46 protein-coding genes, 1 other RNA gene, 2 pseudogenes and 1 riboswitch (2 of these 50 only partly in view) are annotated in these 57,671 nt (G+C 66.8%); of the genes and pseudogenes, 35 read left to right on the forward strand and 14 right to left on the reverse strand.

Going from position 1 to position 57,671, the window contains the following annotated elements; all coding sequences use genetic code 11:
- Both ACCQ12_RS04030 and ACCQ12_RS04035 read left to right on the forward strand, forming a co-directional pair.
- A protein-coding gene (locus ACCQ12_RS04030) for a DUF4118 domain-containing protein (RefSeq protein WP_166750291.1) crosses the window boundary here: on the forward strand, positions 1–1,290 show its end. The gene continues 1,371 nt to the left of window position 1, outside the view; 1,290 of the gene's 2,661 nt are visible here — the last part of the coding sequence; the start codon falls outside the window, past its left edge; its stop codon occupies positions 1,288–1,290.
- Positions 1,280–1,996, forward strand: coding sequence for a response regulator (locus ACCQ12_RS04035; protein WP_179453703.1), 717 nt, complete (start codon positions 1,280–1,282; stop codon positions 1,994–1,996). Before ACCQ12_RS04030 ends, ACCQ12_RS04035 begins: the two co-directional genes overlap by 11 nt.
- Positions 1,997–2,199: 203 nt before the next feature.
- Here the strand turns inward: ACCQ12_RS04035 and ACCQ12_RS04040 are convergent, their stop codons facing one another.
- The 4 genes from ACCQ12_RS04040 to ACCQ12_RS04055 are packed head-to-tail and all read right to left on the reverse strand — an operon-like array spanning position 2,200 to position 6,269.
- The gene (locus ACCQ12_RS04040) at positions 2,200–3,588 is read right to left on the reverse strand and encodes an FAD-binding oxidoreductase (RefSeq protein WP_372383007.1); all 1,389 of its coding nucleotides are present in this window, start codon (positions 3,586–3,588) and stop codon (positions 2,200–2,202) included.
- Positions 3,585–4,124 (reverse strand): metal-dependent hydrolase, encoded by a 540-nt coding sequence (locus tag ACCQ12_RS04045; protein ID WP_372383008.1) that lies wholly within the window; start codon positions 4,122–4,124, stop codon positions 3,585–3,587. The genes ACCQ12_RS04040 and ACCQ12_RS04045 overlap by 4 nt, the downstream gene beginning before the upstream one ends.
- Positions 4,125–4,165: 41 nt before the next feature.
- A complete protein-coding gene (locus ACCQ12_RS04050; RefSeq protein ID WP_372383009.1) occupies positions 4,166–4,534 on the reverse strand; it encodes a YraN family protein in 369 nt (122 codons plus the stop codon).
- Positions 4,535–4,538: 4 nt separating this feature from the next.
- Positions 4,539–6,269 carry a penicillin-binding protein activator gene (locus tag ACCQ12_RS04055; RefSeq protein ID WP_372383010.1) on the reverse strand — a complete coding sequence of 577 codons (1,731 nt, stop codon included), beginning with the start codon at positions 6,267–6,269 and terminating at the stop codon, positions 4,539–4,541.
- 82 nt (positions 6,270–6,351) lie between these two features.
- On the opposite strand from ACCQ12_RS04055, the gene rsmI reads away from it, so the two are divergent.
- Positions 6,352–7,173, forward strand: a complete 822-nt coding sequence (rsmI, locus tag ACCQ12_RS04060; RefSeq protein ID WP_047697623.1) for a 16S rRNA (cytidine(1402)-2'-O)-methyltransferase — start codon at positions 6,352–6,354, stop codon at positions 7,171–7,173.
- Positions 7,174–7,319: 146 nt separating this feature from the next.
- An RNA gene (gene rnpB, locus ACCQ12_RS04065) (RNase P RNA component class A) lies at positions 7,320–7,746 on the forward strand.
- An 859-nt stretch (positions 7,747–8,605) separates the two neighbouring features.
- On the opposite strand, the gene ACCQ12_RS04070 is transcribed toward rnpB, so the two are convergent.
- The 3 genes from ACCQ12_RS04070 to ACCQ12_RS04080 are packed head-to-tail and all read right to left on the reverse strand — an operon-like array spanning position 8,606 to position 9,988.
- The gene (locus ACCQ12_RS04070; RefSeq protein WP_372383011.1) at positions 8,606–8,923 is read right to left on the reverse strand and encodes a CcdB family protein; all 318 of its coding nucleotides are present in this window, start codon (positions 8,921–8,923) and stop codon (positions 8,606–8,608) included.
- Complete coding sequence (locus ACCQ12_RS04075; protein ID WP_047697619.1) at positions 8,920–9,171, reverse strand: type II toxin-antitoxin system CcdA family antitoxin; 252 nt, start codon at positions 9,169–9,171, stop codon at positions 8,920–8,922. The genes ACCQ12_RS04070 and ACCQ12_RS04075 overlap by 4 nt, the downstream gene beginning before the upstream one ends.
- A gap of 49 nt (positions 9,172–9,220) precedes the next feature.
- Positions 9,221–9,988: an NRDE family protein gene (locus tag ACCQ12_RS04080; protein ID WP_372383012.1), complete on the reverse strand. Its 768-nt coding sequence runs from the start codon at positions 9,986–9,988 to the stop codon at positions 9,221–9,223.
- A 323-nt stretch (positions 9,989–10,311) separates the two neighbouring features.
- Between ACCQ12_RS04080 and mraZ the strand changes: the two genes are divergently transcribed.
- From mraZ to lpxC, 15 genes are all read left to right on the forward strand, one after another.
- Positions 10,312–10,758: a division/cell wall cluster transcriptional repressor MraZ gene (gene mraZ / locus ACCQ12_RS04085; RefSeq protein ID WP_003485296.1), complete on the forward strand. Its 447-nt coding sequence runs from the start codon at positions 10,312–10,314 to the stop codon at positions 10,756–10,758.
- Between the two features lie 14 nt (positions 10,759–10,772).
- Positions 10,773–11,870 (forward strand): 16S rRNA (cytosine(1402)-N(4))-methyltransferase RsmH, encoded by a 1,098-nt coding sequence (gene rsmH / locus ACCQ12_RS04090; protein ID WP_372383550.1) that lies wholly within the window; start codon positions 10,773–10,775, stop codon positions 11,868–11,870.
- The gene (ftsL, locus tag ACCQ12_RS04095) at positions 11,867–12,130 is read left to right on the forward strand and encodes a cell division protein FtsL (RefSeq protein ID WP_005991913.1); all 264 of its coding nucleotides are present in this window, start codon (positions 11,867–11,869) and stop codon (positions 12,128–12,130) included. The genes rsmH and ftsL overlap by 4 nt, the downstream gene beginning before the upstream one ends.
- A gap of 55 nt (positions 12,131–12,185) precedes the next feature.
- A complete protein-coding gene (locus ACCQ12_RS04100) occupies positions 12,186–14,057 on the forward strand; it encodes a peptidoglycan D,D-transpeptidase FtsI family protein (protein ID WP_047697612.1) in 1,872 nt (623 codons plus the stop codon).
- 8 nt (positions 14,058–14,065) lie between these two features.
- Positions 14,066–15,541 carry a UDP-N-acetylmuramoyl-L-alanyl-D-glutamate--2,6-diaminopimelate ligase gene (locus tag ACCQ12_RS04105; RefSeq protein ID WP_372383551.1) on the forward strand — a complete coding sequence of 492 codons (1,476 nt, stop codon included), beginning with the start codon at positions 14,066–14,068 and terminating at the stop codon, positions 15,539–15,541.
- On the forward strand, positions 15,538–17,094 hold the full coding sequence (locus ACCQ12_RS04110) for a UDP-N-acetylmuramoyl-tripeptide--D-alanyl-D-alanine ligase (protein WP_372383013.1): 1,557 nt from the start codon (positions 15,538–15,540) through the stop codon (positions 17,092–17,094). Before ACCQ12_RS04105 ends, ACCQ12_RS04110 begins: the two co-directional genes overlap by 4 nt.
- On the forward strand, positions 17,084–18,169 hold the full coding sequence (mraY, locus tag ACCQ12_RS04115; RefSeq protein ID WP_372383014.1) for a phospho-N-acetylmuramoyl-pentapeptide-transferase: 1,086 nt from the start codon (positions 17,084–17,086) through the stop codon (positions 18,167–18,169). Before ACCQ12_RS04110 ends, mraY begins: the two co-directional genes overlap by 11 nt.
- Positions 18,169–19,548: a putative lipid II flippase FtsW gene (gene ftsW, locus ACCQ12_RS04120; protein ID WP_228334889.1), complete on the forward strand. Its 1,380-nt coding sequence runs from the start codon at positions 18,169–18,171 to the stop codon at positions 19,546–19,548. The genes mraY and ftsW overlap by 1 nt, the downstream gene beginning before the upstream one ends.
- Positions 19,545–20,816, forward strand: coding sequence for an undecaprenyldiphospho-muramoylpentapeptide beta-N-acetylglucosaminyltransferase (murG, locus tag ACCQ12_RS04125; RefSeq protein ID WP_372383015.1), 1,272 nt, complete (start codon positions 19,545–19,547; stop codon positions 20,814–20,816). Before ftsW ends, murG begins: the two co-directional genes overlap by 4 nt.
- On the forward strand, positions 20,813–22,246 hold the full coding sequence (gene murC / locus ACCQ12_RS04130) for a UDP-N-acetylmuramate--L-alanine ligase (protein WP_372383016.1): 1,434 nt from the start codon (positions 20,813–20,815) through the stop codon (positions 22,244–22,246). Before murG ends, murC begins: the two co-directional genes overlap by 4 nt.
- 158 nt (positions 22,247–22,404) lie before the next feature.
- Entirely contained in the window at positions 22,405–23,301 is an 897-nt protein-coding gene (locus ACCQ12_RS04135) for a D-alanine--D-alanine ligase (protein WP_372383552.1), read from the forward strand.
- 124 nt (positions 23,302–23,425) lie between these two features.
- Positions 23,426–24,262: a cell division protein FtsQ/DivIB gene (locus ACCQ12_RS04140; RefSeq protein ID WP_184439481.1), complete on the forward strand. Its 837-nt coding sequence runs from the start codon at positions 23,426–23,428 to the stop codon at positions 24,260–24,262.
- Positions 24,259–25,494 (forward strand): cell division protein FtsA, encoded by a 1,236-nt coding sequence (ftsA, locus tag ACCQ12_RS04145; protein WP_003485272.1) that lies wholly within the window; start codon positions 24,259–24,261, stop codon positions 25,492–25,494. Before ACCQ12_RS04140 ends, ftsA begins: the two co-directional genes overlap by 4 nt.
- 221 nt (positions 25,495–25,715) lie before the next feature.
- Positions 25,716–26,951 carry a cell division protein FtsZ gene (gene ftsZ, locus ACCQ12_RS04150; protein ID WP_179453718.1) on the forward strand — a complete coding sequence of 412 codons (1,236 nt, stop codon included), beginning with the start codon at positions 25,716–25,718 and terminating at the stop codon, positions 26,949–26,951.
- Positions 26,952–27,182: 231 nt separating this feature from the next.
- The gene (lpxC, locus tag ACCQ12_RS04155) at positions 27,183–28,094 is read left to right on the forward strand and encodes a UDP-3-O-acyl-N-acetylglucosamine deacetylase (protein WP_047697596.1); all 912 of its coding nucleotides are present in this window, start codon (positions 27,183–27,185) and stop codon (positions 28,092–28,094) included.
- Positions 28,095–28,414: 320 nt separating this feature from the next.
- Here lpxC and ACCQ12_RS04160 read toward each other — a convergent pair whose 3' ends face one another.
- Positions 28,415–28,861: a DciA family protein gene (locus ACCQ12_RS04160; RefSeq protein WP_372383017.1), complete on the reverse strand. Its 447-nt coding sequence runs from the start codon at positions 28,859–28,861 to the stop codon at positions 28,415–28,417.
- Here ACCQ12_RS04160 and ACCQ12_RS04165 point away from each other — a divergent pair, their 5' ends adjacent.
- From ACCQ12_RS04165 to ACCQ12_RS04185, 5 genes and pseudogenes are all read left to right on the forward strand, one after another.
- A complete protein-coding gene (locus ACCQ12_RS04165) occupies positions 28,862–29,806 on the forward strand; it encodes a M23 family metallopeptidase (RefSeq protein WP_372383018.1) in 945 nt (314 codons plus the stop codon).
- A gap of 166 nt (positions 29,807–29,972) precedes the next feature.
- Entirely contained in the window at positions 29,973–32,711 is a 2,739-nt protein-coding gene (gene secA, locus ACCQ12_RS04170; protein WP_039404154.1) for a preprotein translocase subunit SecA, read from the forward strand.
- 470 nt (positions 32,712–33,181) lie between these two features.
- Positions 33,182–33,548: pseudogene (locus tag ACCQ12_RS04175) on the forward strand (VOC family protein).
- A 131-nt stretch (positions 33,549–33,679) separates the two neighbouring features.
- Positions 33,680–34,627: a Nudix family hydrolase gene (locus ACCQ12_RS04180; protein ID WP_372383019.1), complete on the forward strand. Its 948-nt coding sequence runs from the start codon at positions 33,680–33,682 to the stop codon at positions 34,625–34,627.
- Between the two features lie 47 nt (positions 34,628–34,674).
- Positions 34,675–34,908: pseudogene (locus tag ACCQ12_RS04185) on the forward strand (AAA family ATPase); the annotation flags it as partial.
- Positions 34,909–35,025: 117 nt separating this feature from the next.
- On the opposite strand, the gene ACCQ12_RS04190 reads toward ACCQ12_RS04185, so the two are convergent.
- Both ACCQ12_RS04190 and metF read right to left on the reverse strand, forming a co-directional pair.
- Complete coding sequence (locus ACCQ12_RS04190; protein WP_166743915.1) at positions 35,026–35,655, reverse strand: hypothetical protein; 630 nt, start codon at positions 35,653–35,655, stop codon at positions 35,026–35,028.
- A 180-nt stretch (positions 35,656–35,835) separates the two neighbouring features.
- The gene (gene metF / locus ACCQ12_RS04195) at positions 35,836–36,663 is read right to left on the reverse strand and encodes a methylenetetrahydrofolate reductase [NAD(P)H] (RefSeq protein ID WP_166750273.1); all 828 of its coding nucleotides are present in this window, start codon (positions 36,661–36,663) and stop codon (positions 35,836–35,838) included.
- A 216-nt stretch (positions 36,664–36,879) separates the two neighbouring features.
- Here metF and ACCQ12_RS04200 point away from each other — a divergent pair, with 216 nt between their 5' ends.
- Both ACCQ12_RS04200 and ACCQ12_RS04205 read left to right on the forward strand, forming a co-directional pair.
- Positions 36,880–37,116: a hypothetical protein gene (locus ACCQ12_RS04200; RefSeq protein ID WP_372383020.1), complete on the forward strand. Its 237-nt coding sequence runs from the start codon at positions 36,880–36,882 to the stop codon at positions 37,114–37,116.
- 113 nt (positions 37,117–37,229) lie between these two features.
- Entirely contained in the window at positions 37,230–38,207 is a 978-nt protein-coding gene (locus tag ACCQ12_RS04205; protein ID WP_372383021.1) for an NAD(P)H-quinone oxidoreductase, read from the forward strand.
- A gap of 79 nt (positions 38,208–38,286) precedes the next feature.
- Here ACCQ12_RS04205 and ACCQ12_RS04210 read toward each other — a convergent pair whose 3' ends face one another.
- Positions 38,287–38,685: a VOC family protein gene (locus ACCQ12_RS04210; protein ID WP_039404181.1), complete on the reverse strand. Its 399-nt coding sequence runs from the start codon at positions 38,683–38,685 to the stop codon at positions 38,287–38,289.
- Between the two features lie 329 nt (positions 38,686–39,014).
- Here ACCQ12_RS04210 and ACCQ12_RS04215 point away from each other — a divergent pair, with 329 nt between their 5' ends.
- Positions 39,015–39,950, forward strand: coding sequence for a Gfo/Idh/MocA family protein (locus ACCQ12_RS04215; RefSeq protein ID WP_372383022.1), 936 nt, complete (start codon positions 39,015–39,017; stop codon positions 39,948–39,950).
- A gap of 111 nt (positions 39,951–40,061) precedes the next feature.
- On the opposite strand, the gene ACCQ12_RS04220 is transcribed toward ACCQ12_RS04215, so the two are convergent.
- Together ACCQ12_RS04220 and ACCQ12_RS04225 are read right to left on the reverse strand one after the other, a co-directional pair.
- Positions 40,062–41,720 (reverse strand): histidine phosphatase family protein, encoded by a 1,659-nt coding sequence (locus ACCQ12_RS04220; RefSeq protein ID WP_372383023.1) that lies wholly within the window; start codon positions 41,718–41,720, stop codon positions 40,062–40,064.
- Between the two features lie 420 nt (positions 41,721–42,140).
- Positions 42,141–43,511 (reverse strand): alpha-amylase family protein, encoded by a 1,371-nt coding sequence (locus tag ACCQ12_RS04225; RefSeq protein ID WP_372383553.1) that lies wholly within the window; start codon positions 43,509–43,511, stop codon positions 42,141–42,143.
- Between the two features lie 736 nt (positions 43,512–44,247).
- Here ACCQ12_RS04225 and ACCQ12_RS04230 point away from each other — a divergent pair.
- Positions 44,248–44,793, forward strand: coding sequence for a DUF2058 domain-containing protein (locus tag ACCQ12_RS04230; RefSeq protein WP_179453733.1), 546 nt, complete (start codon positions 44,248–44,250; stop codon positions 44,791–44,793).
- A 169-nt stretch (positions 44,794–44,962) separates the two neighbouring features.
- Positions 44,963–45,520, forward strand: coding sequence for a DUF3228 family protein (locus ACCQ12_RS04235; protein ID WP_179453735.1), 558 nt, complete (start codon positions 44,963–44,965; stop codon positions 45,518–45,520).
- 392 nt (positions 45,521–45,912) lie between these two features.
- Here the strand turns inward: ACCQ12_RS04235 and ahcY are convergent, their stop codons facing one another.
- Positions 45,913–47,355, reverse strand: a complete 1,443-nt coding sequence (gene ahcY / locus ACCQ12_RS04240; protein WP_039564728.1) for an adenosylhomocysteinase — start codon at positions 47,353–47,355, stop codon at positions 45,913–45,915.
- Positions 47,356–47,386: 31 nt separating this feature from the next.
- Positions 47,387–47,501: riboswitch (S-adenosyl-L-homocysteine riboswitch) on the reverse strand.
- A 137-nt stretch (positions 47,502–47,638) separates the two neighbouring features.
- Here ahcY and ACCQ12_RS04245 point away from each other — a divergent pair.
- The 6 genes from ACCQ12_RS04245 to ACCQ12_RS04270 all read left to right on the forward strand — a co-directional run.
- Positions 47,639–50,173, forward strand: coding sequence for a S9 family peptidase (locus ACCQ12_RS04245; RefSeq protein WP_372383024.1), 2,535 nt, complete (start codon positions 47,639–47,641; stop codon positions 50,171–50,173).
- Between the two features lie 369 nt (positions 50,174–50,542).
- A complete protein-coding gene (gene ppc / locus ACCQ12_RS04250; protein WP_372383025.1) occupies positions 50,543–53,257 on the forward strand; it encodes a phosphoenolpyruvate carboxylase in 2,715 nt (904 codons plus the stop codon).
- Positions 53,258–53,519: 262 nt separating this feature from the next.
- The gene (locus ACCQ12_RS04255; protein ID WP_355607502.1) at positions 53,520–54,092 is read left to right on the forward strand and encodes a TetR/AcrR family transcriptional regulator; all 573 of its coding nucleotides are present in this window, start codon (positions 53,520–53,522) and stop codon (positions 54,090–54,092) included.
- Positions 54,089–55,126 (forward strand): Lnb N-terminal periplasmic domain-containing protein, encoded by a 1,038-nt coding sequence (locus ACCQ12_RS04260; RefSeq protein WP_372383026.1) that lies wholly within the window; start codon positions 54,089–54,091, stop codon positions 55,124–55,126. The genes ACCQ12_RS04255 and ACCQ12_RS04260 overlap by 4 nt, the downstream gene beginning before the upstream one ends.
- Positions 55,123–57,138 (forward strand): esterase/lipase family protein, encoded by a 2,016-nt coding sequence (locus ACCQ12_RS04265; RefSeq protein WP_372383027.1) that lies wholly within the window; start codon positions 55,123–55,125, stop codon positions 57,136–57,138. Before ACCQ12_RS04260 ends, ACCQ12_RS04265 begins: the two co-directional genes overlap by 4 nt.
- Before the next feature lie 488 nt (positions 57,139–57,626).
- A protein-coding gene (locus ACCQ12_RS04270; RefSeq protein ID WP_372383028.1) for an OmpA family protein crosses the window boundary here: on the forward strand, positions 57,627–57,671 show its 5' portion. It continues 1,158 nt past the right edge of the window; 45 of the gene's 1,203 nt are visible here — the first part of the coding sequence; the start codon lies at positions 57,627–57,629; the stop codon falls past the right edge of the window.

The following is a 57,671-nucleotide window of genomic DNA, read 5'->3' on the forward strand; positions in this document are numbered from 1 at the left end:
ATCGAGCCGCGCTTCACCCTGCACATCAGCGCGCGCCAGGGCGTGGTGACGGTGTGTTTGTTCCTGATTGCCGCGCTGGTCGCCGGCCGGCTGGCCTCGCGCCTGCGCAGCCAGGTGCTGGCCTTGCGCGCGGCCAATGCGCACGCCAACGCGCTGCAAGCGCTGGGCCGCCAGCTCAGCACCGCCGCCGATCTGGGCCAGGTGCTCGAAGCCGGCCGTCGCGCCCTGGCCACCGCGCTGGATGCCGAGGTCTGGCTGCGCCTGGAGCAGCGCGAAAGCGAGGTGCCCACCAGCTTCGGTGCGCTCGATCGCAGCGCGGCAGACTGGACCCAACGCCATGGCCAACCGGCTGGCCGTTTCACCGACACCCTGGCCGGCGCGCAGTGGTGGTGCCTGCCGGTGCGCCACGAGCGGGGCACCCTGGGCGTGGCCGCGCTGCGCTTTCGGCAGGCCGTACAGCGGCCCGGCCTGGAGCAACGCCGCCTGGCCGAAGCGATGGTGGAAGACATCGGGCAGGCCGCGCTGCGCACGCGCCTGGTGGCCGATCTGGAAGGCGCGCGCGTCAGCGGCGAAACCGAGCGGCTGCGCTCGGCCTTGCTGTCGTCGGTCTCGCACGATCTGCGCTCGCCGCTGGCCTCGATGATCGGCTCGGCCAGCAGCCTGGCCAGCTACGGCGATGCGATGGACGCGCAGGATCGCCACGCGCTGCTCGACACCATCCAGCTCGAAGGCGAGCGGCTGGATCGCTATATCCAGAACCTGCTCGACATGACCAAGCTCGGCCACACCGGGCTCACCTTGAATCGCGACTGGATCGGCGTGGACGAGTTGATCGGCTCGGCCACCCGCCGCCTGCAGCGCTACCAGCCGGAAGTGCGCCTGCAACTGGATCTGGCGGCCGAGCTGCCGGCCATCTGGGTACACCCGGCGCTGGTCGAACAGGCCATCTTCAACGTGCTGGAGAATGCGGCGAAATTTTCGCCGCCCGGCGTGCCGGTCACCGTGCATGCACAGCTGCGTGCCGGCGCTCTTCAGATCGATATCGGCGACCAGGGCCCGGGCATTCCCGAGGACGAACGCGCGCGCATCTTCGACATGTTCTACAGCGTGGAGCGCGGCGACCGCGGGCGCAACGGCACCGGGCTGGGCCTTGCCATCTGCCAGGGCATGATCGGCGCGCATGGCGGCAGCGTGCAGGCATTGGCCGGCGCACATGGTCACGGCACCACGATCCGCATTACGCTGCCGTTGCTCGTCCCTGCCGCGCCACCTCGCCCCGATGCCGACTGACACTACTGCCATCCCGCCCGCCCGCGTGCTGATCGTCGACGACGAGCCGCAGATCCGTCGCTTTCTGGACATCAGCCTGCGTGCGCAGGGCTACCGCGTGCTGCAGGCCGGCACCGCCGAAGAAGGCCTGGCCACGCTGGCCGGGCAGGGCGCCGAACTGGTGGTGCTGGACATCGGTCTGCCCGACCGCGATGGGCACGAGGTGCTGCGCGAAATCCGCCAGTGGTCAAGCGTGCCGGTGATCATGCTCACCGTGCGCGCCGGCGAAACCGAAAAGGTCGCCGCCCTCGACGCCGGCGCCAACGATTACGTGACCAAACCGTTCGGCGTGCAGGAACTGATGGCACGCATCCGCGCCTTGCTGCGCCAGGCCGGCGCCGGCAGCACGGTGGAAGAAAGCGTGTTCGACGATGGCCGCCTGCATATCCATCTGGGCCTGCGCGAAGTCACGCTGGCAGGCGAGCCCGTGCCGCTGAGTCGCAAGGAATACGCCTTGCTCGCATTGCTGCTCAAGCACGCAGGCCGCGTGGTTACCCAGCCGCAACTGCTACGCGAAGTGTGGGGTCCCACACACGAAGAAGACACCCACTACCTGCGCATCCTGGTCGGCAAACTGCGCCAGAAACTGCACGACGATGCCGCCGATCCGCACTACATCGTCACCGAACCCGGCGTGGGGCTACGCTTTATCGGTGTGACGCGCTGAGGCAGGTGTACTGCCATCCCTGCCGCGCCAAGTTGCTGCAAGCAGCAAGGTGGCGTCTTTCCCGGTGCTGTCACTGCGAGTGAGCCGATGCGAGCGGCGCAGTGTGGTGCGTCGATAGCGGCACCAACACGGACGCCGTGTGCATCGCGAGCGCATAGCTCCGCGCTTGCCGGTACGCGCTGCAGTGTCGCAGGCGCGCAACCTCATTCCAGCGGCGGCAGCACCTTGCCCGGATTCAGGATCCCATCCGGATCCAGCGCGGCCTTGATCGCGCGCATCGCCGCCAGTGTGGGTGCGCTGAACGCCTGCGTCATGAAATCGCGCTTGGCCACGCCGATGCCGTGTTCGCCGGAGAGCGTGCCTTCCAGCGACAGCACCAATGCGAACAGCCGCGGCAATGCCGCGTGCGCGCGTGCGTCTTCGCTGGCATCGGCCGGGTCGTACATGATGTTGACGTGCAGGTTGCCGTTGCCTGCGTGGCCGAAGGCGACGATGGGCAGCGCGAATTCCGCAGCAAGCGCTTCCACGCCGGCCACCAGCGCGGGAATGCGCGACACCGGCACCACAACGTCTTCATTGATCTTGCCGGGCTTGATCGTGCGTAGTGCGGGCGACAGCGCGCGGCGCGCAGCCCACAATTTGTCGCGCGCGCTGCCGTCGGCGGCGATGTCCAGACTCAGCACGCCCTCGCCATTGGCGGCGTCATGCAGTGCCTGCAATGCGTAAGGCAGGGTGTCGTAATCGCCGTCGGCTTCGATCAGCAACATGGCGCCGGCGTCGGGCACATCGCTGCCATTGCGGCGTAGCAGTGCAATGGCACTGGCATCCATGAATTCCAGCATGGTCGGCGTGGTCGGCTGCGCCATGATGCGCGACACCGCGGCCGCAGCGCTGGACGCATCGCGGTACAGCGCGCGCAAGCCGGCTTGTGCGATGGCGCGTGGCGTCAGTTTCAAGGTCGCTTCGACGATGATCGCCAGGGTGCCTTCACTGCCTACCAATAGATGGGTGAGGTCGTAGCCGGTGGAATTCTTGGTGTATGCGCCGCCGCAGCGGATCACCTCGCCGGTGCCGGTCACCGCCACCAGGCCAAGCACGTTGTCGCGGGTGGCGCCGTACTTCACCGCGCGCGGGCCGCCGGCGTTGGTGGATAGATTGCCGCCGACGCTACAGATCTCCGCACTGGAGGGGTCCGGCGGCCAGAACAGGCCGTGCGGCTGCAACGCCTGTTGCAGGTCGCCATTGAGCACGCCGGGCTGCACCACGGCGCAGCGGTCTTCCGGGCGCAACGCAACGATGCGATTCATGCGCGCCATCGACACCACCACGCCGCCGGAAAACGGCACCGCCGCGCCGGTGGTGCCGGTGCCGGCGCCGCGCGCCACGATCGGCACGCTGTGCGCGCGGCAGGCCTGCACAATCGCCACCACATCTGCAGTATCGCGCGGCAAGGCGACGGCGGCGGGCAATGCCCAGCGGCGCGAATCGTCTTCGCCATAGCGGCGGCGCGCATCGTCGCCTGTCAACCAGCCCTCGGCACCGAGGCGCGCGGCCAGCAGATCGGCCAGTGCAGCGGGAAGTACGTCGGTCATCGCATCTGATCCTTTGGTGGCGTGCGCTGGATGCATCTCCAGCCCAGCACGGCGACGGTGAGCGGCAGCCAGACCCAGCGCAGCTCGGAGCGCAGCGTGTCCGGGCCGCGCGCGTTGAAGAAGCCGCTGGCGAACGGCGACACGCGAATGGGCCGCCACGGTGCGAACCAGCGTGTCTGGTCCCACGGCCAGCCCAGTGCCACGCCCAGGCCGCCGGAGGTCAGCGCATCCAGCAACGGGTGCGATGCGGCGCAGACGAACAAAAACACAGCCGCCTGCACGGCATCGGCACGCAGCAGGCGATGCGCCGCGCCCCCGAGCAACGCCATCACTGCGGCGAACAACAGCGAGTGGCTGGCACCGCGATGGCCGAACGCGTCGGCATACGGGATGTGCAACGCAAACGCCGCCACGTCGGTGTCGGGCAGCATCGCCGCCAGCACACCGGCAGCCAGCAGGCGTGGCGAGACGCGGCCGCGTTCACTGGCGCACCAGAGCGCCAGCGGCACCGCAGCGTGGGTCATGATGGTCGGCATCGAACGTCGGTAATGGCGTGGGTAGCGAGCGTCGGGCGTGGTCAGCAATCGTCGGCGCGGAACGCGTCGCGGATCCAGTGCAACACCGGCGGTTCGCCCCTGGCGTCGACCACATCGAAGCGGCACGGCAGCGCCGCCAGCGCGGGGTGATGGACAAGAAACAATTGCGCGGCCAGTACCAGCTTGCGGCGCTTGCGCACATCCACCGAAGCCGCGCCGCCGCCGAAGCGGTCGTCGCGCCGGTAACGCACTTCCACAAACACCAGCGATTGCCCGTCGCGCATCACCAGATCCAGTTCGCCGCCGCGGTAGTTGGCATTACTCACCACCAGCCGCAGACCGGCCTGCTCCAGCATGACGCGTGCAGCCGCTTCCACTGCCGCACCGCGCCGCTGACGCGCAGCCGGCATGGCCTCAGCGGCCGTCGGCGATCGGCGTCGGGCGGCCACCGTTGAAGGTGGACCAGGCCGGCGTGCGCAACACATTGCCGAAGCCATCCAGATGCAGGGTGCCGGTGGCGCCGCGCAGGCCGCCGTCGGTGCCGGTGGCGAGTTTCTCCAGATACGCGCTGATCTTCCAGGCGTCGTAGCCGAACGCGAACAGGCGGGCGGCCGGGCCGCGTGCGCTGGGCAGGGTGCTGGCCACCTGGCTGGCTGCCGGAAGACCGGAGACACCGAGCGCAGTCCAGGTTTCGCTCGGGTAGACGATGCCGTCCAGTGCCAGGTCGTCTTCGACCTTGCCGGTACCGGCCACCAGCTGCGAGGTGCCCACGCGCGACTTGCCGGCAAACCCGCTCAGCGCCAGCTGTGGGGCCAGCGCACGCGCGGTGTTGCCGCGTACCGCCAGGAACACCGCATCGGCGGTGCCGTAGTTACGCAATTGCGCGCCGATGTCGCCCGGCGCATCGGCCACGCTGATGCTGCCGGCCACCGTGCCGCCGCGTTCGCTGAAACGGTCGCGGAAGGCCTTGATGGTGCGCTTGCCGTTGTCGTCGCTGGTGCCGACGATCAGCACGTTGCGGCGCTCGCGCGAGAGCAGGTATTCGGCGGCCATGATGCCGTCGTCTTCCGGCGCCAGCGAGAAGCCGGCACTGCCGGTGGGCGGCGCCTTGTTGTCGGTGGGGCGGTTGAGCGCCAGCACCGGCACGGCGAGCTGGCCGCGTGCGAACAGGGCGCTCACTTCATCGCGGCCCAAGGGGCCGACCACGTAATCGACACCGGCGCTCACCGCTTTGTCGTAGGCGGCATTGGCACCGGCCGCAGTGCCGGCGGTGTCGAAGAATTGCACTTCCGGGCGGCGGCGGGTCTCGGCGTAATAGCCAGCCAGCAGGCCGTCGCGCACCGGGGCTGAAGCGGTGGCCAGGCTGCCGGTAAGCGGTAACAGCACACCCAGCTTGACCGGTGGGCGGTAGCCATCGCGCTCGGCGGGCGGGCGCTTGCTGGTGTCGAAGCCCCACTGCGCATCGCGCTCGAACGCGCGCGGCAGCCCCAGCCCGCGGCTGATCAACGCGCGGCCGGCAAAGTTGTACAGCGGGTCGCCGGCCGGCAGCGCGGCGGTGCGGCCCTTGAGGGTGGCATCGTCCAGTGCGGCCAGCAGGCGCACGATGGCGCGCTGGTTGTCGCTGCGCGCGGTGCCGGTCAGGCTGGCATCGGCGCGCGCGCGGTCGGCGGCGGCGCCGAACAGGTCGCCGGTGGCTTCCAGTGCGGCGGCGTGGGCCACCAGCCAGCGCGTCTGCAGCGGCTGCGGCAATCCGTGCGGGCTGTCGCCCAACGCCTCCAACGCCTGCGCGCCCTGCTTGTCGAGCACCGCCAGCTCGCCGGTGAGCAGCCCGAAGCGGGCACGCTCTTCGCCGCTGAGATGGCGCGCGTTGACCTGCGCCAGCAGCGTGCGGGCACGCGCATCGTCGCCGGCGTCGTGCCAGCCGAACGCGGCGGCAGCCAGCAGCCGGCTGCGCTGCGCGCCACTGGCACCGGCGGCTTCGGCTTCCAGCTGCTGCGCCGCATCGCGCGGCTTGCCCTGGTCCAGCAGCGCCAGCGCCGCGCTCTGCGTGGGCGAGGCGGTCTGGGTCACGCTGCTGGTGGCGCAGCCGGCGGCCAGCATCACCAGCAGCGACAGGGCGGAGATCCTTGCAACACGCTTGTTCATTTCAGATCCATTGGACAGGGGCCGCCTGGGCGGCCCGTTGAAAACCGCTACGATTCTACCCTTTGCCCCCGGAAGACCGCTGATGACGTCCCCTGGAACCCTGCACGTGGTCGCCACGCCGATCGGCAACCTGGCCGACCTGTCGCCGCGCGCGCAGGAGGTGCTGCGTGGCGTGGCCGCGATCTGCGCCGAAGACACCCGCCACACCCGGCAATTGCTCAGCCATTTCGGTATCGACCGCCCGCTGCTGGCCCTGCACGACCACAACGAAGAAGCGATGTCCGAGCGCATCGTGGCGCGCCTGGGCGAGGGCGAATCGCTGGCCATCGTCAGCGACGCCGGCACCCCGCTGGTCAGCGACCCGGGTTTCAAGCTGGTGCGCGCCGCCCGTGCTGCCGGCATCAAGGTCAGCCCGGTGCCGGGCGCCTGCGCGGCGATCGCCGCGCTGAGCGTGGCCGGCCTGCCCAGCGACCGCTTCGGCTTCGAAGGCTTCCTGCCGGCCAAGAGCGCCGCGCGCCGCGAACGCCTGGCGCGGCTGGCCGGCGAGACCCGCACCCTGGTGTTCTACGAGTCGTCCCACCGCATCGTCGAGTCGCTGGCCGACCTGCGCCTTGCCTTCGGCGATGACCGACCGGCCGTGATCGCCCGCGAGCTGACCAAGCTGTTCGAAACCGTGCTCGACGGCAGCCTGGCCGAGCTGCAGGCCCGGGTCGAAGCCGACGACAACCAGCGCAAAGGCGAGTTCGTGGTGATGGTGCAAGGCGCCGCCGACGCCGCCGACGGCCAGCTCGCCGAAGGCCGCCGCGTCTACGCCAAGCTCGCCGAACACCTGCCGCCGTCCACTGCGGCCAAGCTCGCCGCCGAGCTGACCGGCGCGCCGCGCAAGGCGTTGTATGGCGGCTGATGCGGTCCTCGCAGGAGCATGCCTGGAAGCGACGGTGGTTGGTCGGTACCGCCTCTCGCGCCCGGGTGCGCTCCTACAAAGCAATGGTCAGCTTGAAATCGCCGTGCCGTTTCGCATGGCGGCGATAGCGTAGAATGCGCCCCGGCGGAGTCGGCCAGACAGTCGCGTCACTCGCAAGAGTGCCGAGGAAAGTCCGGGCTCCATAGGGCAAGGTGCCAGGTAACGCCTGGGCGGCGCAAGCCGACGGAAAGTGCAACAGAAAGATACCGCCTACGTCCCTCGTCACCCCTCTGCCGCCACTGAAGCATGTCGGCGATGCGCAGCATCGCCAATTGCGTTCGGAGGCTGCAGAGGGGTGGCGAGGGGCCGGTAAGGGTGAAATGGTGCGGTAAGAGCGCACCGCGAGTCCGGTAACGGACCGGCACGGCAAACCCCACCTGGAGCAAGACCAAATAGGGATCCATTGGCGTGGCCCGCGCTGGATCCGGGTAGGTTGCTTGAGCGCTGCGGTGACGTAGCGCCTAGACGAATGACTGTCCACGACAGAACCCGGCTTATCGGCCGGCTCCGCCGCCTTGCTTTGGGCATCGCCCAAAGCTAAGGTGCCCACGTTTCGTACCGCCTACGGCGGTACAAAACGCGGGTCCCGCTCCGGGCATGCCACATCCCCCGCGGCTGTCGCCGCGCCCCCTTGACTCAAGGGGGCTTGCAGATAGGTGGTTGGCCGGGGCACTGCGCACCAAGTGATCAACTCCCTTCCACCGCTTGCAGCGGTAGGTGCTTGGCTCCCTTCCACCGCTTGCGGGGGAAGGTGCCCGAAGGGCGGATGGGGGCCAGCATGCCGTGCCGCCTGCAGCGGTATACAACGCAGGTCCCGCTCCGGGCATGCCACATGCCCCGCGGCTGTCGCCGCACTCCCTTGACTCAGGGGGCTTGCAGATAAGTGGTTGGCCGCGGTGCCTGCACGTAACCTGGATCGACTCCCTTCCACCGCATGCAGCGATAGATGCTCGGCTCCCTTCCACCGCTTGCGGGGGAAGGTGCCCGAAGGGCGGATGGGGGCAGCATTTCGTGCCGCCTGTAGCGGTACACAACGCAGGTCCCGCTCCGGGCATGCCACATCCCCCGCGGCTGTCGCCGCGCTCCCTTGACTCAAGGGGGCTTGCAGATAAGTGGTTGGCCAGGGTGCCTGCACGTGACCTGGATCAACTCCCTTTCACCGCATGCAGCGATAGGTGCTCGGCTCCCTTCCACCGCTTGCGGGGGAAGGTGCCCGAAGGGCGGATGGGGGCGAGCTTTTCGCTCTGGCGTCATGGCGGCAAATCGGGCGTCAAGCGCTGAGATGCTGGATCAGTGGATGCTTCTGCGTGCGCAACCTGCCGCGATCTGCGTCATGGGCGTCTCGCTCACGCTGCAGTTGCCAGCGTGCTACCTAACCGAACGAGCGGGTGAACAGCTCGTCCAGGGCGTCGACGATGCGTTGCCCTTCGTCCCTCAACGAACCCGCCGGGTGGGTGAGTACCGAGAGCGGTACCGAGGTCATTTCCAGTGGTTGCAGCACGACGCGCTGGCCGGCGACGACGAATTCGGGGGTGAAGCGGGAGGGGGTCGGGGAGTGCGCGGAGGCGATGACCAACGGTACGACGACGCGGCGGGGGGAGGCATCGAAGATTTTCGATTGGACGGCCACAACATAAGGAATGTTCTTGTTGCGTCCGACGTTGGCGTAGATATCGAACTGGTCGGTCACAGGGTGGAGAACTCGTCGGCGAAGGCGCCGTGCGCGTCGGTGAAGGCCTTCCATTCGCTTGCGGCGCGTTGCAACTCCATCGCCCGGGCGCTGTGGCTGTCGCGCTCCTTCGTCACGTACTCGGCCAGCAGTTCCTCCACCTTTGCCGACAGGTTGCCGGTCATGGCGCGGGCCTGGGCGGCCAGGTCGGCATTGATGGTCAGGTTGAGGGGTTTTTTGGGTGCGGAGCTATCGTAATAACGGCTCATGACGGGCCTCCTGCGGTCATGCGCACGCTATGCGCATGATTCTGGGCTGTCAATGCGTGCCAGCGATGTCCAGCCGTGTTTCGCCTTGGAAGATGCCGTTCGGGCCGAAGCGGCGTTCGTGGATGAAGCCGCGGCCTTGGTGGTCCACGGCAACGATCGTACTGGCGCGGGTGCCGTAGCTGGCGCCACTGATAAACGCCGCCGAGAGCAGGCGCTCGGTGGCCAGGTCCACGCCGGTGTGGGGAAGGGCGTGGTCGGGCGCAGTGTCCGGGTTGCCCAGGGCCGTCCACAGCGGCTGCAGATCGCCGCTGGCGTCCTCGCACCAGGCGCGCAGGGCATCGGTCAGGGCATTGGTCTTGGGCCAGTGCGCGTCCAGCGGCCCGTTGGACATGCCGTGGATACCGGGTGCCAGGTGGCGCGCCAGCGGCGGATGGTTGCTGAGGTGCTCGCAGTGCTCTGCATCGCACAGCAGCAGGTTGAACGGTGGGAACTCGTGCGCCGCGGCGGCCAGGTCGCCCGCGTAGGCGCGGGCATCCAGGGTGCCGCTCAGGTAGTCGGCAATCAGATGTCCGCGCGAGCGTCCCGAACTGCTGGCCAGCGGGTCGCGCACATTGGTCACCACCGCGACACGGCCATCGCTGCCCAGCCCGACCCAGCTGCCGCCCGAGCGCAGGTCGCGACCGGCCAGCACGCCGTCGGCCGGTGCGGCCCAGCGCGCCAGGGCCGCAGTGGGACGCTCGTGGAATTCATCGCGGTTGCCGGCCAGCAGCAGGCGCCAGCGCGGGTGGGTTTTCCAGGCGAGAGCGACCAGGCACATGGCATCGATTGTCCTCTCTTTGCGCAGTTGAGATATGCAGCTGGCGCAATGTGAAGTGAGACGAGGGTCGGGTTTACATGCCCTTCACGCCCCTGAACTTTCGTTCAATCTCAAAATCTGAGACGAAACAGCAACTTGTGGATAAGCTTTGAACAAGTCTCTAAAGAGTGCTGCAACTCATTGATGCGACTGGCGATTTATGACCCGGAAAACTGTTGACAACCTTTGACGCGCTGCTAAGGTGGGCATCGGAGGGAAAACCAGGTGTTTTGTGGTTTTTCGTGGTTCAATGATCCCCCAGCGGGTATTCGAGGTTGCATTCGGTGTTTCAGGGCGAGACTGCCATCACGGTGGACGACAAGGGACGCATGGCGGTGCCAACCGCATATCGCGACCTGGTCGCGCGCGTGAGCGGCAACCGCCTGGTACTCACCTACAACCCGTTCGAAGCCGGTTGCCTGTGGCTGTACGCGGAGAAGGAGTGGGAGCGGGTGCGCGACGATGTGATGTCCAAGCCCAACACCCAGCGCGTGGTCCGCACGCTGCAGCAGAAACTGGTGGGTTCCTCGGCCGTGCTGGAGCTGGACGCCAATGGCCGTCTGAGCATCCCGGCCAGCCATCGCAACGCGGTCGGCATCGAAAAAAAGGCCGTGCTGCTGGGCATGGGCGACAAGTTCGAACTCTGGAGCGAGCAGGCACATCGCGCACTGATCCAGCAGACACTGTCTGACGGGGATCTGGGCGATGAATTGCTCGATCTCAGGTTGTGAGCCGGGGTGCCCGGATGCGCGGTGAAGCGCAGCCCGGTCACCCGGTGTCGCAGCCGCCGGCGGCCCATGTGCCGGTGCTGTACACGCAGGTTCTGGATGGCCTGCAGGTGACCGAAGGCGGAACCTATCTCGATGGCACGTTCGGGCGTGGCGGACACGCACGTGGCGTGCTGGAACACCTTGGCCCGGGAGGTCGACTGCTGGTGATGGACAAGGACCCTGAAGCGATCGCGGTGGCCGAACAGGCGTTCGGTGGCGATGCGCGCGTGTCCATCCATCGCGGCAGCTTCGCCGGCCTTGGCCAGGTGGTCGCCGCGGCGACCGTCGACGGCATTCTGCTGGACCTGGGCGTGTCCTCGCCGCAGCTGGACGTGGCCGGGCGCGGTTTCAGTTTCGGCAAGGACGGCCCGCTGGACATGCGCATGGACCCGGACAGCGGCCAGAGCGCGGCGCAGTGGCTGGCCCACGCCAGCGACCGCGAGATTGCCGATGTGCTGTGGACCTATGGCGAAGAACGCCAGAGCCGCCGCATCGCGCGCGCCATCGTGGCGCGTCGTGCCGAGCAGCCGCTGCTGCGCACCGCGCAGCTGGCCGACCTGATCGCCTCGGTGATGCCGCGCGGCGACAGCAAGACCCACCCGGCCACGCGCAGCTTCCAGGCGATCCGCATCCACATCAATCGTGAGCTGGCCGACTTGGAAGCCGGGCTGGACGCGGCCCTGAGCGCACTCAAGCCGGGCGGCCGGCTGGCGGTGATCAGCTTCCATTCGCTGGAAGACCGCATCGTCAAGCAGTTCATGGCCCGCTACGCCAAGGCCCCGCCAAGCAACCGCCGCCTGCCCGAAGCGCAACCCTTCGTACCGACGCTGCAACTGGTCAGCGGCGCGATCAAGGCCGACGACGCCGAACTGGGCATCAACCCGCGCGCGCGCAGCGCGGTGTTGCGGGTAGCCGAGAAGCTGGCGGGACCCGGGACCCGGGACCCGGGACTCGGTGACAGCAGGCGCAACGGCGACGGCGATGAAGATCGGGCCGCCTCGGCTGCTCGCTTTTTTCGGGTCCCGAGTCCCGAGTCCCGGGTCCCGAACACGCTCCTCCGGAGCGTGCCATGAGCCGCTTGCTCCTCATCGTGCTGCTGGCCTGCAGCATCGCCTCGGCGATCGGGGTGGTGTACATGCGCCACATGCATCGCAAGCTGTTCGTGCAGCTGTCCAAGCTCGAACACACGCGCGACGAGTTGAACATCGAATTCGGCCGGTTGCAGCTGGAGCAGGCCACCTGGGCGGAAAGCAATCGTGTCGATCAGGTCGCGCGTGCGCGCATCGGGATGAAGTTCCCGGAGACCAACGACATCGTGGTGGTGCGCCCATGACGAATTCGCGCGACAGCCGTTTTGCACGGCCAAGCTTTTTGCAGGGAGGTATGCGGTGAAGGCTGGTCGCAACCGCCCCCGCAGCAATTTCAACCTGCGCGGCCGCCTCACCTTGGTGGGCGTGGCGCTGGGGCTGTGCTCGGTCACCCTGATCGGCCGGGCGGCCTATGTGCAGCTGGTCAACCGCGATTTCTATCAGCGCCAGGGCGAAGCGCGTTACCTGCGTGAACTGCCGATCGCCACCTCGCGCGGCATGATCACCGACCGCAACGGCGAGCCGCTGGCGGTGTCCACGCCGGTGGAATCGATCTGGGTCAATCCGCAGGAACTGCTGCGCAACCCGGACCGCATTCCCGAGCTGGCCAAGGCGCTCGGCCAGCCGTTGGACGAGCTGAACGCCAAGCTGGCGCAGAAGGCCGGCAAGGAGTTCATGTACCTGCAGCGCCGGATCAATCCGGACAAGGCACATGCGATCGTCGATCTGAAGATCCCGGGCGTGTTTTCGCAGCGCGAGTTTCGTCGCTTCTATCCGCAAGGCGAAGCGATGGCCCACGTGCTGGGCTTCACCAACATCGACGACCGCGGCCAGGAAGGTCTGGAGCTGGCGTTCGACGAGTGGTTGCGCGGCAAGCCCGGCTCCAAGAAGGTGGTGCGCGATGCGCGCGGCGCCATCGTGGAGAGCGTGGATCTGGTGCGTCCGGCGCAGCCGGGCAAGGACCTGACCCTGAGCATCGACCGCCGCATCCAGTTCCTGGCCTACAAGGAACTGCGCAACGCGCTGGTCGAAAACAATGCGGCCGGCGGGTCGATGGTGGTGATGGACGTGGCCACCGGCGAAGTGTTGGCCATGGTCAACCTGCCGACCTACAACCCCAATTCGGTGACCGGGATCAATCCGTCGGCGCGGCGCAATCGCGCCGTCACCGACCTGGTGGAGCCGGGCTCGACGATGAAGCCGCTGACCGTGGCTACCGCGCTGACTGCCGGCGTGGTGACCAAGGACACCGTCATCGACACCAACCCCGGCTTCATGTCGGTGGGGCGTTTCACCATCCGCGATGTGCCGCGCAACAACGGCGTGCTCAACGTCACCGGCGTGATCACCCGCAGCTCGAATATCGGCGCGGCCAAGATCGCGGCCAAGGTGCCGGACCAGACCTTCTATCAGTCGATCCGCAACTTCGGGTATGGCAGCGCACCGCACAGCGGGTTCCCCGGCGAATCGTCCGGTGTGGTGCTGCAGCCGGCACGCTGGAGCGGCCCGTCCAAGACCACGATGTCGTACGGCTACGGCCTGTCGGTGACGCCGCTGCAGATCGCGCAGGCCTACGCCACGCTGGGCAACGGCGGCAAGCTGACGCCGCCGACCTTCGTGCGCGGCCAGCACAACGAAACCCGCCAGGTGGTGACGCCGGAAGTAGCGCGGCAGGTCATCGACATGATGGAAACCGTGGTCACCCAGGGCGGTGCCAAGGGCGCGGCGATCCTGGGCTATCACGTGGCCGGCAAGACCGGTACGGCACGCAAGAACGGCGCCAACGGCTACGAGCGCGGGCACTACAACGCGCTGTTTGCCGGCCTGGTGCCGGCCACGCGCCCGCGCTTTGCCACGGTGATCGTGATCAACGATCCGCAGGGCAAGGTGTATTACGGCGGCCTGGTCTCCGCGCCGGTCTTCCATCGCGTGATGGAAGGTGCGCTGCGCCTGATGGACGTGCCGCCGGACGATATCCAGTCGTGGCTGGCCGCGCAGGCCGCCGGCAAGACCGGCCAGCCGATCGTCAAGCCGCAGCCGGTCGATCTTGATCCGGCGCTGGTACCTGACCCGGTGGACGAAGTCTCGGCCGGTATTCCGACCGCCGCCGCGCCGCCGCCGGCCGCGCCTGCATCCGCGCAGCCCGCGCCGCTGCAGGAGAGCCGCCAGTGAGCCGCTCGCTGCCGCTGTCGCAGCTGTTGCCGGACCTGACGCTGGCGCACGACGTGCAGGTGTCGGGCCTGGTGATGGACAGCCGCGCGGTACGCCCGGGCGATGCCTTCGTGGCCATCGCCGGTTTCGGCGCACACGGGCTGGGCTTTGTCGAACAGGCGCGTGCCAACGGCGCGGTGGCGGTGTTGTTCGAGCCGCCCGCACCGGACGATCTGCCGGCGCCGGCCGATGCGATCGCCGTGCCGGGCCTGCGCGCGCGGCTGGGCCGCATGGCCGACCAGTTCCATGGCCATCCGTCGCGCGCGCTGTGCATGCTCGGCGTCACCGGCACCAATGGCAAGACCTCCACCGTGCAGCTGCTGGCGCAGGCGCTGACGCTGCTCGGCACACCCACCGGCACGCTCGGTACGCTGGGCGTCGGCCTGTACGGCGCTGCCGTGCCGACCGGCTTCACCACGCCGCTGGTGCTGTCCACGCATGCGCTGCTGGCGCAGCTGCGCGATGACGGTGCGCAGGCGGTGGCCATGGAAGTCAGCTCGCACGCGCTCGACCAGGGCCGCGTGGACGCGGTGCATTTCGACGTGGCGGTGTTCACCAATCTCACCCGCGACCATCTCGATTACCACGGCGACATGGCGCAGTACGGCGCCGCCAAGGCCAGGCTGTTCACCCGTGCCGGGCTGAAGGCGGCGGTGGTGAATCTGGACGATGGCTTCGGCCGCACGCTGTTTGCCTCGCTCGATCCTGCGCTGCGCGCGATCGGTGTGAGTTCACGCGGGCAGGCCGATGCCGGCGTACATGCCAGCGATCTGCAGCTGGACCACACCGGTATCAATTTCACGCTGCACATCGCCGGTGAGGCGCATGCGGTGCGCTCGCCGTTGCTGGGGCGCTTCAATGTGGACAACCTGCTGGCAGTGGCTGGTGCGTTGTCTGCGCTGGACCATGCGCCGGCGCGGATCGCCGATGTGCTTGGGCAGCTGCAGCCGATCCACGGCCGCATGAACCGGCTCGGCGGCGCGCACGGCGCACCGCTGGTGGTGGTGGATTACGCGCACACCCCCGATGCGCTGGAACAGGCCTTGGCGAGCCTGCGCTCGCATGCGCAGGACCGGTTGATCTGCGTCTTTGGTTGCGGTGGCGAGCGCGATACCGGCAAGCGTCCGCAGATGGCGGCGATTGCCGAGCTCAATGCCGATGTGGCGATCGTCACCGACGACAATCCGCGCGGCGAAGACGGCGATGCGATCGTGGCCGACATCCTGCGCGGCTTTGCGCACCCGGACGCGGCCATCGTGCAGCGCGATCGCGCCGCCGCGATCCATCAGGCCATCGGCATGGCCAGCGCCGCCGACATCGTCTTGATCGCCGGCAAGGGCCACGAGCCCTACCAGGAAGTCGCTGGCGTGCGGCATGCGTTCGACGATGCCGCCGTGGCCGCGCAGGCCTTGCTGCCGCGCACCACGCTGGGAGTGCGCGCATGAAGCTCACCCCGTTGTCGTTGATTGCGCACTGGGCAGGCGGCGAGCTGCAGGGCGACGACGCCATGATCGATGCGGTGAGCAACGACACGCGCACGCTGTCCAACGGCAGCCTGTACGTGGCGCTGCGCGGCGAGCGTTTCGATGGGCACGACTTTGCCGCAGACGCAGTGGCGCACGGCGCCAGCGGGTTGCTGGTGGAGCGCCTGTTGCCGGCGCTGAGCGTGCCGCAGGTGGTGGTGGAAAATGCCGAGCTGGCGTTGGCGCGGATCGCCGCCGGCATGCAGCGCGACCGCGCCACCCGCGTGGTTGCGCTGACCGGTTCCAACGGCAAGACCAGCGTCAAGGCCTTGTTGCTCTCGATCCTGACCGAAGCCGGGCGCGTGGACGGCACCACCGTGTACGCCACGCCGGGCAACCGCAACAACGAAATCGGCCTGCCGCTGGCGGTGATCGCCGCGCCGGACGATGCCGACGTGGCGATCTACGAAATGGGTGCCGGCAAGCCGGGCGATATCGCCTATCTCACCGACATCGCGCGGCCGCAGGTCGCGTTGGTCAACAACATCGCGCCGGCGCATCTGGAGCGCCTGGGCAGCCTGCTCGGCGTGGCGCAGACCAAGGGCGCCATCTACGCCGCGTTGCCGGCCGATGGCGTGGCGGTCATCAACGCCGACGACGCGTTCGGCGCCTGGTTCGAGCAGCAACTGCTGGCGCAGCCGCTGCAGGGCCGTCGCGTGTTGCGCTATGGCTTGCAGGCCAGCGCCGACATCAGTGCACGCCAGCTGCGGCTGCAGGCCGACGGCGCACAGTTCACGCTGGTGACGCCGCAGGGCGAGGCGCAGATTGCGCTGCCGCTGCCCGGTCGCCACAACGTGCTCAACGCCCTGGCGGCCACCGGGCTGGCGCTCGGCGCCGGCATCGCGTTGCCGGTCATTGCCGCAGGCCTGGCGCAGGCGCGCCCGGTGGCCGGCCGGCAGATCGCGCATCGGCTGCCCGGCGGCGCGTTGTTGATCGACGACAGTTACAACGCCAACCCCGGCTCGCTGGACGCGGCCATCGATGCACTGGCCGCCGCGCCGGGCGATGGCTGGCTGGTGCTGGGCGACATGCGCGAACTCGGCCCGGAAGGTGCCGCCCTGCATGCCGCCGCCGGGCGGCGCGCACGCGCGGCCAAGTTGCAGCGTCTGTATGCATTGGGCGAACTCAGTGCCGCCGCCGCGCAGGCGTTCGGTGAAGGTGGCCGGGTGTTTGCCACGCATGCGGAGCTGATCGAGGCGTTGCGGGCGGATCTTGCCGAAGCCGGGACCGGGGACCCGGGACCGGGGACCCGGGAACAGCAACAGCAACAGCACGACGCATCAGAAAATGCGCAGGAACACGCTTTGATAGAACAACAACAGTCGCAGCCCGCACCCGCTTCTACGGGTCCCGGGTCCCGGGTCCCGGGTCCCCGCGCCATCACGCTGCTGGTGAAGGGCTCGCGCGGCAGCGCCATGGACCGCATCGTCACCGCGCTGCTCGCACCGGCGGAGGATGCCTCCCATGCTGCTTGAGTTGGCGCGTTGGCTGCAGCAACTGGAGAGCCTGTTCGGGCTGTTCAACTATCTGACCTTCCGCGGCATCCTGGCCGCGCTGACCGCACTGTTCCTGTCGTTGTGGATGGGCCCGGCGGTGATCCGCAAGCTGGCCCAGTTCAAGGGTGGCCAGCCGATCCGCCAGGACGGCCCGCAGACGCATTTCTCCAAGGCCGGCACGCCGACCATGGGCGGCTCGCTGATCCTGCTCACCGTCACCATGTCGGTGCTGCTGTGGGGCGACCTGCGCAACCGTTACGTCTGGCTGGTGCTGGCGGTGATGATCTGCTTCGGTGCGATCGGCTGGTACGACGACTGGATCAAGATCGTCCGCCGCGACCCCAATGGCCTGAAATCGCGCTGGAAATACCTGCTGCAGTCGATCTTCGGTCTGGCCGCCGGCCTGTTCCTGTACTACACCGCCGACGTGCCGGCGGCGATCACCTTCTACATTCCGATGTTCAAGTCGATCGCGCTGCCGCTGGCCGGCGTGAGCTTCGTGGTGATCGCCTATTTCTGGATCGTGGGCTTCTCCAACGCGGTGAACCTCACCGACGGCCTGGACGGCCTGGCGATCATGCCGACCGTGCTGGTGGCCTGCGCGCTGGGCGTGTTCGCGTATGCCTCCGGCAACGTGGTGTTTGCCGAATACCTGAAAATCCCGCTGATTCCAGGCGCTGGCGAGCTGATCATCATCTGCTCGGCGATCGCCGGGGCAGGGTTGGGCTTTCTGTGGTTCAACACCTATCCGGCCATGGTGTTCATGGGTGACATCGGCGCGCTGTCGCTGGGCGCGGTGCTCGGCACCATCGCGGTGATCGTGCGCCAGGAAATGGTGCTGGTGATCATGGGCGGCGTGTTCGTGATCGAAACCCTGTCGGTGATGATCCAGGTGGCCAGCTTCAAGCTGACCGGCAAGCGCGTGTTCCGCATGGCGCCCATCCATCACCACTTCGAACTCAAGGGTTGGCCGGAGCCGCGGGTGATCGTGCGCTTCTGGATCATTTCGGTGGTGCTGGTGCTGATCGGCCTTGCCACGTTGAAGGTGCGCTGATGAACGACATGTCCCGCCAGGCCACGCGACTGGACGCCATCGGCGGCCGCTACGACCCGTGGTTGCTCGGCGCGGCCGCCACGCTCGCCTCGCTGGGCGTGGTGATGGTGGCCTCCAGCTCGATCGAGTTGTCGGATAACCCGTTCTATTACCTGACCCGTCACCTGCTGTTCCTGGGCATCGGCATCGGGCTGGCGTTCTGGGCGATGCGCACCGAGCTCAAGACCATCGAGCAATACAACCAGGTGTTGCTGCTGGCCTGCTTCGGCCTGCTGATGGTGGTGTTCGTGCCGGGGCTGGGTAGCAGCGTCAACGGCGCCAAGCGCTGGATCAACCTGGGCGTGTCCAAGTTCCAGACCGTCGAAGCGGTCAAGGTGCTCTACATCGTATGGCTGTCCAGCTACCTGGTGCGCTTCCGCGATGAAGTCAACGCCACCTGGCCGGCCATGCTCAAGCCGCTGGGCGTGGCCATCGCGCTGGTCGGCCTGTTGCTGATGCAGCCAGACTTCGGCTCGTCCACGCTGCTGCTGGCGATCACCGCCGGCATGCTGGTGCTGGGCGGGGTGAACCTGCCGCGCATGTCGATGCCGATCGTGTTCGGCCTGCCGGTGTTCGCCTTCATCGCGATTCTGGAGCCGTATCGCCTGCGTCGTATCACCTCGTTCCTGGACCCGTGGGCCGACCAGCTCGGCTCCGGTTATCAGCTGTCGAATGCGTTGATGGCAGTCGGTCGTGGTCAGTGGACCGGCGCGGGCCTGGGCGCCTCGGTGCAGAAGCTCAACTATCTGCCCGAGGCGCATACCGACTTCATCTTCTCGGTGATCGCCGAAGAGCTGGGCTTCGTCGGCGTCTGCGGTGTCATTGCGCTGTACGCGCTGCTGGTCGGCCGTGCGTTCTGGCTGGGCATGCGCTGCGTGGAAATGAAGCGCCACTTCTCCGGCTATATCGCGTTCGGCATCGGCCTGTGGATCAGCCTGCAGAGTTTCGTGTCGGTGGGCGTCAACCTGGGCATCCTGCCGACCAAGGGCCTGACCTTGCCGCTGATTTCCTCCGGCGGTTCGTCGGTGCTGATGACCTGCGTGGCGATGGGCCTGTTGCTGCGCGTGTCCTATGAAATGGATCGTGCCGAGCGCCTGCGCAGCAAGTTGTCGCCGCAGGGTGCGGGCACTGCGGCTGCCGAGCCGGCCGAACCTGTCGCCGACGCGGCGCCGCCGCCGTATTCACCCGCGCGCAAGCCGCAGCGCGAGACCGCTGCTGCCGCCGCGCCGGTGGCCGCCGCACCAGTCGCTGCCGCTTCCGTGGCACCGGCATCGGCGATCTTGCGCGGCACCAGCCGCATGCAGCCGCGCGTGGAACCGACGTTCGGGAGGATCGCATGAGCGTTGATGCGACTGCCTCGCAAGCATCCGCAGTGTCTGCCGGAGCTCGGCCTGTGATGATTCTGGCTGGCGGCACCGGCGGGCATATCTTCCCGGGGTTGGCCGTGGCCAAGGTATTGCGCGCGCGCGGCGTGCCGGTGACCTGGCTGGGCGCCGATGGCGCAATGGAAACCCGTCTGGTGCCGCAGCACGACATCCAGATCGACACCCTGGCCATCAGCGGCCTGCGTGGCAAGGGCGTGGTGAAGTTGCTGGGTGCACCGGTGCGGGTGATGCGCGCGGTGCGCGCCGCCGGCTTCGTGCTGCGCAAGCGCCAACCGCGTGCGGTGATCAGTTTTGGCGGCTTTGCGGCCGGCCCGGGCGGCCTGGCCGCACGCCTGCTCGGCACGCCGCTGCTTGTGCACGAACAGAACCGCGCGCCCGGCATGACCAACAAGGTGCTGTCGCGTTTCGCGCGCCGCGTGCTGACCGGCTTCCCGGGCAGCTTCGTCGGCGAAGAAGCGGTAGGCAACCCGGTGCGTGCCGACATTGCCGCACTGCCTGCGCCGGCTGCACGTCTGGTGGGCCGCGATGGCCCGGTGCGCCTGCTGGTGCTTGGCGGCAGCCAGGGCGCACGGGCATTGAATCAGGCCGTGCCGGCCGCGCTGGCTGCACTCGGTTACCCGGATGTCGAGGTGCGGCATCAGTGCGGCGAAAAGCTGCGCGCCGAAGCCGAAGCGTCGTACGCACAGGCCGGTGTCAACGCCAGTGTCGAACCCTTCATCGCCGACATGGCGGCCGCTTATGCCTGGGCCGATCTGGTCGTGTGCCGCGCCGGTGCATCCACGCTGGCCGAACTGTGCGCCGCCGGCATCGGCAGCGTGCTGGTGCCGTTCGCCGCAGCGGTGGACGACCATCAGACCCGCAATGCGGAATACCTGGTCAGCGCCGATGCCGCCGTGCTGCTCAAGCAGGACGACAGCCTCGCGGTGCGTCTGCAGCAGCTCCTGCAGACCCTGCTCAACGACCCGGCCCGTCGCCTGTCGATGGCGCAAGCCGCCCGCACCCTGGCCAAGCCGGATGCCGCAGAGCGGATCGCCGACATCATTTTGGAAGAAGCCGGGACTCGGGACCCGGGACCCGGGACCCCGGAAGCACACAAGCAACAGCAAGAGCAGAAAGGCATGCATGCAGACGATTTCGGCGGGCAGGCGCGCGGCGCCGCTGCGTTTTCCCCGGGTCCCGGGTCCCGAGTCCCGGGTCCCGGCTCCGCAGGAGGTGCCCTGTGATCCGCCGTCTGCAGGACAGTGGCGATCTGGTGCGCGCATTTCCGCGCGTGCATTTCGTCGGCATCGGCGGCACCGGCATGAGCGGTATTGCCGAGGTCATGCTGACGCTGGGTTATGAAGTGTCCGGTTCGGATAATTCGGATAACGCGGCGACGCGGCGGCTGGCCAAGCTGGGTGCGCGCGTGATGCGCGGCCACTCCGCCGCCAACGTGCTCGGCACCGATTGCGTGGTGGTGTCCAGTGCCATCCGCGAAGACAACCCCGAGCTGATGGAAGCGCGCAGCCAGCGCATTCCGATCATGCCGCGCGCAGCGATGCTGGCCGAGCTGATGCGCTTCCGCCGTGGCATCGCCGTGGCCGGCACGCATGGCAAGACCACCACCACCAGCCTGGCGGCAGCCGTGCTGAGCGAAGGTGGCCTGGACCCGACCTTCGTCATCGGCGGGCAGCTGCTGGCCGCCGGTGCCAACGCAAAGCTCGGTGGCGGGCAGTGGCTGGTCGCCGAGGCCGACGAGAGCGACGGCAGCTTCCTGCGCCTGAATCCGTTGATGGCGGTGATCACCAACATCGATTCGGATCACCTGGAAAACTACGGCAACGACTTCGCCCGCGTGCAGGCCGCATTCGCCGAATTCCTGCAGCGCCTGCCGTTCTACGGCCTGGCGCTGTTGTGCATCGACGACCCGGAAGTGGCCGCACTGGCCGGCAAGACGCCGCGTCACGTGATGAGTTACGGCATGAGCGAGAACGCCGACGTGCGCGCCGAGGATGTGGTGCAGGACGGCCCGCGCATGCGCTTCACGCTGCGTCTGCCCGAAGGCACCACCACGCCGGTCACGCTGGCGCTGCCGGGCCGTCACAACGTGCTCAACGCCCTGGCCGCCGCCGCAATCGGTTGGCAGCTGGGCGTGGAGCCGCAGACCATTGCGCGCGCGCTGGAAAACTTCGCCGGCATCGGCCGTCGTTTCAACGATCTGGGCGAAGTCACCACCAGCACCGGTGCACGTGTGCGCGTGGTCGACGATTACGGCCATCACCCGCGCGAACTGGAAGCGGTGTTCGCTGCAGCGCGTGGCGGCTGGCCGGACAAGCGCCTGGTCGTCGCCTTCCAGCCGCACCGCTACAGCCGCACCCGTGACCAGTTCGACGCCTTCGCCGCAGTGCTCAGCACGGTCGATGCACTGGTGTTGAGCGAGGTCTACCCGGCCGGCGAAGCGCCGATCCCCGGCGCCGATTCGCGTGCGCTGGCACGCGCCATCCGTGCGCGCGGCCGCAGCGAGCCGGTGGTCGTAGGCCAGATTTCCGGCCTGGCCGAAGTGTTGCCCGACGTGCTGCAGGACGGCGACCTGCTGTTGATGATGGGCGCCGGCGATATCGGCTATGTGGCCCAGCACATCACCAACAACGGCTTTGTCGGGGGTGCGGCGTGAGCATGTCTTCTATCGGGACCCGGGACCCGGGGCCCGGGACCGGGGAACAGCAGGGCAATCAGCGCACGCATGCCGCTGTAACGGGTTCCGAGTCCCGGGTCCCGGGTCCCGGCCTTCACAAACGCACCAGCGACCCGGCCGCATTCGGCCGCGTTGCGGTGCTGCTCGGCGGCACCTCGTCCGAGCGTGAAGTGTCGTTGAACTCCGGCAGCAATGTGCTGGAAGCGCTGCGCGCACGCGGTGTGGATGCACAGCCGGTCGATGGCATTCCGGCGTTGGCCAAGGCATTGGTCGCACAGCAGTTCGATCGCGTCTTCAACGTGCTGCACGGCCATAACGGCGGTGGCGAAGACGGCATCGTGCAGGGCCTGATGGAAGCGTTCGGCGTGCCGTACACCGGCTCGGATGTGCTCGGCTCGGCGCTGAGCATGGACAAGATCCGCACCAAGCAGGTGTGGCTGTCGCTGGGCCTGAGCACGCCGCGCTACGCGCGTCTGGCCGCCGGCGCCAGCGCCGACGACATCCATGCCGCGGCCCGGCAGATCGGCTTGCCGGTCATCGTCAAGCCGGCCAACGAAGGCTCCAGCGTCGGCGTCAGCCGCGTGTTCGACCAGGCACAGCTCGAAGAGGCGGTGACCCTGGCTGCCCGCTACGACGGTGCGCTGTTGATGGAGCAATTGATCGAAGGCGATGAACTGACCGTTGCCGTGCTCGGCGACACCGCGCTGCCGTCGATCCGCATCGTGCCCAAGGGCCAGTGGTACGACTACAACGCCAAGTACATTGCCGAAGACACGCAGTATCTGTGCCCGGGCCTGGAAGGCGAGGCCGAAGCGCAGATCCGCCAGCTCGCCCTGGACGCGTTCCGCGCTGCCGGCTGCTGCGGCTGGGGCCGCGTGGACGTGATGCGCGATGGCAGCAGCGGCGAGCTCTATCTGCTTGAGGTCAACACCGCCCCGGGCATGACCAGCCACTCCCTGGTGCCCAAGGCCGCCCGCCAGCTCGGTATCGACTTCGAAGAACTGGTCTGGCGCGTGCTGGAGCAGACGCTATGACGCAGGGATTGGTGATTCGGCATTCGGGATTGGTGAACGGCGGCGCCATGCGCGTTGTTGCTGTTGCCGTTGCCGTGACGAATCCCCAATCCCCAATGCCGAATCCCGTGTGCGGAGCACACCCATGAACGCCACCCTGCGCATCCTGGCGTGGTTGCTCGCAGTGGCGCTGGTCGCGTTGCCGGTGGTGGCCGTGCTCAACGGCTGGGTCGGCGCCGAGCGCTGGCCGCTGGCGCGGTTGCGGGTGTCGGGCGATTTCAAGCGGGTGCCGGCCGAGCAGTTGCGTGCGGTGGTCCTGCCATATGCGCGCGCGGGCTTTTTCGCGGTGAAGTTGCAGAGCGCGCAAGACGCCATCGCGCGCTTGCCGTGGGTGGAAAGTGCGCAGGTGCGCAAGCGTTGGCCGGACGTGCTGGAAGTGCACGTGACCGAGCACAAGCCGTTCGCGCGCTGGGGAACCGACCGCATGTTGTCCGAGCAGGGCCGCTTGTTCCGCACCCCGCCGCTGTTGAAGGATTTCAAGTTGCCGCAACTCGGTGGCCCGGACAGCAAGACCCAGGAGGTGGTGGCGCTCTACAACGAATCGCGCGCGTTGTTCGCGCCGACCGGGCTGGATGTGGAGCGTCTTGAAATGGATGCGCGCGGCAGCTGGTCGCTGGGCTTGAGCAACGGCGTGCAGATCGTGATCGGCCGCGACGATGCCCGCGCCCGCCTGCAACGCTTCGCCCGCGTGCTCCCGCAGCTGGCCGACCCGCAACGCCCGATCGCCCGCGCCGACCTGCGCTACACCAATGGCTTTACGGTCGAACGGCGAATGGAGAATGGGGAATCGGGAATCGAGAAGAAGCCAAAGCCCGCATCGCCCGCTGCGCCTCACACACTTGTTCTCAACTCTCCCCGCATTCGTGTACCGCTGTTGACGATTCCCCATTCCCCATTCGCTATTCCCGGCTTTAAGACATGAACCGCAAAGGCGACAAATCCCTCATCGTTGGACTGGACATCGGCACCTCCAAGGTCGTCGCGCTGGTCGGCGAGTATTCGCCCGGCAATCCGATCGAAGTGATCGGCATCGGTTCGCATGAATCGCGCGGTCTCAAGCGCGGCGTGGTGGTGGATATCGAATCCACCGTGCAGTCGATCCAGCGTGCGGTGGAAGAAGCCGAGCTGATGGCCGGCTGCGAAATCCGCTCGGTGTATGCCTCGATCTCCGGCAACCACGTGCAGTGCAAGAACTCCCCCGGCATCGTGCCGATCCGCGATGGCGAAGTGACCTGGAGCGATCTGGAGCGCGTGCTCGATGCCGCCAAGGCCGTGGCCATTCCCGCCGATCAGCGCATCCTGCATGCCATTCCGCGCGAGTACGTGCTGGACGATTCGCAGGAAGGCATCCGCAACCCGGTCGGCATGACCGGCGTGCGCCTGGAGGTGCATGCGCACCTGGTGGTGTGCGCGCAGTCGGCCGCGGCCAACATCACCAAGTGCGTGCAGAAGTGCGGCCTGCAGGTGGACGATCTGGTGCTGTCGTCGCTGGCCTCCTCGGTGGCCGTGCTGACCGCCGACGAGCGCGAGCTGGGCGTGGTACTGGTGGACATCGGCGCCGGCACCACCGATCTGGCGGTGTACGTGCAAGGCGCGATCTGCCACACCGCCTCGCTGCCGATCGCCGGCGACCACGTCACCAACGACATTGCGCACATGCTGCGCACGCCCACCCCGGAAGCCGAACAGATCAAGGTGCGTTATGCCTGCGCGCTGGCGCAGCTGGCCACCGCCGAAGAAAGCATCCAGGTGCCGTCGGTGGGCGACCGCCCGCCTCGCCGCATGCCGCGGCATGCGCTGGCGCAGGCGGTGCAGGGCCGGTACGAAGAAATCTTCGAGATGGTGCAGGCCGAATTGCGCCGTTCGGGCTTTGAAGAAATGGTGCGCGCCGGCATGGTGCTCACCGGCGGCGCCTCGAAGATGGAAGGCGTGGTGGAACTGGCCGAAGAAATGCTGCAGATGCCGGTGCGCGTGGGCATCCCGCAGCACGTCACCGGCCTGGGCGAAGTCGTCGGCAACCCGGTGCACGCCTCCGGCGTTGGCCTGTTGCTGATGGGCAGCCAGATCGAACATCCGCGCCGTCCGTCGATCCCGACCGGGCGCGCGGGCAGCTTGTTCAAGAAATTGAAGAATTGGTATCGCGGCGAATTTTGAGGCCGGGACGCGGGACCCGGGACCCGGGACCCGGAAGAGCAAAAAAGCGGACAGCGGAAGGTGGCGGAGAGATTGGGTTGAATCGGTAGGTGGTTGAGCGGCACGCAGCATTCATAAGAAACATTTTGCCGGTCCGAGTTTCGGGCCGGGAGCCGGGAGATCGCTTCCCGGGTCCCGGGTCCCGAGCCCCGGGTCCCGGCTTCATACAAGAGGACACTGACATGGCACATTTCGAACTGATTGAAAAAATGGCTCCCAACGCGGTCATCAAGGTCGTTGGCGTCGGCGGCGGTGGCGGCAATGCCGTCGCGCACATGGTCAACACCAATGTCGATGGCGTGGAATTCATCACCGCCAACACCGACTCGCAGGCGATCAAGAACTGCGGCGCCAAGTTGCAGCTGCAGCTCGGCACCAACGTCACCAAGGGCCTGGGCGCAGGCGCCAATCCGGAAGTCGGTCGTCAGGCCGCGCTGGAAGACCGCGAGCGCATCATGGACGCACTGCAGGGTGCGGACATGGTCTTCATCACCGCCGGCATGGGCGGCGGTACCGGCACCGGTGCCGCACCGGTCGTCGCACAGCTGGCCAAGGAAATGGGCATCCTGACCGTGGCCGTGGTCACCAAGCCGTTCCCGTTCGAAGGCCGTCGCCGCATGCAGGTGGCGCTGAAGGGCATCGAAGAGTTGAGCCAGCATTGCGATTCGCTGATCACCATCCCCAATGAAAAGCTGATCACCGTGCTGGGCCGCAACGCCACCATGATCCAGGCATTCCGTGCGGCCAACGACGTGCTGCAGGGTGCCGTGCAGGGCATCGCCGACCTGATCGTGCGTCCGGGCCTGATCAACGTCGACTTCGCCGACGTGCGCACCGTGATGTCGGAAATGGGTCTGGCCATGATGGGCACCGGCTCGGCACGTGGCGATGACCGCGCGCAGGCCGCCGCCGAAGCCGCCATCCAGAACCCGCTGCTGGACGATGTGAACCTGGCCGGTGCCAACGGCATCCTGGTCAACATCACCGCCGGTCCGGATTTCACCATGTCCGAGTTCGACGAGATCGGCCGCACCATCGAAGCGTTCGCTTCCGAAGATGCGACCGTGGTCGTGGGCACCGTGCTCGATCCGGACATGCAGGACGAAGTGCGCGTCACCGTGGTCGCCACCGGCCTGAACCGTGCGGTTGCCCGTCAGACCCAGCGTCCGGACCAGCGCGCCCCGATCAAGCTGGTGCGCAACGCCACCACCGGCCAGCCGGAGTTCGGCGACTTCGACGCCTCCAGCGGCGATGCGGTGTCCAAGGCCGTCGGCGGCAGCATGGGTCTGGGCCTGCGTCGCCCGAGCAGCGATTCGGTCGGCAGCAGCCACGGCACCGGCAATTCCGCACCGCCGGCCGCAGACCTGCCCAACGATTACCTGGACATTCCGGCGTTCCTGCGCCGCCAGGCCGACTGAGGGGCGCCGGCGGCGCCGCCACGGCGGCGTCGCCCGTCCCACCCGAGGGTTGCCTCGGGGCTGTAATGCCATGTCCTTTCTGCCGGATCGGTGACGGTCCGGCAGCTTTTGCACTGGCGTGACCGCAGGATTACAGCGCTCGTCACGCGCAACTTGTTAAAATTCGGATAATCTCAACGGATTAGACAGCCGGTTCAGCGTCTGTCTGCATTGTTCCCCCAGACTTCGCATATGACCCAGCAACGCACCCTCAAGAACACCATTCGCGCCACCGGCGTCGGCCTCCACAGCGGCGACAAGGTCTATATGACGCTGCGACCGGCCCCGGTCGACCATGGCGTGGTGTTCCGACGTGTGGACCTGGAGCCGGTGGTCGAAGTGCCTGCCGATGCGGAGCTGGTCACCGAGACCACGCTGTGTACCGGTCTGACCTGCAACGGCGCCAAGATCCAGACCGTCGAGCACCTGATGTCGGCGCTGGCCGGGCTGGGCGTGGACAATGTCATCGTCGAACTGTCGTCGGCCGAATTGCCGATCATGGATGGCTCGTCCGGCCCGTTCGTGTTCCTGCTGCAGTCGGCAGGCATCGTCGAGCAGGACAAGCCCAAGCGTTTCATCCGCATCAAACAGCCGGTGGAAGTGCGCGAGGGCGACAAGGTCGCGCGCTTCGAGCCGTATGACGGCTACAGGCTGGGCTTCACCATCGAATTCAACCACCCGATGATCCCGGCCAAGCAGTCGCGCCAGGAAATCGAGTTCTCCACCTCGGCGTACGTCAAGGAAATCTCGCGCGCCCGTACCTTCGGCTTCATGCGCGACCTCGAATACATGCGCGAGCGCAATCTGGGCCTGGGTGGTTCGATGGACAACGCCATCGTGCTGGACGAGTTCCGCGTGCTCAACGAGGACGGCCTGCGCTACACCAACGAATTCGTCCGCCACAAGATCCTGGACGCCATTGGCGACCTGTATCTGGCCGGCGGCGCCATCCTGGGTGCCTACGAAGGCTTCAAGTCCGGCCACGCGCTCAACAACAAGCTGGTGCGCGCCCTGCTGGCGGATCAGGCTGCCTGGGAATGGGTGAGCTACCCGCAAGGGTCCCAGCAGCCGCCGGTCACCTACGCCAGCCCTGTCTACGCCTGACGGCGCTGATCGAACCCCGTGCAGCGGGCGACGGGCGCGGCCGAGGCCGAGGCCCAGCGTTGCAGCGCCCGGCATCCGCTGCCGTGTCACGCGTGCCATCTGCCCCGGCGCACCCGAGCATTCGGCAGCGTTTGTGTCAGGGAATGCCGCAATCGGCATTCAAAGTGTGAACTCTGTCAGATTTCAGGTCGGTTCTTAACTTTTATTTAAGACTTCTCTAACTCCTGCGGCCTCCACGCCCGCTAGGATGCGTCGGGTCGTGCGTGGTCTTCGCAATCTTTTCACGCACAGGCGGTCGCTTCGAGACGGCGGCCAGGACGTCACCGCTTGGTCGGTAAGACGTCCTGCAAGGACGCCAGCGCTTCGCGTAGACCTTTGTGCGTGGCTTCGGATACCGGCCGTGGACGGTCGCGGTTCTGCTGTGTTGGGGAATGCAGCGGAGTGCTTGCTGTCTTGACGGTCACTGCGGTGGCCTTCAATCCGAGGGATCGGGCGGCATCAAGGAGTTGGGTCTCGGCAAGCCGCACCTTGGCATGCCAGATCGGTGAATCAACCAGAAAAACGAGCTGTTCGCCTCGGACATTGGCCAACCGGCAACGGGTGACCAGATGGGGCGGTAACAGGGGACGCAACTGCCGGTCCAGCGCATCGAGCCACAAGGCCCGGCGCAACGGGTCGCCAGCCTTTTCCCCCAGCGCGGCCTCGATGGCCGGTTGTGGTGTGGAGGGGTTGCGTGCGTTGGACTTGGGCTTGGACATGACACTCATATGGCGTTGAAAAAAGTTGTAATCAAATCCCGTCAGACACGGGCAGAACGATTGACCCAGCAGATCCAGGGCTTTGCCGCAGATCGGCCGATGGTCGTCCTTGGCGCGGTACTTGGCCTGGGCATGCTGATGGGCGTCGGCGCCAGTACCGCGACCGGCATGGTGACCAATTCCGCGCTGCAGGCCAAGGTCGCGCAGCAGCAGGTCGAGCTGGCCCAGGCGCAGCGCGCCTCGCAGGCGCAGGTCAACGCGCTGGCGGCCCGCATGGGCGAGCTGCAGGCGCAGGCCACCCGCCTCAATGCGCTGGGTGAGCGGTTGACCGAAATGGGCAAACTGAAGGACGGCGAGTTCGACTTTGACGAGCCGGTCGGCGTCGGTGGCGGCGACGAGCCGGTCAGCGACATGCCGGTGAAGGAGCTCACCGAGACGTTGGGCCAGGTCGAACAGCAGTTTTCCGCGTCCGGGCAGCAACTGAACGTGCTGGCCTCGCTGATGTTCGATCATCAGCTCGAGCAGAACGCGGTGCCGTCGCGGATGCCGATCCGCAATACCTACATCACCTCCGGCTTTGGCGGCCGCGCCGATCCGTTCGATGGCGGCTCGGCCTTCCACAAGGGTGTGGATTTCCATGCCAACGTGGGCGACCCGGTGATGTCGGTCGCCGACGGCGTGGTCAGCTATGCCGGCGTGCGCGGCGGCTACGGCAATGTGGTCGAGGTGGACCACGGCAACGGCTACGTGACCCGCTATGCGCACAACTCGCGGCTGGTGGTGAAGGTGGGCGACCTGGTCCGTGCCGGCCAGCAGGTGGCCAGGGCCGGTTCCAGCGGCCGGTCCACCGGCGCACACGTGCATTTCGAGGTCTGGGCGGACGGGCGCGTGGTCAATCCGCGCAAGTTCCTGGGCGACACCAACACGCCGGTGGGGCGTCGAGGGCGCGGTTGACGAAGGCATGGCAGGCTCCCGCGGAGCTGCTTGATTCGTGAAGGCTCGCCCCAAGCTACAATAGGGTGTTGCCATGACAGGGCGCAGTGCGCCCTGTTTCGTTTACGGCGGTCGGGTCTTGGGGACCGGCGTCGGTCAAACCGTTCCTTTTCAACCGGTTTCTTCAATGATCAACAGTCTGCTTACCCGTGTCTTTGGCAGTCGTAACGAACGCCAGCTGCGCCAGCTCAACCGCCTCGTCACCCAGATCAATGCGCTGGAGCCGACGATCGAGAAGCTCTCCGACGCCGAGCTGCAAGCCAAGACCCCGGAGTTCAAGCAGCGGCTTGCCGCCGGCGAGTCCCTGGACAAGATCCTGCCCGAAGCCTTTGCGGTGTGCCGCGAGGCCAGCCGCCGCGTGCTGGGCATGCGCCATTACGATGTGCAGCTGATCGGCGGCATGGTGCTGCACCTGGGCAAGATCGCCGAGATGCGCACCGGAGAAGGCAAGACCCTGGTGGCGACCCTGCCGGTGTACCTCAACGCACTGCAGGGCGAGGGCGTGCACGTGGTCACGGTCAACGACTACCTGGCGCGTCGCGACTCCGCGCAGATGGGCAAGTTGTACAACTGGCTGGGCCTGAGCGTGGGCGTGGTGTACCCGGGCATGCCGCATAGCGACAAGCACGCCGCCTACGCTGCCGACATCACCTACGGCACCAACAACGAGTTCGGCTTCGATTACCTGCGCGACAACATGGCGCTGTCGCGGGCCGACCGTTACCAGCGCAACCTGCATTACGCCATCGTCGACGAAGTCGACTCGATCCTGATCGACGAAGCGCGCACCCCGCTGATCATTTCCGGCCCGGCCGACGAGTCGCCGGAGCTGTACATCCGCGTCAACCGCATCGTGCCGCAGCTGACCAAGCAGGAAAGCGAGGAAGGCGAGGGCGATTACTGGATCGACGAGAAGGGCAAGCAGGTGCATCTGTCCGAGGCGGGCATGGGCCACGCCGAAGAACTGCTGATGCAGGCCGGTATCCTGGAAAATGCCGAAGACGGCCTGTATGCCGCGCAGAACCTGAGCGTGGTGCACCACCTCAACGCCGCGCTGCGTGCGCATGCGATCTATCAGCGCGATGTGGACTACATCGTGCGCGATGGCGAAGTGGTCATCGTCGACGAATTCACTGGCCGCACGCTGTCCGGGCGGCGCTGGTCCGACGGCCTGCACCAGGCGGTCGAGGCCAAGGAAGGCGTGCCGGTCCAGCGCGAGAACCAGACGCTGGCCAGCATCACTTTCCAGAACCTGTTCCGCATGTACAAGAAGCTGTCCGGCATGACCGGTACGGCCGACACCGAAGCCTACGAATTCCAGAGCATCTACGGGCTGGAAGTGGTGGTGATCCCGACCAACCGCCCGACCGTGCGCAAGGATCATCCGGACCAGGTGTTCCTCAACCGCAAGGGCAAGTTCAATGCGGTGCTGGCCGATATCGAAGACTGCGCCAAGCGCGGCCAGCCGGTGCTGGTGGGTACCACCTCGATCGAAACCTCGGAGATGCTCTCCGAGCATCTGCGCAAGGCGGGCGTGAAGCACGAAGTGCTCAACGCCAAGCAGCACGAGCGCGAAGCCACCATCGTTGCCAACGCCGGCCAGCCGGGCGCGGTGACCATTGCCACCAACATGGCCGGTCGCGGTACCGACATCGTGCTGGGTGGGTCGCTCGAGTCCGAATACCACGCACTCGGCGAGGAGGCGACCGAAGAAGCGCGCTTCCAGGTCAAGACCGAATGGCAGCGTCGGCACGACGCGGTCAAGGCGGCCGGTGGCCTGCACATCATCGGGACCGAGCGTCACGAATCGCGTCGTATCGACAACCAGCTGCGCGGCCGTGCCGGTCGTCAGGGCGATCCGGGTTCGTCGCGCTTCTATCTGTCGTTGGAAGACAACCTGATGCGCATCTTCGCCTCGGACTGGGTGCAGAAGGCGATGCGCATGATGGGCATGAAGGAAGACGACGTCATCGAAGATCGCCTGGTCAGCCGGCAGATCGAAAAGGCGCAGCGCAAGGTGGAGGCGCATAACTTCGACATCCGCAAGAACCTGCTGGATTTCGACGACGTCAACAACGACCAGCGCAAGGTGATCTATGCCCAGCGCGACGAGTTGCTGGATGCCGAATCGGTCAAGGACAACGTCGACGGCATCCGCGGCGATGTGATCTACGACCTGGTCGCACGCTTCGTGCCGCCCAACTCGGTGGACGAACAGTGGGACCTGCAGGGCCTGGAAGCCACGCTGGAATCGGAACTGGGCATGCCACTGGCGCTACGCGAAATGGCACGCACCCAGGAAGAACTGGACGCCGAACAGATTGCCGCCAAGGTGCAGGCAGCGGTGGACGCGCACTTCGCCGAGAAGGAAGCGGCCGTGGGCAACGACACCATGCGCGCACTGGAAAAGCACGTGATGCTGACCGTGCTCGACCAGGGCTGGAAGGAGCATCTGGCCAAGATGGATTACCTGCGCCAGGGCATCTACCTGCGTGGTTACGCGCAGAAGCAGCCCAAGCAGGAATACAAGAAGGAAGCCTTCGAGCTGTTCTCCGAGATGCTGGAGAACGTCAAGCGCGAGGTGATCAACCTGCTGGCGCGCGTGCGTATCCGCAGCGAAGACGAAGTGGCCGAGCTGGAAGAGCAGGAGCGTCGCCAGGCCGAAGCCCGCCTGATGGCTTCGCAGTTCCAGCACCAGGATGCCGGCGGCTATGGTGCCGACGAAGAAGTGGAACAGATGCAGGGCGCCAACGCCCCGGTGCCGGTCTCGCAGGTCACCCGCGACGAACCCAAGGTCGGCCGCAACGACCCGTGCCCCTGCGGCAGCGGCAAGAAGTACAAGCACTGCCACGGTCAACTCAGCTGATGCTGAGTTGACCGTGGAGCAGCCCGCTTTGCGGGCTGCTCACCCGCTATCCGCAACGCGGATAGCGGGCTCACGGTGTTGCTTCCGATCCCCTGCGCCTTCGGCGCGCCCCCCTTACCAAGGGGGGCTCTGCTTACGGGGAGTTGGTGGGGCTCTTGAGAAGTGGAAATTGTTTGAAAAGTGAGCGGTGAATGTTGGAGGCTGGGCGCAAGGTCCTGCTTCCCGATCCTGCGTGCGTTGGGCCGACTTCCTGGTAACAGTGTTGCTGGTTGAGTCGGTCGGCATTCGGTGGGATACCACGGCATCAACGCCAGAACCGCGCGTTCAAGACGCCTACTCTGGTGAGCGTGAGCTGCAGCTACGCAGTCGTAAATCGCTTGATGCGTTACCTGTGCCGCCGTGCGTCACGCTGCTGCGTCTGTGCGATTGCGGGGCGTATGCTCATTGCCCGTCCTGCGTGGAGTGCGGTCATGTCGCAGCTGTCCAGCCAGCAACTGAAGGTCTTCGTGCCTGCGCGCGATTACGCGGTGTCGCACCGGTTCTATCGCGCGCTCGGATTCGTGCAGGAAGACGAGGTCGGCAATGTGACCTGCTTTCGGCATGGCGCGCAGTGCGCGTTCTTGCTGCAGGATTTTTACGTGCGCGAGTTGGCGGAGAACCTGATGCTGCATCTGTGGGTGGACGATGCCGACGCCTGGTGGCAGCACGTGCACGACATCGGCCTGGATGCGCAGTTCAGTGTGAGCTTCAGCGCTCCAGAAGACCGGCCCTGGGGCGCGCGATTTCACCTTGCACGATCCCAGCGGCGTGCTGTGGCGAATCGGGCAGCCTTTGTGAAGCCGGGATTGGGGATTCGTGATTGGGGATTTGTAACAGCTGGTGCAATACAGGCGTTAGCCAATCCCGCATCACGCATCCCAGCCCTCAAGCGATTGCGCCGAGTGGCCCACTCGCGGCACTCTTGCGCCATGCCCGATTCCCTTCGATCCATTCACGTCGTTGCCGGCGTGATCACCGACCCCCGCGGTCGGATCCTGTTGACCCGCCGCACCGAAACCCGCGACATGCCGGGGCTGTGGGAGTTCCCTGGTGGCAAGCGCGAACCTGGCGAAACCTCCGAGCAGGCGCTGGTGCGTGAGCTCAACGAAGAGCTCGGCATCGAGGCGCAGGTAGGCGAGTGGGTCATGGAGGTGCCGCAGCTGTATCCGGACAAGCGCCTGCGCCTGGAAGTGCGCCACATCACTGCCTGGAAAGGCAGCCCGCGCGGACGCGAGGGCCAGGCGATGACCTGGGTGGCGGCCGACAAGCTTGCCCGCTATTCGATGCCGCCGGCCGACGTGCCGGTGGTGGGCGTGCTGCGTCAGCCCGACCATTATCTGATCACCCCCGAACCCGATGACGCTGCGTTATGGCTGGAAGGTCTGGAGCGCGCATTGCACAGCGGAGTCACGCGCATCCAGTTGCGCGCACGGCAGGCCGAGCCCGCGCGCTGGAGGGCCTTGCTGCAACAGGTGATGGGCTTGCGTGGTCGTGCACGCGCGCAGCTGTTGCTCAACCGCGACATCGCGCTGGCCGGGGAGCTCGGCATCGGCGTGCATCTGGGCTCGGAGCAACTTGCCACCTTGCAGGAGCGTCCGTTGCCAGCCGAACAGGTCGTCGCCGCGTCGTGCCATGGCCTGGAGGATCTGCGTCACGCGCAACGGCTCGGCTGTGATTTTGCGGTGCTGGGGCCGGTGCAGGCGACGGCGTCGCATCCAGGCGCGACGCCGTTGGGATGGGACGGATTTGAACGCTTGCGCGAGCAGGTCGCGCTGCCGATCTACGCACTCGGCGGGATGCAGGCCGACGACCTGCGCGAAGCGCGTTCCCACGGCGCACAAGGTATTGCGGCGATTCGCGCGCTGTGGCCGCAGTGACTGCGTCGTCAGCAACCTTGGTGGTGTTCGGCGGATTGCCGGGCGATCGCCGCACACGCAGCCGCCTGCTGGAAATCGAAGGAGTGTGCAGCGATCGCAAGATGCATCGGCAGCGCGTGGAATCGCGTCGGAGCGACGTGGTCGGACTGCGCGTGCCGGATTGGTCCTCCGTACTCGCGCATGAATATGCGGTGTGGACCGAGCCGCATTGGGTGATCGACAGCGCCGGGCTGAACCCGCAGCAGTCGGCTACTCAGATCATGGACCGGCTTGCCGCGTAGCCTGCAGGCGTCACCTCCAGAGGCATGGGGTCCAACGGACTCGCGGAGCCGATACGCTCCACCGACGAAGGTACTTCACCACTGCAATCCGCTGGCGTCCTTCAAGGGGGCGCTGCGCTAGAACGTCACCCAGAAGCAGTTGTACTGCCGGCGGAGCCGCAACACGCTGCGCGCCGGGGTGCCGCTGGCGAGGTTCTGTTCCAGGCGCAATCCCCATGGGCGGGGACGCGTGGGTGCCGGCAAGGGCGCATCGATTGCGCTGCCGTCCAGCGAGGGTGTTGTTGCGGTGTTGTCTACGTCCCAGGTGGGCGGGTCGCTTTGCGGATACATCGGCACGATGTCCAGCAAGGGGCGTTGCACGATGGCCTCCAGCCGGCTCAGCACCTGGTTGGCCGCCGCGTCGGATTGCCCGCTCCACAGGTACAGGCTGGACAATCGATTGACGTCGCGGCTGTCTACGGCGGTTTGCAGCAGCGTCACCAGCTCGCTCAGCCGCCGGGGGCAGCCATAGCGATGCAGCCCGGTGTTGCCCGGCGCGCGCGGGGCAGGTGGCGCGCGCGTAGCGGCGCCCACATCTTCGCAGCGGCGGTCGGTGAACATGGTCTGCCCATCCGGCGTCACGCAGCGACGGATCTCCTGTGCCTGCAGGCCGGTAGCGGCAGACAGGCCAAACAGCAGCAACAGCATGGGCAGGATGCGGGGCATTCGCGCAGCGTAGCCGGCCACGTGTGAGCTGGCGACAAACACCAGGATTCATGGCCTTCCGGGTCTGGTGCCGCCGGCCACGCCTACGTGGTGGACTTGATGACAGCCCCCGATGTGGCAGGCCTGCCGGTTACCGACTTGCGCCATGCGCAGCAAGTGCAAGCCGGCGGCGAGGGTAACGCACGTGCGGCGCATTGCCCGTGGCCAGGTGCGCTGCTGCGCTCAGCGACCGAGCAGCTGCAGCACCTGGGTGGTCGGCTTGGCCAGGTTGAGCGTGTAGAAGTGCAGCGCCGGCGCGCCGCCGGCGATCAGGCGCTGGCACAACGTGGCCACCACTTCCGCACCGAAGGCACGCACTGCGTCGGCATCGTCGCCATAGGACTGCATCTTCTTGCCGATCCAGCGCGGAATCTCCGCGCCGCACTGCTCGGAAAAGCGCCGCAATTGTGAAAAATTGGAGATCGGCATGATGCCGGGAATGATCGGGATCGCCACGCCCATGCGCTGTACCGCATCGCGGAAATGGAAGTAGGCATCGGCGTTGTAGAAATACTGGGTGATGGCCGCATCCGCGCCGGCATCCACCTTGGCCTTGAAATAGCGCAGATCGCTCAGCGCATCGGCCGCCTGCGGATGGGTTTCCGGATAGGCGCCCACTTCGATCCGGAAGGCATCGCCGTGCTCGGCGCGGATGAAGGCGATCAGGTCCGAGGCGTAGCGCAGGTCGCCGGGATGGCCCATGCCCGAGGGCAGGTCGCCGCGCAATGCCACGATGCGGGTGCAGCCGATGGCGCGATACAACTTGAGCAGTTCGCGGATCTCCTGGCGGCTGCCGCCGACGCAGGACAGGTGTGGCGCCGCTTCGAACCCGTGCTTCTGCTTGAGGTGGCGCACCGTCTCGGAGGTGTAGCTGAGCGTGGAGCCGCCGGCACCGAAGGTGCACGAGACATATTCCGGCGCGTAGCCTTTCAACCTGGCCGCGGTGCGGTCCAGCTGCGCGCGCTGGTCGTCGGTCTTGGGCGGATAGAACTCGAAACTGAGATGCGTCATCGCGGCGGCTTCTGCGGATCGTGCCGGCATACTATCGCTTCATCGCGATGAATGCATATCTGGTGGCGGATGATGCTGCGCACGCATCCGCGCCCCATGCAGGCAGCCAAAAGGTGCAGCGGCTGGAAGGGCCGAGCCTGCTTCTGTGCGCTTGTCTCGGTCTGCGTTGCACGCGGTAAGCTCAGGCACCCCCACGCCACTTGATCGGAGCGCAACATGCAAGAAAAAGAAATGGATGTAATCGCCGAATCGTTGGGCCGCATCTGGGTTGCGCTGGCGCGTAGCGTCGGCGATCTGGCGCTGGCGCTGGCCGAGCAGCCCGGCGTGGATGGCAACAAGTTGCTGAGCGACTTTGCCGCGCGTCTGCCGTCTGGCCAGGACGACGGTACTTCCAAGGTGTTCGAGGCGATCCGCCAGTACATCGATCAGGACGTGGTCCCCGGCGAGGAATGAGCGCTGCCACGCGCGTCTGCTGCTGGCAGGCGCGCGATGCAAGGTGCGCGGCATCTGCGCCACACGTTGACGTCTGCCTGCCTACACTGGGCACCCCTCAACGGAGCGCCTGCATGAGCGACACCACGATGACCGCCATCGCCATCCGCGATGGCAAGGGCGACGCCGATGCGCTGTACGCCACCGAGCAACCGCTCCCGCGTGCGGCACCGGGGCAGGTGCTGATCCGCGTGCATGCCGCCGGCATCAATCGCCCCGACCTGCTGCAACGCGCCGGCCACTATCCGCCGCCGCCGGGCGCGCCGGAAACGCTGGGCCTGGAAGTTGCCGGCGAGATCGTGGAGCCCGCCGGTCGCTGGAAGGTCGGCGACCGTGTCTGCGCCTTGCTGGGCGGCGGCGGGTACGCGCAATACGCCGCGGTCGATGCGCGTCATGTGCTGCCGATTCCTGCAGGCATGGATCTGGTGCAGGCGGCCGCGCTGCCGGAGACCATCTTCACCGCCTACACGAACCTGTTCGAACATGGCCAGCTGGCAGCCGGCCAATGGCTGCTGCTGCATGGGGCGACGTCCGGAATCGGCGTCACCGCCATCCAGATGGCCAAGGCTGCCGGTGCGCACGTGCTGGCCACCGCACGCTCGGCAGCCAAGGCGGCGCAGGCGCGCGAGCTGGGCGCCGATATCGCCATCGACTCCACCCGTGAGTCGTTCGTCGACGTGGCCAAGGCGCACGCCGGGGTGGATGTGGCGCTCGACATGGTGGGTGCGGCCGTCTTTGCGCAGACGCTGGACGCGCTCAACCCGCGCGGACGCATCGTCTATATCGCCTCGCAGGCCGGCTCCACCATCGAGGTGCCGATCCCGCAGCTGATGCGCAAGCAGGCCATCCTGACCGGCTCGACCCTGCGCCCGCGCAACGCCGATGAAAAGGCGCGGCTGGCGGCGGAGGTCGAACGCGTGGTGTGGCCCTGGATCGAACAGGGCAAGATCCGCGTGCTGATCGACAAGCGGTTCCCGCTCAGCGAGGCCGCCGCCGCGCACCGCTATCTGGAGCAGGGCAGCCACCTGGGCAAGGTGGTGCTGGAAATGTGAGCGCACGCGGTCAGCAGCCTGGCGATGCGACGGTAGGCCAGGCTGCTGATGCTCATGCAACGACGCAGCGCCGGGCGGTTTATCGCGTGCCTGCTCGCACCGCTTCCAGATGGTGGCCGTCGGGGTCGATGACAAAGGCGGCGTAGTAGCTGCTGCCGTAATCCGGCCGCAGACCCGGTGCACCGTTGCAACGGCCGCCGTGTTGCAGCGCTGCCCGGTGAAAGGCATCCACCGCTGCTGCATCGATCGCGGCGAAGGCCAGGTGGAAGCCGTCTCCTGGCGCGCAGTGCGTGGCCGGCCGTTGCTTCAATGCCAGGCTGTCTTCGCCGCCGGGTCTGCCGTAGCCCACGGCCTGGTCGAGCGTGCCCGGCTCCAGATCGGACCACACCCGCACATGACCCAGCGCCCCCAGAACGGCGTCGTAAAACACGACAGATGCCTCGATTGCGCGAACGCCCAGCGAAACGTGGTGCAACATCGGAGCGGCCTTCGTGACGACGGCACATCGGCGTGCCGGCGGCGATGCTGGGCTGCATCGACGGTGAGGTCAATCGCGGGACGGAACCATGGCGCTGGCTGGCGCGGGAATGCCGGCGCTTGCAGGTCGCCATCGCCGGGATGGCAAGCACGCCGGCATCGCCGGCCGTGGGCAGGTATAGCAAAACAAGCAGGAGCGATGTCTCGCGGTGGGCTGCGCGCTGACCGTACACTGCATCGCGCTGGCGGACGCGGCCCACGGCTGCGCTGCCCCATGGTGCGCGATCAGTCGATCGTGTCGCCGCTCTCCTTATCAGCACGAAGGTTTCGATGAAGCATCCAGACGCATTGCGCATTGCCCTGGTGGGGATCGGCAAGATCGCCCGCGATCAACACGTGCCGACCATTGCCGCGCGCCCCGATGTGCAGTTGGTGGCCACGGTAAGCCGGCATGGCACGGTCGACGGCATACCGGCGTATCAAACCCTGGATGAGGCGTTTGCCGCGCATCCGGAGTTGGAAGCGGTCGCGTTGTGCACGCCGCCGGTTGGGCGACATGCGTTGGCGCAAGCGGCGTTGACGGCTGGCCGGCATGTCTTCCTGGAAAAGCCGCCGGCGGCCACGCTCGCCGAGATCAACGATCTGCGCACTGTGGCGCAGCATGCGCAGCGCAGCCTGTTCACCAGCTGGCATTCGCGCTGCGCGGCCGGCGTGGAGCCTGCGCGTGCGTGGCTGGCCGACAAGCAGATCGTGCGGACGCACATCACCTGGAAGGAAGACATCCGCCACTGGCACCCCGGGCAGGACTGGATTCTCGAACCCGGCGGCATGGGCGTGTTCGATCCCGGCATCAACGCCTTGTCCATCGTCACGCATCTGCTGCCGCGCCCCTTCGCCCTGCGCGAGGCCGAACTGCAGACGCCGGAAAACCGCCAGGCACCGCTGTCTGCCCGGCTCGCCTTCGTCGATACCGCCGGCGTGCCGGTGACGGCGGAATTCGATTTCCTGCAGACCGGTCATCAGCGCTGGGACATCGAGGTGGAAACCACGCAGGGGCTGCTCGTGCTCAGCGAAGGCGGCGCCAAGCTGAGCATCGACGGGCAGCCGCAGGCAGTGCCGGCATCCAGTGAATACGATGGGCTGTACCGGCGTTTTGTGCAGCTGGTGCGCGCGGGTGACTCGGACGTGGATGTCGCACCGTTCGTGCATGTGGCCGATGCGTTCCTGCTCGGTGCACGCAAGGTCACCGCGCCGTTCGCCTGGTAACTCCAGGCCGCAGCGATCCGCAACGATGCCGATGGCTGCCTTCATTGAACATGGCGCTCATCGTGATGGCCGCCCCGGGCGCGGTGATCGCCGCGCCTGAGGCGGGCCGCGTCATCGGCTGTCCAGTGCGACGTCGCCTGGTGTGCCGGGCGGCGAAGCCGCTGTCGTGGCGCGCGCAGGGCGCTGCTGCAACGCCGGCTTGATCTGCGCACGGAAGCGCCGCACGACCCAGGTTTCATCCAGGAGCGCGAAGGCGAAGAAGCTCAGCAGCGTGCCGGCCACCAGCGTGGGCGCATGCGCGAAGGTGCCTGGCAGCAATAGGCTCAGCCACAGGAAGATGTTGGGCGATGTCTGCAGCAGATGGATATCGGAGCGGATCGCCGGGCCGATGCGCTTGCCGGTGACGCGCTGATGCAGGTACAGGGACGCCGCGCTGCCCAGCCGGCATGTCAGCAGCAGCGCAAACGGCAACAGCAGTGCGCCCCAGGCCCGCCAGCCGCCATGCGCCAATGCATCCGCCAACGCGGGGCCACCGGCGCGTAGCGCGACCAGCAAGGCCATCGGCACCATCATCAGTGAGCCGACCCAGCCCCAGTTGGTTGCCAGCTTGCCCGCAGCGATCGGACGCGCACGCCGCCAGCCCTGTGCCAGCAGGCAGGGCAAGGCCAGCGCAAGCAGCAGCACCACGAAATACCGCTCCAGTGCATGCGCATTGCCCAGGACCTCGCGGTGATCCAGGAACAGCAGCAACAGCACCACCGGCAACAGCATCGACAGCACCAGGGTATAGCGCGCGGCAAAGAAATAGTCGCCGCCGCGCGCCAGCGAGAAGGTCGGCACCGAGAGCGCCGGTGGCACGATCAGCAACAGGCCCAGGACATGCATCCACGCGTTGTCGAACTGGGTAAGCAGCACCATCGCAATCAGTGCGCGCGCCACACTGATCACGCTGAGCGCGACGTTCTCCGGGCCGCGGGTCAGTCGCATCGCGTCAGGTTCGATACGCACCGACAGGAAAAACGCATTGGCGGCCAGCAGCGCCACGATGGCGGCGGAGCTGATGCCATGCGGGAGCGACACGCCCAGGCACGACAGCGCAAAGCCGGCCACTGCGGCAATCAGCATCCATTGCAGTAAATGGATTTCGGTCTGCTCGCCCAGGTAGTTCATGCGCGATGAACTGCGTGCGGTCATGTGTTTGAGTTCGTCCCACGACAGCGGCCGCGAGTTGGGAAGCCGGAAGTCGATGTAGTCGGCAGGCGGCAGGCCGGAGGCGATCAGGGCGAACACCTCGACGATGTATTTGTGCGCCACCACCAGCACCTGCTTGCCCTGGCGGTCCAGCGGCGCCAGCACGGTGTCGTAGTACTGCTTGCAACGCGCGTACATGTCCATCCAGTGCTCGCCGTCGGGTGGCGCGCCTTGCGCGTCATGGAAGCAGGCGTCGTAGAGCCGGTGGCCGATGGACTTCTTGATCAGGGTCTTGTTCTTGCCGGCGAAGATGCCGAAATCGCGTTCCACCAATGCCGCGCTGGAGATGACCTGCGGCGTCCCGGGCACACCGTCGAGAATGATCGCCGCGGTCGCCTGTGCGCGCTCCAGCGTCGAGACGTGGACCTGGTCGAACTGCAGCCCGCGGCGCCTGACCTCCTCGGCCGCCTGCCGCGCCTGGCGACGCCCCAGCGGGGTCAATGGCGAGTTCTGCGCGCCGGCAAAATAGTTCTGTTCGTTGGCGAGCGACTCGCCGTGACGCACGAAGTACAAAGGCATCGGCTTGCTCCGGTTCTGCTCCTCGGGTGCGGGATCGCGTGCGTTGCCACGGTGGCGCGCTCGCGTCGCGGTCGGCCGTCTGCATGCCGGGTGGGCAGATGAATCGGCATGCATCGGGCTGCGAGGTAGGTCCACCCGGCAGCAGGTTTTGTTGCGTCCGAAGGCCTGATCTTTTCGATCAATTCATGTTGCAGCGAAGTTCGTATCGATCGTGACCTGGCGCATCTCTGACCAGACCGCTCATCGCATGACCAAGCGGAGCAAGCGCAGGCTGCAGAATGAAAAACGCCTCCGCGCGCGCAAGGCGGCGGAGGCGGTGTTTGCTTGCAACGGTCTGATGCACGCAACGATGTCCAGGTCTGCTTTACATAACCTAGGCACGTTGTGGGAGTGCGCGCTGTGCGCGGTCTGCGGCTTGGCTCAGCGGCGCCACATGCGCGCGCCCCGCGCCGGCAGCGTGAACGTGTAGGAGCCGCTGGAGATACGCACCACGCTGCCCGAGCCCAGGGCATCCACGTAGTCGGCGTTCCAGTACAGCACGCTGTTGTTCATGCCCACCGTGGTGGTGACCGGGTTGCCGCACTTGTTGATGCCCACGATGCCGAGGCTGCCGCGGCGGAACAGGATGTGGCAGGCGCTGGATGACAGCACCTGCATGTCGGTGCCCTGTACGCCGTTGTGAAAGCCGATCATGCGACGCAGGTCATCGCGCTGATACGCGTTGACCCAGCGGTTGTCGCCACTTTCGTTGTTGTCGGTGTACACCATCGGCATGCCGCCATTGCGTCCGATCAGATAGGCATAGGCCAGGGTTTCGTCCACCGAGTCGAGAATGGCGTAGCGGAAGCCGGCGTTGTTGGGGATGTCGTGGGTGATGGCGAAGGTGACCGCACGGTTGCCCGGCAACGCCTGCCCCGACGCGGCGGGGTCCGCCAGCTGCTGCATGCTCGCACCGACGGCGAAGGCATTGCGCACCGCATTGAACAAGGGGAAGTCGTAGGCCGCATGCGGTGTGGATTGCAGATACGGCGCCAGGAACTGGTCGTAATCGCCGTTGCCGCTGCCGCCGCCGGTGATGACCTCGCCAAACACGTACACGCCCGAGCGAATGCCTGCATCGAACACGCGGTTGAGATGATCGAAGGTCATGTGCTTGGCTGCATCCACGCGGAAGCCGCTCACCCCCAGGCCCTTGAGTGCCTGCAGATAGGCACGCTGCTGCTGCACCACCCAATCGTTGCCGACCAGATCCGGCAGACCCGGATCGCTGCCGCCGCCGCAGATGCGGTAATTGCGCACCTGGTAGGCATCGTTGTAATTGCTGATGCATTGCGCCGGGCCGAAGTCGCTGGCGCTCAGGAAATTGGACTGCAAGGTGCCGAACAGGCGCAGCGAATCGTAGCGGCCGGGATTGGCGGCGTACTGCGACAACACCGCGCTGCCGGGGTAGTTCAGATCCGGACGCGTGGCCGCTTCGTTGGCCATGTGGTTGAGCACCACGTCGGCATAGGTTTGCACACCGTTGTTGGCCAATGCCTGCACCATGCGCGAAAACGCCGCGGTGTCGCCGAGCGGCCCGTCGATCACGCGCAGATCCTGCGGCTGGTAGCGCGCCCACCAGGCACTGCCTTGCGAACGGTAGGCGGGTGCCACCAGCACCTTGCGATAGCCCGCATCGGCGATCTGCTTGGCGCGTGCTTCGACGGTGGCATACGGCCAGTTGAAGGCGTGCAGGATCACATCGGCCTGCACATTGGCACTGGTCAGCAGCAGAACCAGTGCCGTCAGCAACAGGCGGATGCATCGCTGCGTGAGCGAAGGCGGAGAAGGAGCAATGAGGGTGTGCATCGGGTGGATCTCCAGTCGGTAGGAGCGAGCATCCGCGCAGCTGGCGATGCCCACATTCAAGGCCTCCGGCCCCTGTTCCGGAAAGCGCGCGCACGGCGTGCAGCGCGCGGTGATGCTAAGCGCGCATCGCGCCGCAACATCGGTGTTGTGCATACGTATTCAATGCGGTGAACCGCCGAATTGCGTGCAGGGTTCGACGGCAACGGGGTGCCGGGTCGCAGAATTGCCAGCCCTCCGCGGTCGCCCTGGTACGCAGGGGCGCGGCGCCTGCTTCAGCGACGGATACATCTGCTGTTGCAGATCACCGGCTGGGTGACCGGCTCGGCCAGCGCAGGTGTCGCCAGGCCCGGCGCCATCATCATCGGGGATGCAGGTCGTACGCGGGCCACGAGCGAGCATGCTTGCCGCAGGACTGCACGTACGGTCCGCGACCCTCCCTGCGCAGTTGGTGGCCAGTTGCCCAAGGCCGCGCATTAGTGAGTGGTGCCGTGAGCAGGTGATGCGGCATGACGTTGGGGCACGGCTTGTCTCCGGTAGCGGCAATGCCGTGGTGCGGCCGATCTTTCATCGGGCGCAGCGGCCGGCTGGCGTGCTTGCCGGGAGGGCGCGGCATGGGCTGCGACGGGAGCCTGCCGCCTGCCGCGCTAAACTGGCGGCCAATTCACTGCCGACGTCTCCCATGCGCAATCCACTGCAAGAACAGCTGCTCAAGGCCGGGCTGGTCAAAAAAGCCCAGGTGGACAAGGTCGCGCGTGAGCAGGTCAAGCAGCGCCATGCGAAGGGTGGCGCGGTGGCGCCTGCGCAGACCGACAAGGTGGATGCCGCACGGCTGCAGGCCGAGCGTGCCGAGCGCGATCGCGCACTGGCCGAAGAGCGCAATGCGCAGCTGCGCAAACAGGAAGTGCTGGCCCAGGTGCGCCAGATCGTGGAGACCAGCAAGGTCAAGCGCGAGGGCGAGATCGACTATCGCTTCAACGATGGCAGCGTCATCCGCAGCGTGCTGGTCAATCCCGCCTTGCGCACCCAGCTTGCCAGCGGCGCCCTGGTGATCGTGCGACATGGCGAAGGCTTCGAGCTGATTCCGCGTGCGGCCGCCGAGAAGGTCTACAGCCGCGATGAGGCAACCGTGGTGCTGGATCACGGCCGCAATGGCAGCTCGCCGGCACCGGACAGCGACGATGACTATTACAGCCAATTCAAGGTGCCGGACGATCTGATCTGGTGACGCCGCAGCGGGCGTTGACACGGCCCGTCGCTCGACGCGCGCAACCGTGAGCCCGCTTCAACGGCAGCGACGCATGCGGTGCATCGCGGCCCGTTTGCCAGCGCCGGCCTGCGCGTGAGAACCGCATTCAAGGGTTACCCTTGACGGCCTTGCCGCTGCCCGCACTGCCATGTCCATCGTTCTGACCGCGTTTGCCCGTCCCCGTCTGTTTCCGCGCGATGGCCGTCGCAATGCCATCCAGGACTGCACGCCCGAGCAGTTCATCCAGCATCTCAATGACGCCCCACCGTTGCGCGTGATCGAAGGCTACGCGCCGTTCTGCCAGCTGCACGTACACCGCAACTGGACCAGCACGCGCTGCCTGACAGTGCCGATCACCGCAGACAACCGGCACCTGCTGCGCTCGGGCTACGAAGCGCGCAACACGCAGGAACTTCCCGTTCTGGTGCGTTGGTTCGAAGGCGTCGAGTCGCCGGTTGCGCAGTACATGGTGCCGATCCTGTACAGCCGCGAACAGCTGGCCAAGGAAGGCGCGCCGATCGATGCGGACTGGGGTGTGGTCGGCTGTCTGTACACCGCCGAGCCCGAAGACATCCCGATGGCACCGATTACCATGTTGCGCAATGCATTGGGCGTGGATGAGGGCGGCTCCGGCGTGCCGCTGGACCGCGCGGCCTACCGGCGCAGCGTTGCGTTCTGGGAGGCCAATGCAAACTGGCGGCCGTGAGCCTGATCATGATCGCGCCGCTGCGTTTCAAGCATCGCGTGCGTAGCCCGTCTCGCGTTGCGCGCGGTGACCGATCACGACACACCGTGTCGGTCACATCCACGTAGCGATATGACGCAACATGCCCGTGCGAACCGCAGCCCATCACCGGTTCGCGCTTGTCTCCATGCACTGTGCGGCCGATCAACGGATTACCTGCCAGCACGTCGAACGCGCTGGCGATCTTCTCGGCTCTCTCTTCTGCATGCTCGACCTCGCACCAGGCGCTGCTCGGCCTCCCTCGGTGCATGATCTACCGGTAGCACCGTTCGAGGCGCGGTCAGGCGCTGGGCACGTAAAAAAACGGGCGCCTCGCGGCGCCCGTTCATGCATAGCGATGGTTTGCCAAAGACTCAGTAGCGGTAATGATCCGGCTTGAACGGGCCTTCCACCGGCACGCCGAGATAATCGGCCTGGTCCTTGGTCAGAGTGGTCAGCTTCACGCCGATCTTTTCCAGGTGCAGGCGGGCCACTTCCTCATCCAGGTGCTTGGGCAGGATGTAGACCTTCTTCTCGTAGCTGTCGCGCTTTTCCCACAGGTCGATCTGGGCCAGGGTCTGGTTGGCGAACGAGTTGGACATCACGAAGCTCGGGTGGCCGGTGGCGCAACCCAGGTTGACCAGGCGGCCGTCGGCCAGCAGGAAGATCGCGTTGCCGTTGGGGAACACGTACTTGTCCACCTGCGGCTTGATGTTGATCTTCTCCACGCCCTTGAGTGCATTCAGCGCATCGACCTGGATCTCGTTGTCGAAGTGGCCGATGTTGCACACGATGGCCTGGTCCTTCATGGCCTGCAGGTGCTCGACGGTGATGATGTCCTTGTTGCCGGTGGTGGTGACATAGATGTCGCCACGGCCCAGGGTGGATTCGATGGTGTTGACCTCGAAGCCTTCCATCGACGCCTGCAGCGCGCAGATCGGGTCGATTTCGGTGACCACCACGCGGGCGCCATAGGCGCGCAGCGAGGCGGCGCTGCCCTTGCCCACGTCACCGTAGCCGCAGACCACGGCGACCTTGCCGGCCAGCATCACGTCCATCGCGCGCTTGAGGCCATCGGCCAGCGACTCGCGGCAGCCGTACAAGTTGTCGAACTTGCTCTTGGTGACCGAGTCGTTGACGTTGATGGCCGGGATCAGCAGCTTGCCGGCTTCGGCGATCTGGTACAGGCGGTGCACGCCGGTGGTGGTCTCTTCGGAGACGCCCTTCCAGTCCTTGACCACGCGGCCCCAGTAGCCCGGGCGCTCGACAGCCACACGCTTGAGCAGCGCCTTGATCACGCTCTCTTCGTGCGAAGACGCCGGCTCGTCGACCCAGGTGCTGCCGTTTTCGAGCTCATAGCCCTTGTGGATCAGCAGGGTGACGTCGCCGCCGTCGTCCACGACCAGCTCCGGGCCGGTGAGGGTGCCGTCGGGCAGGGTGAAGGTCAGCGCATCCAGGGTGCAGTCCCAGTACTCTTCCAGCGTCTCGCCCTTCCAGGCGAACACGGGGGTGCCGGTGGCGGCGATCGCCGCGGCGGCATGGTCCTGGGTGGAGAAGATGTTGCACGAGGCCCAGCGCACGTTGGCGCCGATGTCCTTGAGCGTTTCGATCAGCACCGCGGTCTGGATGGTCATATGCAGCGAGCCGGTGATGCGCACATCCTTCAGCGGCTTGGTCTGCGCATGCTTGCGGCGGATCGACATCAGGCCCGGCATTTCGTGCTCGGCGATGTCCAGCTCCTTGCGGCCCCAATCGGCAAGGGAGATGTCGGCAATCTTGTAATCGGCGTGCGGGGTGATCTTTGTGACAGCGTTCATGCAATGGCTCCGGTAGGCAAACGAATGTCTGCAATTCCGGGCGCCGTTGAACGGTAACTGCTGGTCGAGCCTGGCCGTATTGCCTGCACCTTGTGGTGCAGTGAGCGGATCAGTCCGCCCTACCGGTCGCAGCGCCCCTCGACGAGAGCGCTGATTATATCGGCAGCACCCCCCTCCGGCATGAATTGGCCGGTTTGAAGTGGCATGACCCCCAACCAACGGCAGGGGAGCGGCCGACAGGCGGCTGCTATGGTCGCAGGTCGATCATCACCGGGGACGGGCAATGCAGGAGAAACCGCATGCGCAAGGCTGGCGGCAGCACACATGGGCGCTGGCAGGGGCGCTGGCATTGGGCGCGCCGGTGTTGGCGATGGCGGCCGGCCCGGCGGCCGGCGCAACAGTGACGCAGCCGGGCGCTGCGGCAGGCAGCGCGTACCAGCTGCCGTCCAAGGCGCTGCAGGCGGTGGTGGACGCACCGCGCGCACCGTTGCTGCAGCTCTCGCCCAAACGCGACCTGGCCGCGATGCTGCAGTTGCCGGCACTGCCGGACATCGCCGAGGTGGCCCAGCCCGAGTTGAAACTGGCCGGCCTGCGCATCCACCCGAAGACCTTTGCCGCCAGCCGGTTCTCCTTTGCCAGCAAGTTGTGGCTGTTGTCGGTGGCCGATGGTGGTGAGCGGCAGATCGCCGGACTGCCGTCGCCGCTGTCGCTGGCCACGTTGAGCTGGTCGCCCGATCAGGGCTATCTGGCGTTCCGCCGCGAAGACGCGAGCAGTGGCGCCAACGAACTGTGGCTGGTCGACGTGGCCGCCGGGCAGGCGCGGCGTCTGGTCACCGGCCTGAATACCACCGTCGATGACGAACTGCGCTGGCTGCCCGATGGCAGCGGGCTGCTGCTGCAACAACAGGTGGCCGGGCAGGGTGCGCCGCCGACCCGCGATGCGATACCGGCCGGCCCGGCGATCCAGCAGACCAGCGCCGCCGCCGGGGTGCGCTCGCTGCCGACCTATCAGGACCTGTTGCGCAACGAGGCCGATGCGCGCGTGTTCGAGTACTACGCCACCGGCCAGCCGATCATCGTCACGCTGAGCGGGCAGGTCCGCCCGATCGCCGCGCCCGGCATCCATCTCAACCTGTCGGTGTCGCCGGATGGCCGTTACATCCTGAGCGAACGCGCTGAGCGGCCGTTTTCGTATCTGGTGCCGGCGGACAATTTCCCGCGCCGCATCGAGGTGCTGGACCTGCAGGGCAAGCTGGTGCGCCAGATCGCGCAGCTGCCGTTGGTCGAAGGCCTGCCGACCGGCAACGATGCGGTGCCCACCGGCGTGCGCGACATCGCCTGGCGGCACGACGCACCGGCCACCTTGGTGTGGGCCGAAGCGCAGGACGGCGGCGACCCGGCACGCGAGAGCACCATCCGCGATGCGGTGCGGATGCAGGCCGCACCGTTCAACCGCGCACCGGTGACGCTGGCGCAGCTGGGTAGCCGGTTCGACGGCATTCAATGGGGCCGCGGCGACCTGGCGATCGTGAGCGAGAGCTGGTGGAAGACCCGCCGCACCAAACAGTGGCGCATTGCACCGGATCAACCGCAACGCGCGCCCGACCTGCTATGGGACCGCTCCTCGCAGGACCGCTACAAGGATCCGGGCACGCCGGCGACGGTAGCCGATGGCAAGGGTCGCGCGTTGCTACAGACCAGTAGCGATGGCAACAGCCTGTTCCTGCTCGGCAAGGGCGCCTCGCCGGAAGGCGACCGCCCGTTTGTGGACCGGTTCGATCTGCGCAGCAAGCAGGCCACGCGTCTGTTCCACTCGCAGGCGCCGAGCTATTCCGCACCACTGGCGTTGCTGGACGCACAGGCCACCCAATTGCTGCTCAGCCGCGAATCGCCGGAGGAGCCGGCCAACTATGTCGTGCAGACGCTTGGCGATGGCGCAGCCGCACCGCGTGCATTGACGCATTTCGCGCACCCGCTACCGCAGCTGCGTGGTGTGCAGAAGGAGCAGATCCGCTACAAGCGCGCCGATGGCGTGGACCTCACCGCCACGCTGTTGCTGCCGCCCGGCTATGACCCCAAGCGCGACGGCCCGCGGCCGCTGCTGATGTGGGCCTACCCGGGCGAATTCAAAAGCGCCGACACCGCCAGCCAGGTCACCGACTCGCCGTACCGCTTCAACGCCATCAGCTACTGGGGGCCGCAGGCATTTCTGGCGATCGGCTATGTGGTGCTCAACAACCCGACCATGCCGATCGTGGGCGAAGGCGATGCCGAACCCAACGACACCTATGTGCCACAGCTCATCGCCGATGCGCAGGCCGCCGTGGACGAAGTGGTCCGGCGCGGGGTCACCGACCGGCAGCACATCGCCATCGGCGGGCATTCCTATGGCGCGTTCATGACCGCCAACCTGCTTGCGCACACGCGCCTGTTCAAGGCCGGCATCGCGCGCAGCGGCGCCTACAACCGCACGCTCACCCCGTTCGGCTTCCAGGCCGAAGAGCGCAACTACTGGCAGGCGCAACCGGTGTACCAGGCGATGTCGCCGTTCAACTATGCCGACAAGATCAAGGACCCGCTGCTGCTGATCCACGGCCAGGACGACAACAACACCGGCACCTTCCCGATCCAGAGCGAGCGCATGTTCGCCGCGATCAAGGGCCTGGGCGGCACCGCGCGGCTGGTGATGCTGCCCAACGAATCGCACGCCTACCGCGCACGGCAATCGATCATGCAGATGCTGGCCGAGAGCGAGCAGTGGTTGAAGACCAATGTCGGCGAGCCGGTGAAGGAGACTGGCGCCACGCGCACGCGTTGATCGGTGGTGCGCCGGCACCGGTGCGCTGACACCGGTAGGAGCGCGCTTGCGCGCGATGCGGCGTTATCGATGAAGCTTCGTCGCGCCCGGGTGCGCTCCTACAGCGGATGAGGATGTGGCTGATGCGCTGCCGGCAACGGCTGCCGAGCCGCATAGATGGGTGCCGCGATCACCTGTAGGAGCGGGCCTGCCCGCGATGGGGCATTACCGGTAACGCCTCATCGCGCGCTAGCGCGCTCCTACGCGATTCATCGCCACGTGCGCCAGCACACGATGGTTGGTGTTGAAACCGTCGTGCCGGTCGCGATCATCTAATCCTTTTGGGTTAGTCTTCGACGACTTTGCGCTTGAAGAGGGTGTGCGTTTCCGATGAACGAGTACCGCAGCAGTCTTGTGTTCGCTACCCCCGATCTTCCCTTGCGCGACGACGTGCGTCGGCTCGGCGCACTGGTGGGTGATCTGCTCGCCGAGCAGGTGTCTGCGGAATTCCTCGATGAAGTCGAACGCGTGCGCACCACCGCGATCTCGCGCCGCGAAAGCGATGCCCCGCCATCCACCTTGAGCGAACAACTCACCGGCCGCGAACCGCGTGAAGCCGAAGCGCTGGTGCGTGCCTTCAGCACCTATTTCCAGGTGGTCAACATCGCCGAGCGCGTGCATCGCATCCGCCGCCGCCGCGAATACCAGCGCAGCGGCACCGACACCCCGCAGCCCGATGGCCTGCACGATGCCATGCGCCGGCTCAAGGCGCAGGGCGTGACCCTGGAAGAGCTGAGCCAGTGGTTGCCACGCATCGATGTGGAGCCGGTGTTTACCGCGCACCCCACCGAGGCGGTGCGGCGTGCGCTGCTGGAAAAAGAACAGCTGATGGTCGCCAGCCTGGTCGACAACCTGGACGGCATGCGCACGCCCAACGAACGCGCCAGCGACGCAGCACGCTTCCGCATGGCCTTGACCGCCTCGTGGCAGACCGCCGATTCCTCGCCGGTGCGCCCCACCGTGGACGACGAGCGCGAGCATGTGGGCTTCTATCTCACCCAGGTGCTCTACCGGGTGGTGCCGGTGATGTACGAAACGCTCGAACACGCCATCGAAGAAACCTACGGCAGCGTGCCAACGCTGCCGCGTCTGCTGCGCTTCGGCACCTGGGTGGGCGGCGACATGGATGGCAACCCGAACGTGGATGCCACCACCATCGCCGGCACCCTGGACGCGCAGCGCCGCGCGGTGCTGGACCGCTACCAGAAGGAACTCTGGCAACTGGCCAGCCTGCTCAGCCAGTCGACCACGCTGGTGCAGGTCAGCCCGGAACTCGCCGCGCAACTGGAGCGCTACCGCGCGCTGCTCCCCGAAGACGCCGCACGTTCGCGCCCGCGCCACGGCGACATGCCGTACCGCCTGCTCAACGATCTGATGCGCGCGCGCCTGCAGGCCACGCTGGACGATGCCGCCGGCGCCTATACCGCACCATCCGAACTCGAAGACGACCTGCAATTGATCCTGGACAGCCTGCAGGCCAACAAGGGCCTGCATGCCGGTTGGTTCGCCGTGCGGCGTCTGTTGTGGCGCGTACGCAGTTTCGGTTTTCATCTGGCGCGGTTGGACGTGCGCCAGGAATCGAGCGTGCATGCGCGCGCGGTGGCCGATGCCCTGGGCCAGGCAGAGTGGGACGAACAGGATGCCAAGCAGCGCGCTGGCTTGCTCGGCCCTTACGCGTCCGGCGAACAGGCATTGCCGCGCGTGGCCGATGAAGGCAATGCGCGCCTGGACGCGGTGTTTGCCGCGCTCGCCGATGCGCGCACGCGCCACGGCGCCGATGCGCTGGGCAGCTACATCATTTCGATGGCGCACAACCGCGCCGACGTGCTCACCGTGCTCGCATTGGCGCGCCGCGGCGGCCTGGTCGACGACGCGGGCGCGGTGCCGCTGGACATCGTGCCGCTGTTCGAAACCGTGGACGATCTGCGTGGCGGCACCGGGACCGTGCAGGACCTGCTGGCCGACCCGGTGTATCGCCAGCACCTGGCCGCACGCGGCGACACGCAGATGGTGATGCTGGGGTATTCGGACAGTGGCAAGGACGGCGGCATTGCGGCCTCGCGCTGGGGCCTGCAGCGCGCGCAGGTCGAGCTGCTGGAAGCGGCCGCCGAGCTGGGCGTGCGGCTGACGTTTTTCCACGGACGCGGTGGGTCGATCGCCCGCGGCGGCGGCAAGACCAGCCGCGCGCTGGATGCCGCCCCGCGCGGCAGCGTGGATGGCCGCCTGCGCGTCACCGAGCAGGGCGAGGTCATCCACCGCAAGTACGGCATCCGTGCATTGGCGCTGCGCTCGCTGGAACAGATGACCGGCGCGGTGTTGCTGTCCAGCCTGCGCCCGCGTGCGCCCGAGCCGCGCGAGGAGCGCTGGCGCCCGGTGATGGACCTGGTGGCCGAACGCAGCACCGTGGCCTATCGCGCCTTCGTCGGCGCGCCGGACTTCATGCAGTACTTCCGCCTGGCCACACCGATCGATGTGATCGAGCGCATGACGCTGGGCTCGCGTCCGTCGCGGCGGCTGGGCCAGGATGCGGCGTTGTCCAACCTGCGCGCGATTCCGTGGGTGTTTGCGTGGAGCCAGGCGCGTGCGGTGATCCCGGGGTGGTACGGCGTGGGCAGCGGCCTGCAGGCGGCAGTGGATGCCGGGCATGAAGACAGCTTGCGCGAGATGGCGCAGGACTGGCCGTTCTTCCGCACCTTCCTGGACGACATCGCCATGGTGTTGTCCAAGGGCGATCTGAATATCGCCGAGTTGTTCTCGCGGCTGTCCGGTGATCTGCACGAGCGGTTTTTCCCGCAGATTCGCGACGAGCTGGCCCTGACCAAGGGCTGGGTCAAGGCGCTGCTGCAACAGCAATCGTTGTTGCAGCACGACCCGCGGCTGGCGTTGTCGATCCGCCTGCGTAACCCCTACATCGACCCGATCAGCGTACTGCAGGTGGATCTGCTGCAACGCTGGCGCGCCACCGATGGCGAAGACGAAGCGTTGTTGCGCGCGCTGGTGGCCTGCGTCAACGGCGTCTCGCAAGGCGTGCAGAACACCGGCTGAGCCGGTTTGCCGAGTGGACCATCGGCTCCGATGGTCCACTCCGAAGACCCAAGCTGACGGTCCACTCCGACCGCTCACTCCGACCACTCACTCCGACCACTCACTCCGACCACTCACTCCGACCACTCACTCCGACCACTCACTCCGACCACTCACTCCGACCACTCACTCCGACCACTCACTCCGACCGTCGGTCGGGGAGGGTGTCGATTGAGCAAGCGGACTCTGGCGTTACCGGACAAATCTGTCCGATAATGTCGGCATGATGACTTCCCGTCCTGATGCCGCGCTGCGCCGCCGGCAGATTCTCGATGCCGCCGACGAAGTGTTCAGCGAACACGGCGTCAATGCCCCCCTGGAACTGGTGGTGGAGCGCGCCGGCCTTGGCCGCGCCACCCTGTACCGCAATTTCCCAGACCGCGTGGCGCTGATGACCGCGCTGATGGCGCGCGGGCTCGATGGCCTGGAGCGGCTGGCCGCCGACCTGGCCGACCGCCCGGACGGGCTGGCCGTGCTGCTGCACGACGTGGCCGAACACATCGCCCAGTCCGCACCGCTGGTGGACTTCTGGCGCTCGATCGAGCGCGCGCACCCGGCGGTGGAAGCGGCCGACCGGCGCGTGGTGGCGATCTTCCTGCCCTTCGTGCACCGCGCCCGCAACGCCGGCCTGTGCCGGGCCGATGTCGACGACGAGCAGCTGCTCTTGGTGATCGACATGCTGGGCAGCTGCCTGCGCGGCAACGATGAAGCAGAACGCAAGCGGCTGGCCCACCGTTCGGCCGACCTGCTGATGCACGCGCTGGGCATGCAGGTGCCGGAGGGCGGCACGCGATGACACCGGCCACCCGCGCACGCATCGGCCGCTGGGCGTTGCGCACCGCGCTGGTGCTGGCCGCGTGCTGGGGCGGGCTGGCGATCTATTTCGCGCTCGGTGGCAATGCACTGGTACGCATCGGCTGGGTGGCCTCGTGGTGCGCGATGGCACTGGCCGCGCTGTGGGGCCTGCGGCGTGGCCGCGAGAACTGGGCGCTGGTGGGCATCTTCGCTGCCGCATTCGTGGTGCTGGCGGTGTCGTGGGGGTTCATGCAGCCCAGCCAGGACCGCGACTGGGCCGACGATGTCGCGCAGCGTCTGCAGCCGCAGGTGCAGGGCAACATCGTCACCCTGCGCAACGTGCGCAATTTCGACTGGCACAGCGAAACCCGCTACGTGCCGCGCTGGGAAACCCGCCAGTACGATCTGGACCATCTGGTCAGCGCCGATCTGGCGTTGTCGTACTGGATGGGCCCGGCGATCGCGCACACGCTGGTGTCGTTCGGCTTCGACGATGGCTCGCATGTGGTGTTCTCGCTGGAAATCCGCAAGGAGCGCCACGAGTCGTTCTCGGCGCTGGGCGGGTTTTTCCGCAGTTTCGAAGAAACCCTGGTGGCCGCCGACGAGCGCGACATCCTGCGCGTGCGCACCAATGTGCGCGGCGAGGACATGTACCTGTATCGCCTGGCCATTCCCAAGGCCGGGTTGCGTCGCATGTTCATGGGGTATGTGGAACTGGCCAACCAGCTGGATCGCGCGCCGGCCTTCTACAACACGCTCACCAGCAACTGCACCACCATTGTCTTTGCGCTGGTGCGCCAGCTGCAGCCCACGCTACCGTTGGATCACCGCCTGCTGCTGTCCGGCTATGTCGACGAATACGCCTACGACCATCACGGCCTGATGCCCGGTTACGACTTTGCCACCTTGAAGCAGCGCGGGCATTTCACTGCGCGTGCGATCGCCGCCGACAAGGCGAGCGATTTCTCCGAGCGCATCCGTGCCGGCATGCCGCAGGCGCCGGCGCCCGGCACCTCGGCGAGTGCGAAGCAGTGATGCCGCGCAGGCCATGGTGGCGGGCCACGACCGTGCTGGTGGCGGTGGTGATGAGTGGGTGGTTGAGCGGCTGCGCCATGGTCACAGTGCAGGCGCGCAACAGCGGCGATTACGTCGCGCAGACCCGCGGCGATGTGCTCAGCACCGGCGCGCTCAGCCAGGCCGGTAGCGAAACCCTGCAGGTGGCCGGACTGCAGCCCAAGGCCTGCCGCACGCAGCCGCTGCCCTGCCTGCAGCACCTGACCACGGTGGCAGGCGTCGGCGAAGAGCGTCGCCTGGCCACCCAGGCCGAGCTCTGGACCGCGCGCGCAATCGACCTGGGCGGACGCAATCCGGCGCAGATGAGCGACGTGGCCACCGATGCCTGGCTGGAGGCGGCGCGGCATGCGTATGCCTACCTGTTTTTCACTGCGCGCGCGCCCAGTGCGCGTGCGTTTGAAAACCGCCAGACGCAGGTGCGCGACTACTACAACTATGCCGTGCAGCAGGTGGTCGAGCGCCTGTTTGCGCGCTCCCAGCAGGCCGGCGACACCACCCCGGCGCCCACCGCGGTCGGCCGCTGGCAGGTGGTGGTCGACATGTCGGCTTACCGGCTGCCCGGTGGCGGCAATACCCCGCGCGCCATCTTTGCCGCCTCGGCATTGCGCTTCAACGGATTGCGCAGCACCTATCGGCGCGACGGTTTCGGTGCCGAGCTGGTGGCCGAAGTGGACCCGCAGCTGGTCGGCGATCCGGCCGGGCTGGCGGTCCAGCAAGCCATCGCCCCGAGTGCCGCGCCCGAGCGCCCGCTGCCGACCTTCAGCGAGATGCCGTACGCACCGGCGACGCTGTTGCTGCGCTTCGATGGCGACACGCTTGCAGCGGTGCTGAAGACCGATCTGGTGACCCTGGTGCCGTACGACCCGTACCGCCAGAACGAGGTGGTGCTGCATGGGCAGCGCGTGCCGTTGGCGGCCAACTTCACCGCCGCCTACGGGCTGTGGCTGGCCAAATCGGGGTTTGCGGCGCAGTCGCTGCGCTCGATGCTGGGCAGTGCGCGCGGCATCGAGCGCCCGCATCTGTATCTGATGCAGCCGTACGACCCCGATCGCCGCGTGCTGCTGATGCTGCATGGGCTGGCCAGCAGCCCGGAGGCCTGGGTCAACGTGGCCAACGAAGTGATGGGCGATGAAACGCTGCGTCAGCGTTACCAGATCTGGCAGGTGTACTACCCGACCAATGCGCCCATCGCGGTCAATCGCGCGGAAATCCAGGCGTTGGTGGAACGCAGCCTGCGCCATTTCGACCCGGCGGGCAGCGCCGTCGCCTCACACGACATGGTCCTGATCGGCCACAGCATGGGCGGAGTGATCGGACGGCTGCTGGTGTCCTCGTCCGGCGAACAGCTCTGGGACGCGCTGCTGCGGGATTACCGGCTGGACGGCGAGCGCGGTGCCCGCGTGCGCGCGAAGCTGTCGCCGTTGCTGCATTTTTCGCCGATGCCGCAGATCGACCGCGCGATTTTTATCGCCGCGCCACATCGCGGCACGCCACTGGCCGAAGGCGGGTTGGGGCGCTTCGTCGGGCGCCTGGTGCGGTTGCCGATTGCGTTGCTGGACCGGTTTGGCGATGTATTGCAGGACCTTTCCAACAGCGAACGTGAGGGCAGCGGTGGCCAGTCCCGGCGCAAGAGCCGCCTGCTGCCGCCGACCAGCATCGACAACCTGCGCGATACCGACCCGTTCGTGCGCGCCACGATGGATCTGCCGATCTCACCGCAGGTGCAGTACCACACCATCGTCGGCCGCGAAAAACCGCAGGTGCCGCTGGCCGACTCCGACGACGGGTTGGTGCCGTATCGCAGCGCGCATCTGGATGGCGCCGCCTCCGAACTGGTGGTGACTTCCTGGCACAGCGTGCAGGAAACGCCGCAGGCGATTCTGGAGATCCGCCGCATTCTGCACGCGCAGTTGCAGGCCGAAGCGGCAGGAAGTACGGCGGCCGCGGGACACCGCGCAAATACGTCGCCGTAAGCTTCATGGCGGCATCAATGCCGCCAAGGGTCCCGCGACGGTGGGCGGGCAAGGACCAGTCAAGTTGGCTGGTTCGCAAAGTTCTCAACGAGCAACGGCAAGCCGCGACACGCTGTCTTGATTCTCCGCAAAACCACCAGCCAACTGTCTGGTGCGGTGTCCTCGCCATTGCGGGACCGTGTGGCGGCATGGTGCCGCCACCGAGCTACATGGACGTACTTGCGACGTGTCCCGCGAGCGTTGAGGGCGCCGCGCCCTCGACCCACTCGGCATCTGGCCTGGACGTCTGACGGCATCGCCAAGACGTGGCCGGGAAATCACTGCACGCACGCAAATACACACGCACACGCACACGCACGCACGCACGCCTGACTGGCTGACGGACGGACGGACGCGCGGCAGGTCTGTCAGCCGCTCTTAGCGCGGTGTTGACCAGGCTCGTGCTATCAGGCGGTTCCCTCGAGCTCGCTCGAACCAAGGAAGACGCGATGCGCAAGACGTTGTCGGCAGTGATTTGGGTTCCCTTGCTATTG

The sequence above is a fragment of the Xanthomonas sp. NCPPB 1068 genome (genome assembly GCF_041479385.2).
Classification (GTDB): domain Bacteria; phylum Pseudomonadota; class Gammaproteobacteria; order Xanthomonadales; family Xanthomonadaceae; genus Xanthomonas; species Xanthomonas cannabis.

Coding starts and splice junctions, on each gene's coding strand:
- ACCQ12_RS04035 (WP_179453703.1), top strand. CDS start 1,280: ATGCCGACTGACACTACTGCCATCCCGCCCGCCCGCGTGCTGATCGTC.
- ACCQ12_RS04040 (WP_372383007.1), bottom strand. CDS start 3,588: ATGACCGACGTACTTCCCGCTGCACTGGCCGATCTGCTGGCCGCGCGC.
- ACCQ12_RS04045 (WP_372383008.1), bottom strand. CDS start 4,124: ATGCCGACCATCATGACCCACGCTGCGGTGCCGCTGGCGCTCTGGTGC.
- ACCQ12_RS04050 (WP_372383009.1), bottom strand. CDS start 4,534: ATGCCGGCTGCGCGTCAGCGGCGCGGTGCGGCAGTGGAAGCGGCTGCA.
- ACCQ12_RS04055 (WP_372383010.1), bottom strand. CDS start 6,269: ATGAACAAGCGTGTTGCAAGGATCTCCGCCCTGTCGCTGCTGGTGATG.
- rsmI (WP_047697623.1), top strand. CDS start 6,352: ATGACGTCCCCTGGAACCCTGCACGTGGTCGCCACGCCGATCGGCAAC.
- ACCQ12_RS04075 (WP_047697619.1), bottom strand. CDS start 9,171: ATGAGCCGTTATTACGATAGCTCCGCACCCAAAAAACCCCTCAACCTG.
- ACCQ12_RS04080 (WP_372383012.1), bottom strand. CDS start 9,988: ATGTGCCTGGTCGCTCTCGCCTGGAAAACCCACCCGCGCTGGCGCCTG.
- rsmH (WP_372383550.1), top strand. CDS start 10,773: ATGCGCGGTGAAGCGCAGCCCGGTCACCCGGTGTCGCAGCCGCCGGCG.
- ftsL (WP_005991913.1), top strand. CDS start 11,867: ATGAGCCGCTTGCTCCTCATCGTGCTGCTGGCCTGCAGCATCGCCTCG.
- ACCQ12_RS04110 (WP_372383013.1), top strand. CDS start 15,538: ATGAAGCTCACCCCGTTGTCGTTGATTGCGCACTGGGCAGGCGGCGAG.
- mraY (WP_372383014.1), top strand. CDS start 17,084: ATGCTGCTTGAGTTGGCGCGTTGGCTGCAGCAACTGGAGAGCCTGTTC.
- ftsW (WP_228334889.1), top strand. CDS start 18,169: ATGAACGACATGTCCCGCCAGGCCACGCGACTGGACGCCATCGGCGGC.
- murG (WP_372383015.1), top strand. CDS start 19,545: ATGAGCGTTGATGCGACTGCCTCGCAAGCATCCGCAGTGTCTGCCGGA.
- ACCQ12_RS04140 (WP_184439481.1), top strand. CDS start 23,426: ATGAACGCCACCCTGCGCATCCTGGCGTGGTTGCTCGCAGTGGCGCTG.
- ftsA (WP_003485272.1), top strand. CDS start 24,259: ATGAACCGCAAAGGCGACAAATCCCTCATCGTTGGACTGGACATCGGC.
- ftsZ (WP_179453718.1), top strand. CDS start 25,716: ATGGCACATTTCGAACTGATTGAAAAAATGGCTCCCAACGCGGTCATC.
- lpxC (WP_047697596.1), top strand. CDS start 27,183: ATGACCCAGCAACGCACCCTCAAGAACACCATTCGCGCCACCGGCGTC.
- ACCQ12_RS04160 (WP_372383017.1), bottom strand. CDS start 28,861: ATGAGTGTCATGTCCAAGCCCAAGTCCAACGCACGCAACCCCTCCACA.
- ACCQ12_RS04165 (WP_372383018.1), top strand. CDS start 28,862: ATGGCGTTGAAAAAAGTTGTAATCAAATCCCGTCAGACACGGGCAGAA.
- secA (WP_039404154.1), top strand. CDS start 29,973: ATGATCAACAGTCTGCTTACCCGTGTCTTTGGCAGTCGTAACGAACGC.
- ACCQ12_RS04180 (WP_372383019.1), top strand. CDS start 33,680: ATGCCCGATTCCCTTCGATCCATTCACGTCGTTGCCGGCGTGATCACC.
- metF (WP_166750273.1), bottom strand. CDS start 36,663: ATGACGCATCTCAGTTTCGAGTTCTATCCGCCCAAGACCGACGACCAG.
- ACCQ12_RS04200 (WP_372383020.1), top strand. CDS start 36,880: ATGCAAGAAAAAGAAATGGATGTAATCGCCGAATCGTTGGGCCGCATC.
- ACCQ12_RS04205 (WP_372383021.1), top strand. CDS start 37,230: ATGAGCGACACCACGATGACCGCCATCGCCATCCGCGATGGCAAGGGC.
- ACCQ12_RS04210 (WP_039404181.1), bottom strand. CDS start 38,685: ATGTTGCACCACGTTTCGCTGGGCGTTCGCGCAATCGAGGCATCTGTC.
- ACCQ12_RS04215 (WP_372383022.1), top strand. CDS start 39,015: ATGAAGCATCCAGACGCATTGCGCATTGCCCTGGTGGGGATCGGCAAG.
- ACCQ12_RS04220 (WP_372383023.1), bottom strand. CDS start 41,720: ATGCCTTTGTACTTCGTGCGTCACGGCGAGTCGCTCGCCAACGAACAG.
- ACCQ12_RS04230 (WP_179453733.1), top strand. CDS start 44,248: ATGCGCAATCCACTGCAAGAACAGCTGCTCAAGGCCGGGCTGGTCAAA.
- ACCQ12_RS04235 (WP_179453735.1), top strand. CDS start 44,963: ATGTCCATCGTTCTGACCGCGTTTGCCCGTCCCCGTCTGTTTCCGCGC.
- ahcY (WP_039564728.1), bottom strand. CDS start 47,355: ATGAACGCTGTCACAAAGATCACCCCGCACGCCGATTACAAGATTGCC.
- ACCQ12_RS04245 (WP_372383024.1), top strand. CDS start 47,639: ATGCAGGAGAAACCGCATGCGCAAGGCTGGCGGCAGCACACATGGGCG.
- ppc (WP_372383025.1), top strand. CDS start 50,543: ATGAACGAGTACCGCAGCAGTCTTGTGTTCGCTACCCCCGATCTTCCC.
- ACCQ12_RS04255 (WP_355607502.1), top strand. CDS start 53,520: ATGATGACTTCCCGTCCTGATGCCGCGCTGCGCCGCCGGCAGATTCTC.
- ACCQ12_RS04260 (WP_372383026.1), top strand. CDS start 54,089: ATGACACCGGCCACCCGCGCACGCATCGGCCGCTGGGCGTTGCGCACC.